This is a genomic window from Actinacidiphila polyblastidii (assembly GCF_036353415.1).
Lineage (GTDB): Bacteria > Actinomycetota > Actinomycetes > Streptomycetales > Streptomycetaceae > Actinacidiphila > Actinacidiphila polyblastidii.
Genome location: NZ_JAZEWV010000012.1, coordinates 1 through 57,671, shown reverse-complemented (window position 1 = coordinate 57,671; position 57,671 = coordinate 1). Strand labels below are relative to the sequence as shown.

Genomic DNA, 57,671 nt, shown 5'->3' with positions numbered 1-57,671 from the left:
GGTCAGGTGCTGATATTCGGCACCGCGTCGGGCAGCGAGAACAGCCGTGTCCAGCACGCCGTACGAGCCGCGCATCCCAGCGTGCTCGCCCCGGCCGACGGGCTGGAGCAGGTCGATGGCGCTATGGGCGGCACGGGTGAGGCGGGCGTGCAGACCGTCGACTTCGTGGGCAGTGATGGCGACCAGCCTGCCCACGATCCACAGGGGTTCATCCGGCTGGTGACGATCAGTCAGCGCCCACGGGTCCTCGACGCCTAGTTCGTCCGCGACCAAGTGCGCGCCGGGCCGGACGGCCGGGTCGTGGGGGTTCACCGGGCCGCCTCCATCCGGGTCAGCAGGGTGCGCACCAGCGTCGGCAGGCTGTCCGGGCCTTCGCCGATCCGCAGGTGACCGCCTGCTTCGCCCAGCACGTACGCCGCGTCCTCGGCCAGTCCGCTGGCGATCTCCATGCAGGCGTTGGTGATCCGGGCTGCGGCCAGCAGCGACTGCGAGAGGACCTGCACGTACTCGCTGGACGTCAGCCCGGCGGTCTCGGCGGCGGCGCGGATGGCCGCCAGCTCCAGCACGCTGAACCCGAAACCCGCCTCGGCCGTGCCGTCCTTCTCGGCCAGCAGCGGGGCGAGGGCGGGATCGGGCGGTGCGGCGGGGATGCCGACCTGGGTGCAGATCCGGTCGACCGCGTCGGTCAGTTCGCCTAGGGATTCGGTCAGCCAGCCCAGGGCTGCGGCGTAGGAGGCGAGCGCGAACAATCCGGCTGGGGTGGCGGGCAGCGGCTCGTCGAGGAAGTCCTCCAGGCGGTCGGTCAGTTCGCCGGCGACTCGGGGTCCGGCGGCCAGTGCGCCGAGGACGGGGTGGAGGTAGGAGCGGGCGGCGGGGGTGGGGTACTCGGCGGTCAGGACGCCGGAGATGTTGTGGGCGGCGCCGGTGAGCAGATCGGCCAGCTCGGTGCGGGACAGTTCGGTGCGGTTGGTGGTCATCGGGCGGCCTTCCGGGCGGTGGTCGGTGTGCTGGTGCTGTAGGCGACCTGGGCGGTGGATGAGTCGGGGGCGAGGTGCGCGGCGTGGGGGGAGCGGGAGTTGGCGGCGCGGATGCGGGCCGCGGTCGCGGGGTCCGGGGCCCGGGTCTGGGTGCGGCCGGTGCGGTGCTGGGCGGTGCGGTAGACCGCGTAGTCCGCGCGGGGGCCGGCGGCGACCAGGTACACCTCGCGTTCGTGCTTCGAGGTGGCTGGTGCGGGTCGGAACTGGACGACGAGGCGGTGGCTGGCCCAGTCGGTGCCCACGCCGAGGATGATCTTGTGGAACCCTTCGAGCCGGCCCTCCAGGCGCTTGGCGACGCGTTCGCCGTTGACGAGGTCCTGCAGGTGCAGCAGGGCCTGGTCGCGGATGGGTTCGGGAAGGTTGCGCAGGTCGGCGAGGGCGTCGGGGTGGGCGGCGAAGGCGCGGCGGGGCAGGCTCACAGCGACCGCCCCCGGTTCACCGACGGGACGCCGGGCGCCGGGACCGGCTGGGATGTGCGGCTGCCGGGTGTTGCGGGCACGCTGCGGGCGCGGGCCGCCGACACGCGCTGTACCGGCGGCTCTTCCGGCGCGGCCGGGAGTGGTTCGGTCCGGTCGGCCAGCCACGCGAGAGCCGTTGCCGTGTCCGGGAAGGCGCCTTCGCGGAGCGTGTACGTGCGCTCTTCGAGGTCGCCCTGCTGGAGGAACACCCGGACCGGTAGCTGGGTGGCGGCATTGTCGCGGACCAGCGTCCAGGCGTCGCAGGTGACGTCAAGGTCCTCGTGGAAGACCTGCGCGAGGTCGTACCGGCCCGAGTCGGCACGGATCTTGTTCTCGACACCCTCGGTGGCGGCGTCGGCGGGCTGGGCCAGATCGTTGCCGACGACGCTGACCGCGTCCAGCGGAGCGCCGCGGTCGGCAAGCCACCGCTGGGCGAACGCGATCGTGGTGTGGAAGGCAGTGTCAAGGACGAACGTCCCGTGCTCCAGGAAGCGGTGGACCGCGACGGTGCGCACCTGCGGCTTGGGGTCGTACCAGGTTGCCGTGGTGTCGTACATCAGCAGGTAGCTGGTGGTGTCGGTGTGGTGGTCGACCACGGTGCCCAGCTCGGCGGCCGACAGGCCGGCGAGGACCTGCTCGGTGGACGGGTCGGCGGGGGCGTAGCCGGTGACACGGAGATCGGGGGCGCTCATCGTGACCGCCCCGGACTCGGCTGCTGCACCGCGCTGGTGGACGGCAGGGGAAGGGTGTCGAGGCCGCATGCCGTGGCGTGCGGGGTACCGGTGGAGCGGGCGAGCGCGACGCGCGTACGCAGGGCATCGGCGTCCAAGTGGGCTTCGGGCGCCGGTGGCAGCGGAGTGCTGCGGTCCTCCAGCCAGTCCCGGGCCGCGTCCTCGTCGAGGAATGCGCCCTCGCGCACGGTGTAGGTGAGCGCCTTCTCGTCGACCACTTCGAGGAAGACCCGGACCGGGTCCACGGCCGCGCCGCTGTCCCGCGCCAGGGTCCAGTTCTCACATGGGTCGAAGTCTGAGGTCCAGGTGTCGATGACGTAGTAGCGCTGCCCGCCGTCGCGGATCATCTGCTGCACCCGCAGGGTTTGCTCGTCGGCCGGCGCGACGAAGTCGCTTTCGGCCAGGGCGATCTTCTCGGGTGGGCAGCCGCGCTCGATCAGCCAGGCTTGCGCGAACGGCACGCTGGCGTGGTACTCGGACTCCAGGGTGAAGGTGCCGAGGTTGAAGTCGCGGGCGACCTTGATCGCGGCTATCTGTGGAGAACCGGGCACGCCCCAGGTCGCGGAGGTGTCGTGGGCGACGACGTAACTGTGTGACCGGTGCGGAGCGGTGTGGTGCTCGGCCAGGACCGTCAGGTCCCCCACCCACAACAGGCTTTCGGCCTGCTCGGAGCCGAGGTCGGCAGGGTCGAGGTCGTCCAGCGCGAAGTCGAGTTCGGCGGTCACTGGTCACCGCCCGCTATCACGGGTGCCGGGGTGGCCAGCACGCGATGGGTCGGGCGGGCCGGGCTGGTGGTGCACGCGGCGAACGGCCCGTCCGGAGACCGCAGATGAACGAGGGCTTGGTCCAGGTGGTCGCGGTGCCACGTCGATGGTCCGGAAAGCCCTGCCTCGGCGTCGGTGAGCTGCTGCCAGGCCAGCCACAGGGCGTGCAGCCGGGCGACGGCCTCGGGGTGCTCCCACCACTTGGCGCACCACGGGCGGGTGGTGCTGATCTCCCGGCCGTAGACCGGCAGGAACAGGTAGTGCACCCAGCCGGCGAGCGCGGCCAGCTCGGTGGCGTATGCCTCGCCGCCCAGCGCGAGGATGAACACGCTGGCAGGACCGCTGTCCGGCGTGGCCTCGGCAGCCACGGTGTCGGGGCTGGCGTTGTCGGCCGGTGCGTCAGGGGTGGGGGGTTCGGGTTCGGAGCCGAGGCGGTCGAGGATGACGCCGTGCTGGCGGACCTCGGCCATGGTCGCGGCCAGCGTGCTGGCCAGGTCGCCGAGTTTCTCGTCGGCGACGCGAAACGGCTCGGGCTCGGGTTCGGGGGCTGCCGTGGTGGGATCGGACATGGCGCTTCCAGGGGATGGGTGGGCAGGGCGGAGGGCGGTGCGCGCGGGGGCCGGGTTCTTCTGGAAGCCATGGCGGTGCTCCTTGGTGAGGAAGTGGGCATGGGCAAGAGGATGCGGAGGATCGTCGATTTGGACGGTCCGGGAAAAGGCGGTAGTGCGGCTACGACCGGGCGCAGCGGGGGCAGCGCGGGAACGGTGGGCAAAGCAACTGCACTGCTCGCGCTGCCTGTTGGGGGATGACGCCGTTGCCGAGGGCGGTGAGCTGGGCGGGCCGGCCGAGTCCGGGTGTGGCGGTCACCCAGCCCTCGGGCAGACCCTGCATCCACTCCACGAAGGCCGGGCGCAGGCGTCCGGCCGCGTCGGTGGGCGGCGGTGCGGGGCGGGTGAGGGTCTCCCATCGGGTGATGGCGGCGCCGTAGGGCCCCCATCGCCTGCTGCTTCCTCCGTATCCGGAGTCGTGTCCGTCCACAGCGGCAGGACCACCGCCGACAGCGGCGGTCGCCAACCCACGCCCGGACGGCGTCCCGGGGTGCCGGTGTCGCTCGCCCGTGGGGTGGGCAGCAGCGAGGCCGCCGCCGACGGGAGGGTGAGGTCGCCGTTGCCGTGCCGCTGGTTCGGCGAGCCCTTGATCCCGTCCGACGCCTTCGGTGTCGGCAGCAGCCACTCCACCTCGTCGGCCAGGTTGGGCCCGTGGCCGCCGCTCTTCCTCTTCGCCGGGTGCTGGCTCCCGCCGTTCGAACCGATGTTGCTCGTCGGTGTTTTGAGCAGGGGGTCCGGCGGGCCAGGCGGCGAGGAAGGTCCGTTCGCGGCGGTGCGGTGCTCCGATGTCGGAGGCGCGAAGCACGAGCCAGCGTGCGTCGTACCGGAGGTCGGCCAGGGATCCGAGTACGGCGCCAAGTGCCCGCAGAGCAGGCTGGGCTGGCTCGTCTCCCAGACACCACGGGCAGAATTCCACGTCGCCAGGGGTACCGGCGGGCGAGGTGAGGAGTCCTCGGACATTCTCGATCACTACCAGGCAGGGGCGAAGGGCTTCGACCGCACGGGCCACGTGCAGCCACAGCCCTGAGCGGGTGTGCGCGTTGAGTCCGGCGCGGCGGCCGGCAACGGAGACGTCTTTGACAGGGAAAGCCCGCGGTCAGCACGCACACCCGGGGCAAGCCGGCCCAGTCGATGGCTTTGATGTCGCCGTAGTTGGGGACATCGGGCCAGTGCCGGGCCAGGATCGCGGAAGCGTCGGGGTTGATCTCAGCGTGCCAGGCCACGGTGCCGCCGAGGGCGGCCTGGACGCCCAGGTCCAGGCCGCCGTATCCCGAGCAGAGCGACCCGATGGTCCAGGTCACGGCCGCCCCCGTGACGGTCGTGTGGGGTTGGCTGGTGCCGGAGGTGTGGTGGGTCCGGTGGTGGGTTGCACGGTCGCGGGTCCGGAGCGCCGCAGTGCGACGCTGTCGCGTGCTGGCGACGTCGCCTCGACTTCCTGGGCGACTGCGCGCAGGTTGTCGGCGGCATCGCGCAGTTCGGCGCGCGCGTAGCCGAAGTTCAGCTCTCCGACCGTCCTGGCGAGTTCGGCTGTCACTTCGTGACTGGACGTGGGCGCCGGGAGCTGGATGAGCTGGTGGGCGGCGCTTCCGAGAGCGGACAGCGCTTCGGCGACGTACTCGATGCTGCCTGCAGCGGTTTCGGCGACTTTGCGGTGGGCCGCTGCGTCGTCATCATGGGCCAGCGCGCTGGCGGCGGTCTCGACGAGTTCGGCAGCCAGCCGGCCCACGGATGCCGTCTGCCGGAGGGTCTGCAACGTTTCGGGGGCGGCGTACCGCGGGCTGTCGGGGTCGGGAATCGACTGGACCTGGGTGTCCAGGGCGGCGGCCAGATCCCGCAGAAGACGGGAAGGCTTGAAAGGCTGGGGCATGGCTTCTCCTCTTTCAACGGCTCGGGCGCTGTTTGGTCCGAGTCGCTCGGATCGGTGGCGGTCAGGAGCGGCGTCGGCCGCTGGGGGTCTCCCCATTCGCCGGAATCGGCGGTACTGCGGCCAGCGGCGGCACCGGGGCGGGCGGTGTGCTGCGCGCGCGGGCGGCGCGGACTTGTGCGGGGGCAGGCCCGACGGCGGGTTCGCTGCGGGTCGGCGGCGGTGCCGGCGGGCCGGTGGCGGTGGTCCAGCGCCGGCGGACGTCGTCCAGGACGACGAGGGCGGCAAGGGAGTGGTTGATCAGCGGACCGGGGGCCAGGGCATCGGCCGAGGCCAGGTCGCGGAGCGTCCGGGCGGCGGAGGCGGCGGTCCGAAGCAGCGACGAGCGGATGACCTCTTCGCCGAGCCACTGGGCGCTGCCGGGCCCGACACCCTGGCAGATCGCGGTGATCTGCTCGCCGGTCACGGTGCCGTCGGCGAGCAGGCCGCGCCGCTGTGCCTCCCACAGCAGCGTGACCTGGTCGACGGGTTCGCCGCGGTGGTGCAGCGCGCCGAGGCAGCGGTAGAGCTGGCCGTGCGCGGGGGCGGCGAAGTCCTGGGGCCGCAGCCAGCCGACGACCTCGTCCATGCCGGACGGCCGCTCGGTCAGAGTTGCCAAGAGCAACTGCTCGTTTTCCGCGACCGCCTGGGCCCCGGTCGGCAGCGGGTCGGAGGAAGCGATCGCAGGCGCGGGAGTGGCGGGGCGCGGTTCGGTGCCCCAGCGCCGGGCGAGGTCATCCAGCACGGCGGCCAGCACGTCCACGTGGTGGAGGGTGTTCTCGACTTCGCCGCGGACCACGTCGGCACGGGCGATCTGGTGGAGGCGTACCGCGTGCTCGGTCACCGTGCGGTGGATGGCGCCCTCCAGCACCATCCGCCCGTAGACCGGGGCGTGTTCGGGGCGGGGGCAGGCCGAGACCAGGGTGTGTGCGTACACCGGGGTCACGCCTCGCATGTGCTTCCCGGCTTCGGTGACGGCGTCGCTCACCCAGGCCAGCGGCACCGTGCCGTCGGCGGCCAGCACCGGCTGGCCCTTCGACCGCAGGTGGCGCAGTGCGGCGAACAGTGCCTGGTGGGCAGGCCGGTAGAAGTGCGCGGGCTCCAGCCAGTCGAGGTGGTCGAGCTGGCCGGGGTCGAGCAGGACCGCGCCGAGGACGGCCTGCTCGGCCTGCAGCAGCGGCCTCATCACCGCCCCCCAGCATGCAAGGGCAGCGGTGACAGGGCGGCTACGGCCCGGTCGGCAGCGGCCATCGCCGTGGCGAAGCGGTCCAGCTCGGCGGCGAGGGCGCGGTCAGCCGGAACGGTGCCGCCGGCGGCGGTCAGCAGCCATTGGCCGCCGCGCCGCGCCACCGGCAGATCACCGAACGGCCGGGTGAAGCAGGAGGAAGCGGAGGAGGACATGGGTGCTCCAGCAGGCAGGAAAAGGGGAGGGGTGGTCATGCGGTGGTGTCGAAGTCGTCCTGGACGGGGGCGCCGGAGCGGCACGACCAGGGCGAGCAGCCGTCCGGCTCACCCAGTTCCAGATCCGCCTCGGCGGCGGCCTCGAACAAGTCACCCTGGAGCGACGCGTGTTCGTGCGCGGTAACGTGGTCGATGGGCGCCTCGGACAGGGGCACCCTGCTGCGATGGAGGTACGCGGTGCCCAGCAGCGGCTTCCCGTCGGCGTTCGCCCGCGCGTTGCCCGCGCGGATCGCGGCGTCGAACTCCACGACGTCCGCCCACTCCTGCGGGCTGTTGTCCCGCAGGGTCCGCCACTGGGCGTTGCCGTGGTACGGACACCCCAGGCAGGCCGACTTGGGTGTTGAGCCGAAGCCCCGCTCGCGCAGCAGCCGCTGGCAGTCGGCCCGGGACAGGCCGAGGTCGATCAGCGGGAAGACGTTCCTCATGTACGCGACGTCAGCGTCCTTGGCCCGATGGAACTCGTCCGTGGAGATGCCGATCCACTGCTCGACGAAGACGCCCTTGGGGATGCGCCGGGGGTAGGGGTGGCCGAGCAGCTCGCGGACCTGGATCTTTATCGGCCGGATCTTGTACTGCCCCGTGCACTGGCGACGTGACATGCCCATGCCGCCATCGGCGTTGAGAATGTGCAACGGCATCGAAGCGAAGCGTGTACTCGGGTCCAGCGCGTCGGTCCGGATGTTGCCGGAGGAGACTCGCAGGATCGGGATGCCCGCAGGCTCGGCGACCTCCCGTTCGATCCGGTCCAGGTGCTCGTAGACCGCGCGGGGTTCCCAGCCGGTGTCGGCGAAAATCGCCGCGTCCAGCTTCGGCAGGCGGCCCTCGGCAGCCAGGAGCAGCAGACTGGTCGACTGCACGCCGGCGCCCAGACTCAGCACCCGCAGCGTCGGGGCGCTCATGACGCCGCCTCGAAGTCGTCCCGGCCCAACGTGACCTTGGCGAGCGCCCGTTCGGTGATCGCTGCAGTGGCGGCGGCTGACGCGGGACCGATGGTCTTGGCGGCGGGTTCGGTGTACCAGGGGCGCAGGTCGAGCATCGCGGCGCGGATGCCGGTGGCGAACAGCAACGCCTTGCCCTTGGGCAGGGCGCGGATCGCGTCGGGGGGCAGGATCCGCTCGGTGCGCATGCTGACGGAGGTGGACTTGCCGGACTCGGAGGTGGAGACCGAGGTGGTCTGCACGTCGTGGTCGCCGATCATGCGGGAGAGCCGGTCGGCGAAGTCGGCGTCGTCGATCCCGCTGCCGATGATCTTGACGGTGGCGGCGGACCACAGGGCGTCCATGCCTGCCTCGCCCCAGCACTTCTGGCCCTGCCGGTAGGACTGCAGGATCGTGATCGGGATGACGCCCCGGCTGCCCAAGTGGCTGTACAAGTCCGGGAGATCCGAGATGCGGCACACATTGGCGGCCTCGTCCAGCACACACAGTGCGGGCGGGTCGAGACGTCCGCCGGAACGCTCGGCGACGATCACGGCAGATCGCATCACGGCGTCGGCGGCAGCGGCGATGATCGCCGACGCCGAGCCACCGCCGTCCTTGCTGAGCAGGAACAGGGTGTCGCGGGAGGTGGCGAACGCCGACGGGCGGAACTGCGGCAGATGTTTTGCGGGGGTGACCCAGGCGGCGACGTCCGGGTCGAGCAGGCAGCTCGCGTACTGCCGGGCGGTCTCGTAGATGCCGTCCCGGGTTTCGGTGGCGCCGGAGACGGTGCCCTGGAGTTGGGCTGCGACCGCGTCGTGGCCGGCATCGGTCAGCAGGTCCACCGGGGTGCGGTCGGCCGGCGAAGCGAGCCAGGCCAGGACGTCGGTGATCGGCCGCCGGTGCGAGGCTGCCGCCAGGAAGAGGGCGCCGAGGGTGTTGCTGGCCGCGGTGGACCAGAAGTCAGAGCCCGCGGACTCGTCCACCGAGGCGGCGACGAAGTGCCCGGCCAGGCGCTTGGCCCCGGCCAGGTCGCGGGCGTCGGCGAGAATGTCCCACCATATCCGGCGGGGGTGGTGGGCGATCTGCTGCGGGTCCAGCGTCCAGATCGTGCCCACTGCCGCGCGGGCGTCGATCGTGGTGGTGAAGGCGTCGTTGGCCGCCTTGTTGGACGTGAGCAGGACCGGGCCGGGGGCGGCGAGGATCGCGGGGATCGCCAGTCCGGTGGTCTTCCCAGATCGGGGGGCCATGATGGCGACCAGCACGTCCTCCCAGGACGCGCGGACCTCCGCCCGGCCGGGGGACAAGGTGCCGAGGAGGATGCCGCGGTCAGCGGGTGCGACCTCTTTTACCCTCCAGGTCGGCAAGGCTCGGCCGCAGGCTGCGAGCCTTCGTGGCGATCTCCTTGCCCATCAGGGGGGCGAGATCCGCCCTGCGCGCCAGGCCGGTCCTCGCGCCGCCGCCTATGCGCAAATACACAACGCATCCGGTCGCCAGGAGGCCGAGGGTGAGCAGGCCGGGGATGACCCAGGCGCCGAGCAGTACGGCCGTGGTGCTCAGGTTCGGCCACAGCACACCGGGGTGGAGCGCCGCATCGCCGACCTGAAACGGTGCCCACGAACCGTCCCCGACTGCGGTGTTGGTGAGGTTGCCGGTGAGCCAGGCCAGGGAGCCGAAGGCGAGGGCGGCGCCGAGGACGCCGAACAGGAGATAGAGGAGTGCGTCGGCGCCGGTGGTGGTCGAGGGCGCGCTGGTACGCGGAGATGGCATAGCGAGGTCCCGGAGTGAGAGGTGAATGGCCAGGTCGAGGGGCGGCGGGCTCTTCTGCTGGTCACGGCGGAACTCCTAGCGGCTACGGCGGACGGTGGTCGAGGCGGACGGCGGCCGGGCTGCGGTGGGATCGGAGGTCGTCGTAGGGCCAGCGCCGGCGGCCGGCGAGGTGCGGGTCGCGGCGCGCTGCCGGCGAAGGTGACGGGCGTGGTCTGCGGCCAGGGCGTCCCGGGAGAGCAGCATCGGGTCCAGGTTCGCGGTGAACCCGGCGCGGGCCAGCGCCTGCGCTGCCCAGGTCGCGCAGGCTTTGTCCTCGCTCCAACCGTCATCGCGCGCCAGGACGCGGCAGTCGGGGCCCAGCCAGGTGGGGTCGAGGGTGAAGCCGTACTCCCACAAAATCCTGTGGGCGGCGTCCGGCGCCCCGGTTCGGACGTCGGCGAAGACGCCGTGCTCGTACCAGATTTCCACGTCGGTGCCGTACTGGTCGGCGCGGTTGAGCCGGGTCGGAAGGGCCATCGGAGTGTCCTGTCTGCGGTTCAGCGGCTGCGCGGCGGCGAAGCCGGTGGCGGGGTCGGCGGTCCGGCGGGAGCAGCAGCGGACGGAGCAGTGCCGTGGGCGGAGGCGTGCGGTGAGGAGGACCGCGCGGCGCGCTGCTGATCCGAAGCGGATGACGGTTCGTCGTCGGGAACGGCGCCGTGGCCGAGGACGTCGTGAAGGAGTTCGTGGGTCCGCAGGGCCGGGATCTGGTCGAGGAAGCGTGGGTCGCGCAGCTCGCCGGGGACGGAGGTGACGAGGTCCTGCGCGGCCTGAAGGTTCTCCTCGACGTCGCTGAGCAGTACGTGGGCGGCGGCCAGCCGGCTCCAGGTCTCGAAGACCGGCTCGCGGTGGGGCTCGTCGAAGGTCAGCCGCAGGCGGGTCCAGTCGGCGGCTGCGGCGACGAGTTCGCTGAGCTGTGGGAGGGCCCCGACCAGCGCGCCGTTGATCTCTTCGAGGATTCCGGCGACCTCTCGGGGTGTGGCGTCCTCGGTCAGCCGGGCGATCATTGCGGGCACCGAGTACGGGTCGGCTGACGGAGGGGGAAGATGCCGCACCTGCAACGGGGGTTCGGGGCTCGTCGGTTCGCCGTGGGCGAGGCGGATGTTGTGCGCCATGGCCGCACCGACGGCTTCGCCGATGCTGGAGTAATGGTCGGGCACGGGGGCTCCTCGGGTGGGGGCCGGGCGGTGAGCACATGGTGGTGCGCGCTCCCCGCCCGGCGGAACGGGACCTGGGCGTCCGGTCCGGTCTGATGCCGGGGGCGGCCGGCACCCGGTTCACGGGGAGACCGCCACGGTCAAGTCCTCGGCGAGAAGTGCCAGACGCTCGCGGGCGGTGGCGGGACTGTCGGCGGTGACGATGAGGAACCCGATGCGCCCGTTGGCGTTGCCGTGCGGCGGCAGGGCGACGCGGTCGCCGACCTCGTGCAGCCAGGCCACCTGGTGCAGCCACGGACGCTGCAGGCCGGGGTCGACCGCGAGGTGCCGGGCGGTGAGCGTGCCGTCGGCCGGGGGGTAAAGGATCTTGATCGCGGCCGTGCGGTGTGCGCTGGGGGTGAGTGAGGGAGCGTTTCCGCAGGCGATGTCGGCGGCGATGCGGGGCAGGTCCAGGCCGGTGGCCAGGCGCACCAGCGTGCCGATCAGGTCCCCGCCGATACGGGAGTTGACCTCGATGATCCGAGGGCCGGAGGCGGTCAGGCGCATCTCTACGTGCTGCACGCCGTCGGTGATCCCCAGCGCCCGCACCGCCTGCGCGGCGGTCGGGGCGACGTGCGGAAGGAGCGGGTCGCCGGCGGTGACGGTGTGCCCCACTTCCTCGAAGTACGGGGCGAAGCCAACCTCCTTGCGGGTGACCGCGACCGCGGTCGTCAGGCCGCCGACTGTCACGCACTCCACGCTGATCTCCGGCCCGGCGAGGTACTCCTCGACCAGCACGCCGTGGCCTTCCGGGCCCTGCTCGCCCGCGCCGGCTGCGGCAAACTCCCAGGCGTCGGGCAGCTCTTCGGGGCTGTCGGCGCGGATCACGCCGATGCTGGCCGCGTGCGACGCGGGCTTGAGGACGACCGGAAAGCCAGTGCGCTGCGCGGCGGCCGTGGCCTGTTCCAGGGCGTCGACGCGGGTCGAGAGGGCTGAGGGCACGCCGCGCTCGGCGAACAGGGTCCGGCTGGCAGCCTTGTTGCGGCCGGCGTTCATCGACTCCACCGTGTTGCCGGGCAGACCCAGGCGGGCGACGAGTTGCGCGGTCGGGACGAGGCAGTATTCGTCCCACGTGACGATGCCCGCGATGGCGTGCCGCTCGGCCAGGGCCAGGCCGGCGGCGACGACGGCGGCCGGGTCGTGGGTGTCGGCGACCTCGTGGTCGACGACCAGATGCTGCTGCCAGCTCGGCGGCTTGGTGTCGATCAGCGCGATCGGGTACGCCGCGGCGGCCTGCTCCAGGCAATACCCCCGATAAATCGGATCCGTTCCGCCGACGACGACGAGCAGCGGGCTGGTGGATCGGGACATGGGAAATCCTCCAAAGGGCGGGAGTTGGACGGGGAGAGGGGCGGGGGGAAGTGGCGTCGGAGTGGGGACGACGCTGGTCATGGCGCGTCCACCGGCTGGACGGGCTTGCTGCGGTGCGCCGCGAGGACCCGCTCGGGCGGTGGTTCGCACGCGACGCGGTGGCGGCGCAAGCCGCCGAAGCACGCGGCGAGCACCACTCCCTGCAGGACAGCGCAGGCCAGCAGCAGGTGCGGAAGGCCAGTGGCGGGCACGGCTGCGACCAACGCTCCGGCGATCGGCAGCGGCAGCAGTACCACGATGATCGTGACCGCCAGGGTCGAGCCGAACGCCGTGGCCGGGATGAGCCGGGCCCGCAGGGTGCGCAGGACCACGGTCAGTGCGCCTTCGGCGGCCATCAGGACGGCGACGGCAGCGGTGTAGGCGGCGAAGCCGGGGGCCAAGGCGACGCCGAGGCAGGCGACGGTGGACACGGCGGCGGCCACCGCGCCGACCGGCCACACCGACCACCGGTCAATGGCCCGGCGGGCGGCGATCACGGTGAGCAGGGAGGCGACGGCCGCCGCGCTCCACACCGCGCCGACGGAGGCGGTGGAGTAGTGGAAGCGGTGGATGACGGTGATCGGGGCGGCGGCCTGGAGCACTCCGCTGGCCAGGTTGGATGCGGCGAGTCCGCCGATCAGCCAGGCCAGTGCTGGAGTTCGGCGTAGGGTCCGCCATCCGGTGATCAGGCTGCTCGGCGCACGTCGGTGGTCCGCCGCGACAGCGGCTGCGACCGGTGTGGCGACCGCTGCGGTCATCGCCAGCAGCGCGACCACGGCCAGCAGCACGCCCGGTCCAGCCAGCAGCAGCACGCCCCCAAGCAGCGGTCCGACGAGCACAGCGCCCTGGTCGATCCCAGTTTGCGCGGCCTGCACACGGTGCACCTGGTCGCCCAGATCGCGGCCCGCTTCTGCGGCGAGGGTCTCCACCGCGACGAAAGAGGTCTCCGCCAACAGCCCAGACGCTGCGCCGAAGGCGAGGACAACCGTAGTTGTCGCGGTCCCTGCGCTGGGCAGGGCGGTCAGCAGGCCAGCGGCCAGGGCGACCACGGTGGCGCGGACGAAGTTGGTCAAGCGGAAGACGTGGGCGGCACCGAAGCGGTCGGTCAGCGATCCGGCGAAGGTGAAGGCTGCCAGGCGCGGCGTCCACTCCAGCAGGAACGCCAGGCCGGTCAGCGCGGCGGAGCCGGTGGTGATCAGCACCAGCAGCGGGATGGCGTAGGTGGCGGTGGTGCTGGCCAACGCGTCGGCGGCCCGCATCAGGTACAAGGGCGTTAGGCCGTTGGAACGGAGGCGGAAGGCGGGCATCACGCGCATCGCCGGTCACCGGGCCCGAGGGGCAGAGTCGCGCGCCGGACCGGCGGGTGCCACCGTAGACGGGGTGGAGGGGGTGGTGTTCCGGGGGGCCGATGCCTGGATCGCGGCGGGTGAGGTGGACAGCGCCGCGCTGCGGGCGTCGTGCACCGCAGCCGACCGCGCCGCTGCCTGCTCGTGCGCCGGGACGGCGACCTGGCGCAACTCCTCGTCAGCACCGACGAGTTCGCCCTGCGCGGCGGTGAGGAACTCGGAGGCGAAGCCGAACCGGTCGGCGAGCTGGTACGCCTCGTCGTCCAGATCGGTGACCTGCTCCCCGGCCGCCTCCAGCGCCTCCCTCACCCGCTCCACCACGCCGTGCTCGACGTGCAGCAGGGGGGCGACAGCCTCGGCCAGCTCGGCGCCACTCTGGGCACCCTGGATCCGGTCGGTCACCGCCAGGAGCTGCCCGCCGAGGGACTGCGAGTCGGCGGGAGCGGTGTCGAGAGCGGGGTCGAGTTCGACGGCGTAGCGGGCAGCGCGGAGCATCTCGGCGGCGTGCGAGGCGACGGCCGCCTGCTGCTCGCGTCCCATGGAGGTCGGCAGGCGGTGGCGGGGGCCGTGCCAGTCGGAGGCGTAGGCGAATCCGGCATGGATCAGCAGGGACTTGGCGAGGCTGTCGCCACCGCGGGCGACAACGCTGCCGCTCGGCTCGGCGGCGATGGTGACGGTGATGGGCATCGACTTCTCCGGTACGGGTGGCGTGGGTTGTGGGGAGGCCAGCAGGTGGCCGAGTTCAGCGGCGATGCGCTGGCATTCGGTCTGCAGGCGGAAGGCGTCGCGGTAGGCGTTGTGGAGGCTGCCGTCCTCGCGGGCGAGGGTCGCCACCACGTGCACCTGGCGGGGCTGGTTGCGCAGGGCGACCCATCGGCAGGCGTCCGGATCGCCGCCGGGTGCGACGGTGACTGCCGCGACTCGGCGGGCGACCTCGGCCCATTGGGCGTCGGTCAGGTCTCGGTGGCGGGGGTCGGAGCGGACCGAGCAGACCCACACCGGCCGCTCCGGTGCGCGGGTGCCGAGGCGCTCGACGGGCGCGTCCAGTGCGTGGGCGAGGTAGGGCAGGGTGTCGGCGTGGGTGAGCAGGTCGATCGGAGCGCCGTGGCAGTCACCGCCCACCAGACGGGGGTTGCTCTGGTCGCCGCGCTCGCCCGGCCCGTAGAGGTAGCCGAGCAGACCGGCGGTGTTGCTGGCGCGCTGAAGGTGGGCGATCACGGCATGGACCTCGAAGGAGAGCGAAGGGGCGGAGCCCCGGTTGGGCTTCCGGGTGATGAGGATCCGCAGAATCCGCGATTTGGCCCGTCCGGAAACCGGTGGTAGAAGCCCACGCCTTCGTCATGCCGATGGGTGGAGCCCGTGGTCGTGGGCGAAGTACGCGCAGGCCGATCGGGCGAAGGCGGTGTCGCCGTGCAGCCGGGCCCAGCGGCCGTCCTGGCGGATGACGGTGGCGACGATGTCGAGGCCGCCGGCCTGGTTGCGCAGCGCCACCCAGCGGCAGGCGGCCGGGTCGTCGTCCGGTTCGATGCCGGTGCCGTCCAGGACCTCGCGCGTCAGCTCGAACCAGTCGTCGTCGTCCAGCTCGACCGTGGTGGTGTTGCGGATCGCGCAGTGCCACGTCAGCCGCCGCGCCGGGACGTGGCCGGTGCGAGGTATGCGCAGGGCCAGCGGCTCGTCGAGCACCGCCGCCAGCAGCGGCAGGGAGATGTCGTCCTGAGAGGTGAGTTCGGGCGACCAGGCGGTGAGCAGGTACGGCTGGAAGCCGGGTTCACTGCCGTGCAGTTGGGCGAGCAGCTCAGTGGTGCTTTCGGTGCGCCGCACGTCGCAGCGCAGGGGGTAATCGGGCATGACAGATCCGCATCGGTGAGCAGGGCCAAGGAAGGGTGCGGTGCCCCGCCCCAGGGCGGGCACCAGGCAGGTCAGAAGTACGGGTTCTCGGTCGGCCGATCGGCCTCGGTGGCGGCGTCGAGCAGCTCGGCCAGATCACCGGGCTCGGAGGACCGCTGATCAATCCACCACCCCGCACGGGTGACGGTCCGCGCCTTGTCCTCCATCGCCTCCCATTCAGTCTCGGCGGTGCCGCCCTCCACGACGAGGGCGGCGTAGGCGGCGGCCAGGACCTGGTGCCGGCAGCGGACACCCCAGGCCACCGCGCGCTCGGTACCCTCCAAAGGGGGCATCGCGTACTGCGCCGACCAGGCTTCGGACTCCGCCTGCTCCTCGGCGCGCTTGTTCTTCAGCCACTCCCGCGTGCTCGCGGCGTCGCTCTGATGGGCGTCTTTCCAGCATTCGGTGCACGGGCGCTCGGTCAGCCAGTGGGCGAACCCTGCGCGCTCGTCGGCCCGCCGGTCTCCGAGGTCCCGCTCGGCGATATGTCCGCAGGAGTGGGCGATCTGCCAGATGGTCGCCACCCCCGGGGAATTCCGTTTGATGGGCGTTACGTTCGAGGTCGGATTGCTGGTCTGGGACTTCATATCGAGTGCCTTTCGTTGGCGGTTGGGGTGGTGGCCTGCGTCGTTGCGGAGGGTCGTGCATCAGATGCACGATTCATGCGGCGTTCGGAGGTGGTCTGGACTGCTAGGCGGTGGTCTCGGGGACGCTTCCGCCTTCTGCGTCGTCTCAGCGGGTCCTGCGAATGGCGTTTGTTGCCGCCGCGGCGATGGCGGCGGGAGCGCTGGAGGGCTGGGTCAGGTGCAGCAAGGTGGTCCCCGGCAAGTGGCGGGACGCCGCGGTGACGGTGAGCTGGAGCACGGCGCAGCCGGCGGTCGTGAGCTGCTTGACACGGGTGACGGCTTGAGCGGTCTCGTCAGGGGTGTAGACGGCGTCGGTGACGATCACGAGGAGGCGGCCGGCCCCGGGGCGGCTGAGTTCGAGGCCGTGGTCGAGCGCGTCCAGGGCATCGGCGAGGTTGTGACTGCTGCCGTTGGCGCCGAACGTTGTCACACGCTCCGGTGCCCGGTGGGTGGGCCGGGTCAAGGCGGTCAGGTGCGTGTCGTAAGCGACGGTGGCGGTAAGGGAGTCGGGGTCGGTCAGGGTCGCTGCGCGTGCCACGATCCAGGCAGCGGACGCCACGGGCCCGCAGGCGACACGCATGGAACCGGAGACATCAACGGCGATCCCCACACGCAGCGCTGGGGTGGGCGAGCTGCGGCGGCGGGTGTGGGTGAACGGTTCCGCGGTAGGGACCGACCCGGCCGCGCGCTGAGCGTCGCGGGCGAGAGCCGCGCGCATATTGAGGCGGCCGGGCGGGGTGGGGCTGGTGGTCCGCTCCTCGGTCCGCTCGCGGTAGGCGGCGGCCCGCAGGGCGCGGCTCAGGCGCGCGGCGGCACTGTGCTCGGCGGCGGTGGGCCGGCGGCTGCCGGTGACCGGGTTGCCGTACGGTGCCGGTGCGCCGTCGGGGTCGACAGTGGCGCCACGGGTGTTGAAGACCGACTTGGCGGTGGCAGCGGCTTGGCGTCGCTGGCCGGCCCGCTGGGCTCGGTCCTGAGCCTGCGCCTTGGACTGCGCGGCCATGGCGTTGACCGCTGCGGCCTGTGCCGCAAGGTCGGCCGCGTCGGTGGCAGCCGTGCTGTCCATGACGATGGCCACGGCGCCGGACAGCAGATCGGTGAGGTTCTCCGGCACGGGCAGAGCGGGGGCAGCGGCGTCCAGAGCGTCGCACCAATCTTGAGCGTGCGCGAGCATGCTCTCGGCGTCGTGGTCGGCACACTGGTGGGCTGCGCTCCAGATACGGGTGAGGGTGGCCAGCAGGTCCGCGCCCAGCACCTGTTCGCACAGATCAGCGACCGCCCGGGTCTCGCCGGCATCCAGGATGCCCACGTCACGGCGGCCCAGGACCAGGGCCGCCACGCCAGCGGCGTGCTCGATGCCCTGAAGGGTGGGGCGGGCGATGTCGGGCATGACCAGGGTGCGGGCACTGGTGCGCAGGTACGTGCGGTCCGTGGGCCGCGTGATCAGGTGTGCGCCTTCGACACGGCTCTCCTCCAGCAGGAGCGCGGCCTCCACGACACGGGGGTCCGCTCCGGCAGATTCCCTCCAGACGGAGTGGGCCGCGTGCGCGGCCTCGTGGACGAACACTCCCCAGGCGGCGGGATACCGCTCCTCGTCGCCCACGATCCGCGGATGGACCTCATGGGGCTGGAGCGGGGCGAACAGCCGGGCGTCGAACTCGACCTCGCCCAGCGTGGGGAAGAACGCGGCCGGTGCGCCGCTGCGCGTGCCGGGACGGCAGGTGACGAGGAGGTCCTGGCGGCCGGAGAGCGTGACCAGCCGGTCGCCGAGTTCGGCACCCACGCGCAGCCACGCGGCCGGGGAGGAACGGGGCTGCGCGGGCGGGGCGCCGTCGTCGTCCCAGCGCGCGAGATCGGCGTCGACGTCCGGCGTGACGACGGGGGACTGGACGTGGTGGTGGGCGCTCATCGCGCGCGGCCCGGCTGTGCGGAGCCGGTGCTGCCCGGGGGCTGCCGGACGGCCGAGGCGGGAAGCTGCTTGCCGAGGGTGAGGGGCGCGACCTCCCTGACGCCGGCAGCCTTGATGACAGCGGCGGCGACGGCGTCGCGGTCCTCCACAGGAGCGATGCCGACCAGGTTCGCGAGCGCGGCCTTGGTGCCCAGGACGGCCTCGGTCTTCTGATAGCTGAGCAGCTCCCGCAGTTGGGGGGCCCAGCCCAGCTCACCCAGTTCGACCTGGCGGGCGAGGTGTCGGGCGACCCGGACGACCCGGGCGTCGATCCTCAAGGCCAGGGCGAGGTCATAGTCCGTGCCGATCTGGATCTGCACGCTGAACCGGGACGACAGCGCCTCGGTCAACACGGCCCCGTGGACGCCGGGATTGTGGCCCGCCACCACGTAGAAGCCCGGCTCGGCCTTGATGGTCTCGCCCTTGTGGGCCTTGACCTGGATCTGCCTGCGCCCGTCCATCGCGGGATACAGCGCCGCCAGGACCTTCGGTGAGATCAAGGTGGCATCGTCGATCAGCAGGGCGCGGCTCTCGGTCATCGCGGTGACCAGCGGACCGTACTGGAAGACGTAACCTCCGCTGTCTCCTTGCGTGTACTCGCCGATCAGGTCGCCGACCGTGGTGTCGCCGTCACCGGCGACGGTGAGCAGGTCCGGGAACGCCGCCTCAACCAAACTCGTCTTGCCGGTGCCCGGAGGGCCGTAGAGCAGCACCGGCACGTCGGCGTCGCGCAGGCGGTTCAGCGCCTCGACGTCGGGCAGATCGGCCAGCTCCCTCGGGTGGTAGAGCTGGCCCCCCGAGCGTCGGATCGGGCCGGTCTGCTTCGGCGTGGCTGCGGCGGGAATGGTCGTGCGGGCCGTGGCCGCCTGGACGCGGGGAGCGTGGGTGCCCGGTGGGCTGATCACAGCGGTCTGCGCTGCTGCGGCGGTTTTCGCGTTCGCGCGGAACTCCGGTTGTCCGGTTCCGCTTTGGTCGGCCTCGCCGCGTCGCACCAGGGTGTGGGCGGCGTTGCGGACGGCGCCGTGGGAGTGGCCCAGTTGCCGGGTCATGTCCCCGATGGTGAGCGCATCTGCCGGCCGGTCGGCCAGCAGTCGGGCCACCTTGGCCCGTAGTTCGCCGCCCTTGGTGCGCGCTGGACTGGGCGGTGCGGGTGTGGTCACAACGAGGCTCCTTCAACAGGTAGGGGGCGAGCGGGGTTGGCGTGGGATGGAGGGGCTGGCCGGTCCCGGAGCGGTTCACGGACTGCCGACATCGGCGACCGGGCCAACCGGGGCGTACCGTCGGCGCTCACCGGCCGACCAGGGGTTCGGTCCAGGGGCAGGAGGTGGCTGGCGACGAGCAGCTCGTCGGCCGGCGAGCAGGCCCGTGCGTCTGCTGCGGACCGGGTTCCGTCGCTCGGCAGGCGCAGCCGGGCGTCTCTTCGAAGCCGTCCTGGAGCAGGATTCGCCGGGCGGCGGCGTTGTAGCCGGTGGTGGTGACCTCGCCGGTGATGGCGTGCCGGATCGGAATGAACGGTTCTCCTGGTGCTTCGGGCACGGCGGATCTCCTATCGGTGGTGGCGGGAAAGCCGGTGGGGTGTTGGGCGAAGGTGAGGCGGGCCCGGAGCTTTTAGCGCATCAACGGTGCGTGGCTGGACCAGGAACGATGGGCAATGACTGCCGACGTGCTCCGGGGCGGGCCTCACCGCCCCGCAGTTGCCTGACCTCGCCTTTCCGCACGTTCTGATAGCCGGGAGTACCAACAACGGCCATGGGAACTGTTCCTTCGCAGGGGTTGGGGTCTCAGCGTGTGCGGGAGAACGCCACGCGCGGGTCCACCGGCTGGGAGACCGGAGCAGGGGCGGCGGGTGCGGGGACCGGGGGCGTGGCGGGCTGTCCGGCGCGGGCGGGACTGGCAGCCAGCGCGGCAGCACTCAGGGACGGCAACCTGCGCGCGCTCGCGTCCGGGCTGCGCTCCCGGGGAGCCGACCTGGTCGGCGCGGGCGGACGCCGCGTGGTGACATCCCGGGCGAGAGCGGGCTGCACGGCCACCTGGAGGTCAGCGCGGTGCATCGCCGCGGTTACCTGGGCCACCTGGCTGAGCGCCTGGTCGCGGCCGGTGGCAGGCGGCAGCGTGTAGATGTCCAGGTCGGGGTGGCGCCGCCAGCCGTGTTCTTCGAGGAGCTGCCCGCCGGCGACTGCGCCGTCGGTGGTGGCGGCGACGATGCCGAGCCGGGGGTGGTCGGCGAACGCGACGTCGGGCTCGATGCGCTGCGCTATGGCGGCGGCGGCGGCCGGCGCCGGGGCTTCGGGAATGGTGTCGAACTCGGCGTCGACCTGAACCCGGTAGTTGGCCCGGCGCAGGAGGTCGACGGCGCGGGTGGCACGGCCCGGTCCGTCGCGCTGCTGATCGCCCAGTGCGTACAGGTCGCGGTGGCCGGGGACGGGGTGGAAGTCGAAGCCGCGGAGCATCCAGGCGCTCGCGGCGAGGCGCTTGGGGTTGGTGGCGACGATGCCGAAGTCGGGGTGGCGGCCGACTGCAATATCGGGGAGGGAGTTTTCGGAAGGAGGCATGGCAGATCCGTTCGGGTCGAGCAGCGACGGTTGGGCCAGTGAGGGCGGACGATCTGCGGGTGCGGATCATGAGGGGGTGTTCCTCCAGGTGGGAGGCGGTGGTGACAGTTGGGTGACGCGGTCAGCGCGTTCGCGCGGGCCGGGCTGTGGGCGGGGCGGCCGTGGTGGCGGTGCGCGCCGGCAGCGGTGCCGGGCGGTTCTGCTGGGCGGTTGGCGAGAACGCCAGGGCTGCGGCCACTTGGCGTTCGGGTGGGGTGATCGATTCGGGCTGGGCGTGCCAGGGATGGGCGGTGTGGCGGTCGGCCAGGGTGTCGCGCAGGTTCTTGATCTCCAGCACGGAGACGCTGATGTGATGGTTGATGCGGCGCAGCCGGTCGGCGTAGAGGGGATCGGCGGCCTCGCCGAGCCCTTCCCACCAGTCGGCCGTAGCGTCGAGGACTTCGGTGAGGCGGTCCAGGACTCCGTCGCCGGGCGCGGTCAGTTCGCTGAGCGCCGCGACGGCCTGGCTGGTGTGACCGGCCCGGGACAGGGACTGGGTGAGGTGAGCGAGACGGTCGCCGAGGCTCATCCCGTTGTCGGCGGGGACCGGGAGGCTGTTGTCGAGCAGGTCGGCCTCGACGGCGTAGGCGAAGCCCTCGGTGCCCAGCATGTCCACGGCCCTGGTCACCGCGCGGCGCTGCTCGACCGGGTCGGTCATCCCGAAGGGCAGGTAGTGGAAGCGTCCGCGGTGGGTCACTTCGGAGACGAAACCGGCGCGGTGGAGCACAGCGTCGGCGCCGTTGAACGGTTCGAGCGCGACAGGCGGCGTGGGCGAGTGCAGGGCGAGCTGATCCAAGCGGACGTCGATGGCGGCCAGGAGCGGGGCGGTGCCGCCGGCGTTCCAGGCGTGCGGCCCGCCGGGCTCGGAGTTGTAGAGCACTTCGTGCACGGTGGAGTCGTACGGGTGGCTTCGGGTGACCAGCCAGCTCTTCGGGTGGCCCGGCGGGTGGTCGGCGGGCGGTTCCTGGGGCGGGGAGATGATCAGGGCGCTGCCGTCGGGGAGTTCGGCGTGGACGATGTAGTCGCTGAGCCCGTACTCCACGGTGACTACCAGGCCGCGCCGCCGCAGCGGGCCGGTCAGGTAGGCGTACCCGTGCTCCGCGCCGAGGGCGTCCGCGGCGTTTCCCTGGGCGGGCGGGCCACTGGTGCGGGCGGTGACCCGGGTTCCCTGCCGGGTGATCGTGACCGCGATCTGATCAGGCTGCATGTCGGCGCCTCCTTTCTGTCGGTCGCGCCCGGCGGTACGGCGAGACGCCGAGCCGCGCCGCGCGGGAAGCCTGCGAGGGGATGGGGCGAAGTCGAGGATCCGGCGGATCGACGATTTGGCCCGTCCGGGATCCGGTGATACGGCTCTCAGCGCGGATCGGGCTGCTGAGGGGGTGTTCAAGGTGAGAGGGCATGGCGGTTCGGCTTTCGTGGCGAAGGGAGCGGACGTGAGGGGAAGTCAGCGGCCAGGGGTGTGCGGCCGTGCCGGAGGCCCGGGTGGCGGCGAGGATGGCGCGGGCGTTGGCAGCCGGGAGCCGGACCTGGGCACCGTGGTGGTGGAGCGTGCCCGTGCGGCGGCGACCCGGACAGCAGCGAACTCGGCGCGCTCCCGTTCGACGTCGGCGATGGCGTGCAGCACCGGGGCGTGGTCCATGAAGACGGTCATCGCGTGCCAGCCCTCGGCGTTGCGCTCGGCGAGGGTGTCGTTGAAGGCGACCCAGCGGTCCGGGCCGGTCCGCTGGTCGAGCACAGCGGTCAAGCGGGACTCCCACTCGTCGCGGATGGCCATGCCCTCGGTCAAGGCAGCAGTCAGTGAGCACGGTTGGTAGCTCCACCGGTCGGCGGTGGAGGCAGGCAGCGGAAGCTCGGGCAGAGCGGCTTTGGCGTGGTCGATCGCGCCGGGGCCGTGGAAGAGGAACGTCTCGAAGGGCTGCCAGGCTTCGGCGTCGCGCTGGGCCTGCCGGATGCCGTAGGCGTCTTCGTCCAGGGGCATGCCGGACGCGTCGCAGAGGGAGTCCGAGACGGCGTCCCAGTCGGCGAGGGCCTGTTCAGCCAGGCGGTGTGCTTCGCGCAGCGCGGGGAGACGTGCTGCTTCGACGGCGTGCCGGTAGCGGGGCAGCAGGCGGCGTTCGACGTCAGCCGCTGCACGGACCGGGTCGCCGGGTACGGCGATGCCGTGGGGCGTGTGGATGGGGCGCAGCACGCCGTCGATGCCGGGCGGTGCGAGGGCGGCCACCAGAAACTGACCGCGGTGAAGGGGGCGGGCGAGGACGACGAAGTTTTCACCGCCGGGGCCGTTCAGCAGTGCAGCCTCATCGTGGACGAAGTCCTGCAGAGCCCACTCGACAGGGCCGGTGTCCCACAGCCTGTCCATCACGTCGGCGTGGGCCGGGCTGTAGGCGAAGTAGTCCTCGGTGACCGCGGACCAGGAGCCGGGGAGCCGGCGGGCGAGACCGTCGCTGAAGGCCCGCAGCCCGCTGGGGTCGTAGCGGGACGGCGCGGGGTGGCGGAGGGGCGCGTTCGGATCGGGTACGGGCATGACGGGTCCAATACGGGCGTGGAGAAGGGGGCGAGTGGGAGCGGGCGGCGCGGCGTCTGCGGGGCGAGGTCACGGCCAGTTCCTCCTGATCTGTGGTTCAGCGACTGCGGTGGTCCGAGCGGGGAGGAGTAGGGGGCGCCGCGGGCTCTTGCTCCGAGGCCGGTGCGGGGCTGGCGAGCCGGGAGCCGGCGGCGGGGGAAGTGCTGGTGGCTGCGGTGCGGCGCTGCGCGGCGTTGATGTCCTCCCAGGCGTCCACGGCCGTGTCGTAGAGGTCTTGGTCGAGTTCGCCGAGGCGGGTGACGATGCCGGTCATGTGGGCGGCGGCTTCGCCGGCGCCGGCCTGCTGGAGCTTGTCTGCGGCGGCTTCGAGGAACTCGTGCAGCCGGGGGAGGATACCGTTCGGGTCAGTCGTGGCCAGGAGGATCAGTTGGGCGACCTCACCGGGCTCAGCATTGTGGAGGCGGTCGGTCCAGGCGGTGATGGCCGGCCCGACCGTGTCAGGTACAGAGCCCTCCTTGACCGACCAGCGGCGCAGGTCCTGGCTCGTCGGCACGCCAGTACGGGCGGAGTTGATCTGCTCGGTGGTCCGTCCGGTGTTGTCGTAGAGTTCGAAGTCCGGGTGAGGAAACACGGGTTGGCTCCTTCTGCTGCGGGTCGGGGTTCAGCGCATCCGGGCGTCGGTGTCGAACAACTGCCGCTCCGCGGGGTGGAGCAGGTGCTGCGTGATGAAGCTCCTACCTGCGACTTTCCATAGGCCCCGGCCCTTGGTCAGCGCGGAAACGGCCTGGGTCTCGACGCCGGTCAGACCGAGCAGCGAAGCTGCGGCGGCGAGCTGATCGGGTTCCTGGCGGTAGATGATGCGGGTGGAGCAGTCGGCGAGCAGCCCCTCGGCCAGCACCCGGCCGCGTGAGCCGGCATCACCCGCAGAGAGCAAGTCGCTGAGGCGGTGGATGACCATCAGGTTGGCGATACCCAGGCCCCGGGAGAGCTTCCACTGGGATTGCATCCGCTCCAGCAGGCCGACGTGCCGCATCACACGCCACGCCTCGTCGTAGATGACCCAGCGCCTGCCGCCGTCAGGGTCGGCGAGGGCGGCCTCCATCCACGCCGAGGCGCAGGTCATCGCCAGCACCAGCGCTGTGTCGTCGCCTGCGCCGCCGAGCCGGGACAGGTCGATGGACAGCATCGGTGTGGCGGGGTCGAAGGCCACGGTCGAGGGCGCGTCGAACATTCCGCTGAGGTCTCCGTGGACGAGGCGGCGCAGGGCGTGGGCGAGGTCCTGGGCTGCGGTTCCCATGTGTCCGGCTTGGTCACCGAGCGCGTGGTCGAGGCGTTCGGGTGAGCCGAGGACGTGGGCGATCTCGCCGAGCAGCGGCACCGTGCCGGTCGCCTCGGCCTGAGCCACGACCAGGTCGAGGGCGAGGTCGAGCGCGGTGTGCTCCATCGGCAGCAGATCGCGCGCCAGAACCGTGCGGGCCAGGCCCGCCAGCAGGAGCAGCCGGCGCTTGCGGGTCTCGGTCGCCCAGTCCGCCTCGCTGACCGCCTCGGGTTTGGCGGGTGCGTCCAGGGGATTCAACCTGCCGGGCAGTCCCGGGCCGAGGGCGATGGTGTAGCCGCCCAACGCCTCGGCGACGGGGCTCCATTCGCCCTTGGGGTCGCAGGGCACGTAGACCTTGTAGCCGTGGGCGATGGCCCGGGTGGCGATCGACTTGGCCAGAGCGGACTTGCCCATGCCGATGATCCCGGCGAGCACCATGTTTGGGTTGGTGAAGCCCTCGATCCGGCCGCTGGCGTACAGCGAGAAGGGGTCGTAGCAGAAGGCGGCTTCGGCGTGGACGTCCCGGCCGATGAAGATCCCTTCCGCCCCGAGGCCGCCTTCGGCGAGGAAGGGGTAGGCCCCGCTCACGGTGGCGGTGGTCATGCGGTGGGCGGCCAGGCGGAGCTTCCCGCCGCGGGCCGAGGCCGGACCGGGGCGCCCGGAGGGTGGGTAGGTCGGCCGCAGCTCCGGATCGAGGCTCTCCTCGTTCTGCCGCTTGGGAGGGGTTTCGGCGCGGTGGGCTTGGCGGCGGGCTTCGGCGAACTCGGCGCGGGCGGCGCGCTGCTGGGCGCGGGAGGCTTTGCGGGGCACGAAGAGGTGGCTGGTGCTGGCGCGGGTGCGGGGCATGAACGTGTCTCCGGATCTGGTGGTGGACTCAGTGGCGGATGAGGCCGGTGAACGGTGCGTGCAGGTCGGCCGGGGTGCTGCGGCGGCGGACCAGCCGGGCGGCGAGCTGGTGCCGGTGGCAGATGGTCAGCTCGGGAGCGCCTTCGGGCAGCCCGGCTCGGCATGCCTCGCGGTCGGGAACTTCTCCGGAGTCCGGCCGGGGGGCTGCGTGGTAGGCGGCGTGCAGGTGGTCGGCGGCCTGCCAGATCCGGGTGCGCGCGGCGCTCAGGCAGTCGCCCTCGACCGGCAAGAGTGAGCCGGTGCGCAGGGTATGGGCGTCGAGCAGTTCGTAGACGGCGACCAGGTGCTCGTGCAGCGCGTCGAGTTCCGCCCGGGGGGCGGCGAGCGGGCCGGCTGGGAGGTTGAGGGCGCGGTGGAAGTCGAGGGCGGCGGTGGCGAAGGGCACGAAGTCCTGCGCGGTCGGCGTGCTGGCGGTGCGGGACATGGGGGTGCTCTTTCGGCGGGAAGGGGTGGGGCCGGCATCAGGCGGACAGGGCGAGCGGCAGGGCGGCGGCGGTGAACGCCTCGGCCTGCTGCCAGCTCAGAACCCGCAGATCGAGCTGCGCGCCGACCGCCGCGGTCTCCACGACCGCGCACGCGGAGCGCAGTTCGTCCTCGGTGTCCGCGCTGACGGTCAGCAGGCCGGTCAGGGCGACGTCGGCGTGCCCGGCGATGAGCTGGCGCTCACGCGTCTTGATGTCCTGGTACTCGATCGAGTCGGCTTCGGAGTCGACCTGGCCGCGCCGGGCCCGCTCGGCGGCGTCCGCGATCACCGAGGCTTTCTTGCGCTGGACGTCGCGCAGCGCGGCGTCCAGTCCCTTCGGCTCGTACGACAGCGACAGGGTGCGGCGGACCCCGGCGGTGAACAGGAGCTGGTGCAGGAAGCCCGCGCTGGTCTCGATCCGGGGCCAGTTCTCGATCCAGTAGGTGGTGTGGAAGGCCGTGTCGGTGGCGATGTGGTCGGCCTTCTCCACCACCACGACCGGACCTGCGGCAGCGGGGTCGGCCGCCGGGCGGCCGGAGTCCGACCAGCGGTCCAGCGCCGCAAGGACCCTCGGGTCGTAGGCGGTCCGCACCACGGCGGCGATCTCCGTGGCGGTGAGCCAGCCCGAGGGATTGAGGCCGGCGGTACGCGCGGCCTGGTCGAAGGTGGAGGTGAGCTGCGCCAGCACGGAGAAAGCACCGGTCAGGCCACCGCCGGCCTGGTTGATCAGCCGTCGCGCGCCCTTGGCGTCCAGCGACACGGCGACGTATGCCTCGTGCGGTGCCGCGGCCGGGCCCGCGGACGCGATCAGCTCGCTGTAGACCTGCCCTGCGAGCGGGGCGTTGGGGTTGCCGTGCTCCTCCCAGTACCGGCGCAGCGCGTCCCCGGAGTCGGGGACGGTGCGCTCGACCACCTGGATCCGGGCGACCTGCCCCGTCCGCGCCAGCGCCGCCAGAGCGCGTCCCCAGCCGGACACGTTCGCGTTCTGTGTGCCCGGGTCGAGCAGCGCGTAGGCGCGGGAGGACACCTTGACCACTGCGGTCAGGGTGCCGGTGCCCGGGTGGTGGACGGCGCCGTACCGGCGGTCGGGCGCGGTGACCACCCGCAGCGAAGCGGCGGTACCGGGCAGATGAAGCAGCCCCTCGCGGATCGGTCGGCGCGACGGGCGGGCGAGCCAGACGAGCTGGCCCTGGGCGCGGCGCAGGGTGTAGCGGGCGACGATCGGTGTCCAGTCGGCGAGCGACCGGCCCCGGGAGCGGACGAAGACCAGCAGCAGGATCGCGGCCCACAGCGGGATGAGTTCCAGTGCGCCGACCACGCCCCGGGTGAGTATGACGGCCAGGAGCAGCAGACCGGTGAGGGTGACGACGATCAGTTGCGGAGCGGTCAGGCCGAGCAGGATGCCCCGGCGGCTGCGGTGCGGGAACTTCACGGTGGCCGGGGCGCCGTCAGGAATGCGGTTGTCAGGCATGGCGGGTCCAGAGGGTAGATACGGGCGGAAGCGGGCGGGTGGGACGGGGCTCTTCTCGTTCTCACGGTGGGAATCCCTGCCGGGCGTAAGGAGGGAGGGGGCGGGCTGCGCCAGGCAGCCCGCCCCGGGTGGGGGCCGGTCAGGATCCGGCGGGCGGCTGGTCGGGGAAGACCCAGCGCGTCGGGCTCTGCGATCCGTCGCCCGGCGGTCCGCCGGAGGGCTTCGGCAGAGGTTCGGTTCCGGAGCGGGCAGGAGCTGGAACTGCTGCTCCGGAGGTGCCCGCTTCGGAGCCGCCTGTGTCACCGGGCGAAGGCCGGTTGATCAGCGGGGGGATGCCGGGGCGCTGGATGAGGGCGCGGCCCTTGTCGCCGGTGGCGTTGTCGTCCTCGCCATAGCGGAAGGAGGTCCTCGGACTCGGCGTGCCGTCGATGCCTTCCTTGCTGAGGTGGGACCCGGCAGGGTCGATACCGGAAGCGACGCCGTCGGCGCCTGCACCGGGTACCTGGCTGGGGCCTTGTGGCGCGGGTGCTCCGGTGCCGGCGCGCATGGCGAGGCTGCCTGCGGTCTTGGCGGCGCCAGCGGCGACCGCCATTCCCGCGATGCCGCTGCGGTGTAGGTCGTCGTGGCCGCCGCCGTCGGACGCCCAGTGCACGAACTTGTACGTGGCGTACGGGCACAGCAGCACCAGGACCATCACGACCAGGCCGGCCATCGCATCCGACAGCGCGCCGAGACCGTCGGCCGGATCGGACTTGCCCATCGCCGAGACGCCGATCAGGAACACCACGGTCATCAGCAGCTTGCTCACGACGAGGGTGGCGGTGGCCTCGATCCAGCCGCGCCGCCAGCGCTTGGCGACCTCCCAGCCGCCGCCGGATCCAGCGAAGACCGCGAGGGCGACCAGGATGAGCACGCCGACCTTGCGGGCGACCATGACGCCCCAGTACATGAACGCCCCGATGGCCATGCCGAAGGCGACCAGGGCGGGCACGCCCCAGCCCAGGCCGAACATCATCCCGAGTTCGTTGACTTCGACCACGCGGCGGATGGCGTCGGCGATGGAGGTGTGCGCGGCCTGGAAGAGGCCGTCGGACAGGGCGTCGACCACCGTGATCGCAACGGAGGTGAAGGCGACGGCGCAGAAGGAGAACAGGACGCCCACCATCGTGCCGATCGCGGCCTGCGCCAAGGCGCGTTCGTCGCGGCGCCAGGCGGCGAACATCAGCTGCAGGCAGAACGTGCCCACCGTCAGGACCAGGCCGATCGGCAGCAGCAGCTCGTAGTTGTCGCGGAACCAGGGGGCGTTCAGGTCGATGGCGGTGGTCTCGTTGACCGCGCGGGCGGCGAGGTCGGCGGCGCTGGCGGCCAGATCGCCTGCGGATTTCGCCAGCCAGGCGCCGATGCCGTCAGTGACGGCCTGGCCGGTGCTGGAGACGACGCCGCCGATGGTGTCGCACACCGTCGACATCAGGGGGAGATCACAGGCTCCCATGGGGGGTTCCTCCTTTCGCAAGAGGGCAGTTAGGGCGCGACGTTCGGCAGGGCGCCGGCGAGCGAGCAGGGCTGGTCGGGGCGGCACTGGACGGCGAGGGTGATCGCGCGGGCCTCGGCGCCTCCGCGGGGTGAGCCGGTCCAGGCGATGGACTGCTGACCGGTGACGGTGACGGCGTAGACGTACGCGGTGGTGATCGCGCCCGGATCCGCCTGCAGGGCCTGGGTGAAGGAGGCGGGGAAGTGCGCCTCGTTGACCGTCGCGGTGGCGAACTGGGCGTTGTCTCCCATCCGCTCCCACAGCACGGGCGAGGGCACGAGGGCGTCGACCGACGCGCGGTCGGCGTACTTGGTCTCGCCGGTCAGCCAGCGATGGAGGGCCGAGACCAGCTCGGACTGGGAGTAAGCGCGGGTGTCGTAGGACCAGAGTGCTACGGCCGCCGCCTTCCCGAAGACGATCGGGTCGTGTGCGTCCGGCGGGACGGGCAGCGTGCTGTTCACGCCGTGTGGTGGCGGTGTCGTCGCCGGCGCGGAGGAGCCGGGCGTCGGGGAGGCCGACGTCGTCTGCTGGACCGTCGCCTTGGTGGAAGAGCGGCCGTCGCGGGTGAGGTAGGCGGTGAGCCCGGCGAGGGCGACGAGCACCACCAGCACGACCGTGCCGAGCAGGGCCCGGCGGCGTACACGCGACGGGCCGCCCGCGTTCGAGGACGTGGCAGGCATCAGTGGACCTGCGTTCCGAGCGTGGAGAAGAACGCGACGATGCCGTTGGCGGCACCGAGCAGGAGGGCCGCGCCGGCGGAGACCAGGACGCCCTTCTTGCCGTTGGCCTCGGCCTGGTGGCCGCCGGAGTGGTGGCCCCAGGCCCACACCCCGGCGCTGACCGCCATCGCCCCGACCACGCCGATGATTCCGAACAGATTGATCGAGCCCATCACCTGCTTGAGCACGGCCAGGCCCGGCAGCCCGCCCTCGTTCGGCTTGATCCCGGGGTCGTAGGCAAGCCGTATCACCTTGTCGGCGAGGAACATTGGGAACTCCAGTTCGATTTGAGGCGCGTCAAAGGCCGCTTGGGCGCAGCCATGGCGCGGAGGAGACGGGAGGAGAGGAGAGGGGAGGTGGAAGAAGTGACGGTCAGACGACGCGGCGGGCCGCGAGGATCTGCGGCTTCCAGTCGGCGAGGGTGTTGATGTCCACCACGGCGCCGGTGTGCGGGGCGTTGACGATCAGGCCCGAGCCGATGAACATCCCGACGTGCTGCGGGACTTCGGCCGTGCCCTCGGTGAAGACGAGATCACCGGGCTGAAGGGCATCGACCGAAACCGGCTTGCCCTCTTTGACCTGCGTGTACGTCGTCCGGGACAGCGTGACGCCAGCGGCCTTGTAGGACTGCTGCATCAAACTGGAGCAGTCGCAGCGGCCCATCGGATCCGGACCGTGGGAATCGGTACAACTCCCGCCCCACTGGTAATCCGTCCCGAGCTGGCCCAGCGCCCAGCGGATCGCGGTCTGCACCACCGCCGGAGCGTCGGCCGGAATCGTGTATCCGGCCGGCACCGAACCCGGCGGGATGACCCCGAAGTCCGTACCGTCCCCGCCCGGAGCGCAGCCCCCTCCGATACCGCCGCGCACGGTGCTGGTGGGAGCGGAGCCCGAAGGGGCAGGCGTCGGCGTGGCACCGCCGGTCGGTGCCAGCAGCGAATCCAGTGCCCTCTGCACGGCGGTCGCCAGCGGATCCCACTTCGCGTAGGCGTCGGGGAAGGCCGACTTCTGCACCGCCTGAGCAGCCTGGGCGACCGACAGCGACTGCCACCCGGTCACCTGCTCCAGCGCCTCATAGAACTTCGTCGAGGCGTGGACCGGGTCGAGGATCTCGGTCGCGGTACCCCAGCCCTGCGACGGCCGCTGCTGAAACAGTCCCAGCGAATCGCGGTCGCCGTAGGTGAGGTTGCGCAGACCGCTCTCCTGCAACGCGGTCGCCAGCGCCACGATCTGCCCGCGGGCAGGGATGCCCTTGGCCAGGCCCGTGGCCTGGATGGCCTTGGCGTTGGGCACCTGCTCGGCCGGGTCATCCAGCCCCGCAACCGCGATGGTGCCGGTGCTGCCGCCGTCCAGAATGGCCTTCACCTGTGCGGCTACCGCTGCGTTGTCCACAGCCTGTGCACCGCTGGTGGAACACGAGGCCGCCGCGCTCCCGGCGGTGATGCCGAGCAGGGGAACGGCCAGCAGCAGCGGACCGGCAGCGGCCAGTCCGACGACGGCTCCGGCGGTCTTCTTCATCGCGGCCGCCACCGCCCGCCGAGGCCAAGGGCGCTATCGAGTAGTGAAGTTGGGTCGGGGCGTGGGTGGATCAGGGCGTGCTGCATCGCAGCGGCTCCTTGCTGTTCGTAGGAGGCGCGGTGCCGGCTTCTCGTGCAAAGCCGCCGGCACCGCGCCGGTGTGAATCCGCCCCTGGGGCGGGCCCGGATCATAGGAGTTGGTAGCTCCCGGACGCCGGTGTCAGGTCATGCGCGGCAGCCAGCCGCGCTCGTAATCTCAGGCGATACACAAAAGCCCCCTGGTAGGTGTTTTTGATTGAGGCGAACGCGTCTGTCCGGTGGCCCTATTGGATGGGGCAACACGGATCAGAACAGGTCAACACGGGTGAAGCGGCGCTCCGCTTTGGTGACTTGGCGAGACAGTAGACCGGAAATCCGGACGCACCAAATGGCCCCGGGCAACGGTGTGGAGAGTGCCCAGTCTCGTTAGGCCGGTCCGGAATTGGCGGCTACCCTCCGGCGCAACCCCTGCTCCGAATGCCGCCGCTCGGCATTCCCCGGAGCGGGCAACTCCGCTGCGCCCAGGAAAGAGGCCCCGCGCATGACCTACACGCTGCACCGAGGCGACGCCCTCACGGTGCTCAAGACCATCCCCGACGAGTCCGTCCACGCCGTCATCACCGACCCGCCGTACAACTCCGGCGGGCGCACCAGCTCCGACCGCACCGGCCGTACCGCCCGTGCCAAATATGTCACCAGCAACAGCGCGCACGACCTGCAGACATTCCCCGGGGAGAACCGCGACCAGCGCAGCTACCGGTCCTGGCTGACCGAACTGCTGACCGAGGCGTACCGGGCCGCGGTCGAGCACGCGGTGGCCGTGGTGTTCTCCGACTGGCGCCAGGAACCCACCACCAGCGACGCCCTGCAGATGGCGGGCTGGACCTGGTCGGGCACGATCCCGTGGATCAAGCCCGCCAGCCGGCCGAGGAAGGGCGGCTTCAAGCAGGCGTCGGAGTTCATCGCCTGGGGTGTCAAGGGCAGCCTCGACCGCAGCCGGGACCTCTACCTGCCCGGCTACTTCATCGCCTCCCAGCCCCGCAAGGACCGGGTCCACATCACCCAGAAGCCGGTCGAGGTCATGCAGCAGCTCGTCCGCATCTGCCCCGAAGACGGCACCGTCCTCGACCCGTTCACCGGCAGCGGCTCCACCGGAGTCGCCGCCCTGCGCGAAGGCCGCCACTTCATCGGCGTCGAACTCTCCGACCACTACGCCGCCGTCGCCGAACGCAGGCTCCAGGCAGAGCTGACCCAGGACGACTTCATCCTGGCCGGCCCCGAGGAGTGAGCATGAGAACCCCCAGACCGGGCCGGCATACGGTAGACGCAAAAAAGGGCGGTTGGTGTACCGGAGAACCGGTGCACCAACCGCTCTTCCTCTTGTTGTCAGGCCGCCTCGAACGACTGCCGGATCAGCGGTCCAGCCTTGTCCAAGTCGGCCGCCGACGAGATACGAACCTCCAGGTCACCCGCCCCAGGTGACGGATCCCGCGCATATCGCGCGTGAAGCCCTCCTCCAGCACGACCGTGTCCGGGTCGAGGGAGAGGTACACCAGGATGATCCCGTACAACGGACGGAAGAGGACCGACGTAAGGTTCACCATCCGCCGGTAGGCGATGTAGTGGCGAAGGTGAGCCACCTCCACCTCGCCCCATGCGGTCAACCCCTCGTCCGGCTCTCCGCACAGGTCCTGCAGACAGCCGGGAACGCTGGTCGGTGCCGCCCGGAGTCCGTCGCCGGCACCGGTCGCTGCCCGCCTCTCCCGGATGCCCTGCCGCGCTGACGCCGAACCGGGGGATCCGGGCGAGGACTCGATCAGCATCAGGCTCAGCAGGCCCCCGTCGAAGACCCGGCAGCGCACCAGGTCCATCCGTCTTCGGTTGTCGTACACCGAGACCCGGTCATGCCGGGAGAAGTCGCCGGCGATACACCTCCGCTCGCGCGGAGAGCACAGCACCACGCGGCGCTTGTGTGCTAGCTGCGCCGGGTCACCTCCGCTCGCGCGGAGAGCACGGACAGGACGAGCCGGGCCAGCGCGCTCCGCGAGGGTCACCTCCGCTCGCGCGGAGAGCACACGTACGGCAACGCCTCCACCAACGGCTCCTACGGGTCACCTCCGCTCGCGGAGAGCACAAGTGCGCGGTCGTCGTGCCGGAGAAGCCGAGCGGGTCACCTCCGCTCGCGCGGAGAGCACTGGTCCAGCGCGGCGGCGGTCGCCGCGTCGGTCGGGTCACCTCCGCTCGCGCGGAGAGCACCAGTGGTGGTCTGGTCGGTCACGGTGCGGAGCCGGGTCACCTCCGCTTGCGCGGAGAGCACCGGGTGTGGGATCTCCTCGCCGAGTCCGCGGTCGGGTCACCTCCGCTCGCGCGGAGAGCACAATTGAATTTCTCGAATTTCAGCGGCGAGCGGCGGGTCACCTCCGCTCGCGTGGAGAGCACGCGTTCTCCCGCTGCCGCCAGGCGTCCATGACCGGGTCACCTCCGTTCGAGCACTCCCGGATGACGGCCACAGGGCGGAACGCCCCCGGGTCACCTCCGCTCGCGCGGAGAGCACGTGTTGACGTGCACGAACTGGCTGTTGAGGTATGGGTCACCTCCGCTCGCGCGGAGAGCACGCCGACCCGTATTGGCCAGTCGGTCGGCATGCCGGGTCACCTCCGCTCGCGCGGAGAGCACACGAGCCACCGTAGCCGACGGTGCGGCGGGTCATCGGGTCACCTCCGCTCGCGCGGAGAGCACCACCGGGCCGCTCATCCCCGTTACCCGTGCTGCGGGTCACCTCCGCTCGCGCGGAGAGCACTATCCCCAGCGTCCGGTCGGGCTGGGTGCTGCCGGGTCACCTCCGCTCGCGCGGAGAGCACTCGACCGCGGCGGCCTGGCTCGCGTTCTCGGTCCGGGTCACCTCCGCTCGCGCGGAGGGCACTGACCTGCCGGGATGGCGGGAAGAGATCTAGACGGGTCACCTCCGCTCGCGCGGAGAGCACGCATGTGGAGTACCGAATCATTTTTTCTAGACCGGGTCACCTCCGCTCGCGCGGAGAGCACCCCGATACCTCGGGTGTCGACCTCGCCAGGCCCGGGTCACCTCCGCTCGCGCGGAGAGCACTCACGCAGCTCGCGGGGAGATCCGCGCTCCGCTGGGTCACCTCCGCTCGCGCGGAGAGCACGGGTCCGGCGGCGGGAAGTCCGCGTTCCTTCACGGGTCACCTCCGCTCGCGCGGAGAGCACGGGTCCGGCGGCGGGAAGTCCGCGTTCCTTCACGGGTCACCTCCGGACGCGCGGAGAGCACCAGCTGTACAACGAGCACACCATGCGGTTTGGCGGGTCACCTCCGCTCGCGCGGAGAGCACACCGTGGAGCCCGCCGCGGCGTTGCCCGCCGACGGGTCACCTCCGCTCGCGCGGAGAGCACTCATGGGCTGGCCTCTTGAGTTGGGTGCAGTGCGGGTCACCTCCGCTCGCGCGGAGAGCACGGGATCTGGCCGGCCGGAGCCTCGCCGGGCACCGGGTCACCTCCGCTCGCGCGGAGAGCACTCCTGATATCCGCTTTGGGTGTCCGAAATGGACGGGTCACCTCCGCTCGCGCGGAGAGCACTGATCGAGGCGTGATGCCGATGGGGTCGCCCGCGGGTCACCTCCGCTCGCGCGGAGAGCACCGCGTGAACTTCGGCTCGTTCTGGGAGATGGCCGGGTCACCTCCGCTCGCGCGGAGAGCACACCCTCGACGGCGAGTTGATGCCGAGGAAGCTCGGGTCACCTCCGCTCGCGCGGAGAGCACATGTCCTGCTCCAGCGCGCCGGACTTGAACGCCGGGTCACCTCCGCTCGCGCGGAGAGCACCGCTCGCGCTGCTCCTTCAGCTGCTGCAGCGCCGGGTCACCTCCGCTCGCGCGGAGAGCACGCGTGCCACGCCTGGACCTTCGCCAGGTCGAACGGGTCACCTCCGCTCGCGCGGAGAGCACGTCGTCCGGGGTGCCCTTGCGCCACTGGTCGGCGGGTCACCTCCGCTCGCGCGGAGAGCACGTCGTCCGGGGTGCCCTTGCGCCACTGGTCGGCGGGTCACCTCCGCTCGCGCGGAGAGCACACCATCGCCGGGGGTGCCGTCGAGACCCCCGGCGGGTCACCTCCGCTCGCGCGGAGAGCACACGCGCTCGCCGCGCTCCTGCCGGGCTCCGTGCGGGTCACCTCCGCTCGCGCGGAGAGCACACGCGCTCGCCGCGCTCCTGCCGGGCTCCGTGCGGGTCACCTCCGCTCGCGCGGAGAGCACGCGCCCACACCCGCACCGTGACGCCCTGCACGCGGGTCACCTCCGCTCGCGCGGAGAGCACCGACACCAGCGCAGGAGCGACCAGACGAGGAACGGGTCACCTCCGCTCGCGCGGAGAGCACGTCGACACGATCGAGCTGCCCGACGACGCGGCCGGGTCACCTCCGCTCGCGCGGAGAGCACCTGTGGTCCAACCGCGAACTCGGCAACACCCTCGGGTCACCTCCGCTCGCGCGGAGAGCACAGGTCGCGGGCGGCGCGCTCGCTGGCGTCCATCGGGTCACCTCCGCTCGCGCGGAGAGCACGAACCCCCATCGAGCGGCACTCTGCATCACGTCGGGTCACCTCCGCTCGCGCGGAGAGCACTGCAGTACTGCAAGATGGACTCCGTCCTTGGGCGGGTCACCTCCGCTCGCGCGGAGAGCATCGCTGCTGCAGCATCCGCGCCTCGTACGTCAGCGGGTCACCTCCGCTCGCGCGGAGAGCACCCTATGTGACGGTTGGCGGGTTCGCCCGGCCGCGGGTCACCTCCGCTCGCGCGGAGAGCACGCCCGGATGACCTGCTGGTACTCCTCGGCCTGCGGGTCACCTCCGCTCGCGCGGAGAGCACCTCAAGGCCGAACAGCTCCTCGCCGGAACCGACGGGTCACCTCCGCTCGCGCGGAGAGCACCACGACCGGCCGAGCCAAATCCGGTCGCGCGCCGGGTCACCTCCGCTCGCGCGGAGAGCACGTCGAACAGCAGGTCGCGGCCTGGCGGATCGGCGGGTCACCTCCGCTCGCGCGGAGAGCACCGCTCGGCCTCCCGCACCAGGCCGGAGCCGTCCGGGTCCTCCGCTCGCGCGGAGAGCACAAGCAGACGTCCCTCTCGCGCCTGGACGGGTACGGGTCACCTCCGCTCGCGCGGAGAGCACTCCCGGTCGTCGCGGCGCTCGGCGGCCCAGTCCGGGTCACCTCCGCTCGCGCGGAGAGCACGTTCCTCAAGACCACCTAGATCCGCCCTGGCCCGGGTCACCTCCGCTCGCGCGGAGAGCACCCCTCCCGCCCGATCACGGACCCGGAGCACGCCGGGTCACCTCCGCTCGCGCGGAGAGCACGGGCCGAATTCGCAGAGGCGCTGCCCGTGGTGCGGGTCACCTCCGCTCGCGCGGAGAGCACCCGCTCACGCCAAAAGAAACGCCGTCTAATACTGGGTCACCTCCGCTCGCGCGGAGAGCACCTTGCTGGGGCGGATCGGAGACACGGAGAGTCCGGGTCACCTCCGCTCGCGCGGAGAGCACGGACCAGAAGGACAGGGACGAACGATGGAGCACGGGTCACCTCCGCTCGCGCGGAGAGCACTTGGCCTGCTCGGCCTCCAGTGCGCGGGCCGCCGGGTCACCTCCGCTCGCGCGGAGAGCACGATGCGGGGTGTCACGACGCCTCCTTCTCGGCCGGGTCACCTCCGCTCGCGCGGAGAGCACGCCCTGGAAGGACGCGACCGCGGTGTCGAAGGCGGGTCACCTCCGCTCGCGCGGAGAGCACGGACCCCGTCGCCCCCGAGGCGGCAAGCGTGCGGGGTCACCTCCGCTCGCGCGGAGAGCACACGTCCACCTCGTTAGGCAAAGTGTCTATCTGCGGGTCACCTCCGCTCGCGCGGAGAGCACCGCGCGGTCCATGACGTGCTCTGTGTCGGTCTCGGGTCACCTCCGCTCGCGCGGAGAGCACCATCAAACGCTACCGTCAGCAACCGTTGTCAACGGGTCACCTCCGCTCGCGCGGAGAGCACGCAACACCCTCTCCCAGCCGCAACTGGTCCACCGGGTCACCTCCGCTCGCGCGGAGAGCACGCGGACTCGTCGCTGACGGCGCCGAAGTTGAGCGGGTCACCTCCGCTCGCGCGGAGAGCACCCGTCAGGAGTTTGACGACCCGGCTGGCTGCGCGGGTCACCTCCGCTCGCGCGGAGAGCACTGCGGTCGTGGTTGCGACTCATGTTGCTGGTCCGGGTCACCTCCGCTCGCGCGGAGAGCACGGAGCAATGATCGTGGTTCAGGCGCTCGCGCACGGGTCACCTCCGCTCGCGCGGAGAGCACCCCGCGTCCAGGTGCCCACCCGGGAGCGCCCACGGGTCACCTCCGCTCGCGCGGAGAGCACGACCCGAAGAACCTCGCCCCGTTCGGAGGCGCCGGGTCACCTCCGCTCGCGCGGAGAGCACGACCATTCGCCGGGCCTGTCGCCGTCCTGGTTCGGGTCACCTCCGCTCGCGCGGAGAGCACTTCGTGGTTTGGCGGGATGCGCCGTACTCATCCGGGTCACCTCCGCTCGCGCGGAGAGCACTGGTGGACGCCCTGCGGGGCCGCGGGCAGGTGCGGGTCACCTCCGCTCGCGCGGAGAGCACCGCGGATGACGGCCAGGCAGTCGGGGCACCACCGGGTCACCTCCGCTCGCGCGGAGAGCACCAGAAACTGATCGGCGCCACATGGAACGCCGCCGGGTCACCTCCGCTCGCGCGGAGAGCACTCCTTGCTCATGACGGCGAGGGTGGCAGCCCGCGGGTCACCTCCGCTCGCGCGGAGAGCACGAATCTCCGTGACGATGCGCTCGCACAGCTCGTGGGTCACCTCCGCTCGCGCGGAGAGCACGTCACTCCTGCGGAGCTGCTCGGCACGCAGGGCGGGTCACCTCCGCTCGCGCGGAGAGCACGGCAGCGCTGCCGACGCGGACGTGACCGGATACGGGTCACCTCCGCTCGCGCGGAGAGCACTGGGGCTCTGCCCCGCCGTCGGTTGCGGCCGGCGGGTCACCTCCGCTCGCGCGGAGAGCACCGGCGATGAGGGCGAGCCACACCGCGGGTTCTCGGGTCACCTCCGCTCGCGCGGAGAGCACTACCGGTCGGCGATGGCGCTCCTCACCTCGCCCGGGTCACCTCCGCTCGCGCGGAGAGCACCGGCACGGTGGAGCCGTCGCGGAGCCACGCGACGGGTCACCTCCGCTCGCGCGGAGAGCACGCCTGCAGGAGCCCGCGGTGCGCCTGCGCCGCCGGGTCACCTCCGCTCGCGCGGAGAGCACATCTGTACCGCCTCACGCTCGGGTACGTCGTGCGGGTCACCTCCGCTCGCGCGGAGAGCACTCGCCGAAGACGGCCAAGCCGGCCGCGACGTCCGGGTCACCTCCGCTCGCGCGGAGAGCACCGGCGCGAGGTACATGTACCCGGACAGGAATGCGGGTCACCTCCGCTCGCGCGGAGAGCACAGGAGCTGGCGGCGTGGGCCGCGGGCAGACTGCGGGTCACCTCCGCTCGCGCGGAGAGCACTCATACGCGGCCGAGACCAGCAGCGCGGCCAACGGGTCACCTCCGCTCGCGCGGAGAGCACGCCGGTCATCTTGGCGCGAGTCCCCATGACGGCGGGTCACCTCCGCTCGCGCGGAGAGCACTAGCGTTCGTCCATGATTGCGACGGTCACGGGCGGGTCACCTCCGCTCGCGCGGAGAGCACCTTGGCGAACTCGCTGGCGATCTCCCGGTCGGCGGGTCACCTCCGCTCGCGCGGAGAGCACACAGCACGGACTGTCCGAAGTCGCCGGCATCGCGGGTCACCTCCGCTCGCGCGGAGAGCACCGGGCCCACCGGCGGTGTGCGGCGAGCTCGGTCGGGTCACCTCCGCTCGCGCGGAGAGCACGCCAGGGTGACCAGGGCCGGGTCGGGGAGGGCTGGGTCACCTCCGCTCGCGCGGAGAGCACGATCCCCTCGGGGAGCGCGCCGTTCGGGTCCGCGGGTCACCTCCGCTCGCGCGGAGAGCACAGAGGAGAACCGATCGTGCAGACCATGCCGTACGGGTCACCTCCGCTCGCGCGGAGAGCACGCGACCAGCGCCAGCGACGCGCCCCGGGCGGCCGGGTCACCTCCGCTCGCGCGGAGAGCACCCGTGGAAGAAGGTACCGGCGGAGAACAGGTCCGGGTCACCTCCGCTCGCGCGGAGAGCACGAGAAGAAGTCGCCCAGGCCGTAGAGCCTGGACGGGTCACCTCCGCTCGCGCGGAGAGCACCCGGGAACCACACGCGACGCCGCTTACGGGCGCGGGTCACCTCCGCTCGCGCGGAGAGCACGATCACGCGAGGACGCCGTTTTCAGCCGCGTCCGGGTCACCTCCGCTCGCGCGGAGAGCACGCGCAGTTGTGGACAAACGGGCAGGTCAGGGGCGGGTCACCTCCGCTCGCGCGGAGAGCACAGGTCGGGACCGAGCGTGTCCTGGTACAGGTGCGGGTCACCTCCGCTCGCGCGGAGAGCACAACTCGCGTACGGCCGGGCCCGGGCGGTCCTGCGGGTCACCTCCGCTCGCGCGGAGAGCACGGGTGCGTTCCACAGCCCGAGCCGGGTCAGGTCGGGTCACCTCCGCTCGCGCGGAGAGCACATCGTCGTCCCTCAGACGTTGGGGACGTGGAGCGGGTCACCTCCGCTCGCGCGGAGAGCACACTTCCTGACCTGCGCCTCTACAGCGGCTTTGCATTTCCTTTGCCCTTTCGAAGGGGTGCTGAAGCAAGCCCTCGGGCTGTATCGGTCGGTCGCATGAACGGGATTGTAGGGCTCAGGCGCTGGGCGGGATGGCGTTCTCTTATCCGGGGTCGGTTGTCGGTGGTGGCTGCTATGCCTGGGGCATGATGACAGGGAATGGTGCGGCGGCCCCGGTGGGCCGGGTGGACTGCCGCATGTGGGGGAAAGAGAAGAACCTGCCCAGGACGTATCCGGTGGTGTGTCACATGCTGGATACGGCGGCGGTGTTCCTGGCTTTGTGGGACGGGTTGGTCGGAGCCGGGACGCGGGAGCGTGTCGGGCGGGCGCTGGGGCTCGGGGCTGTGGAGACGCGGGCCGTGCTGTCGTTCTGGGCCGGGTTGCACGACCTGGGGAAGATCACGCCGCCGTTCCAGGCGCAGGTCCCGGCGGCGTTCGCGGGCGTGCGGGCGGATGAGGCGTACGGGTTCGTGCCGGGGGCGGACAAGGAGCGGCAGTTCAGGCACGAGATGGGCACGCACTGGGCGCTGGCCGGGCTCTTCGCCGAGGGCGGTTATCCGGGTGGGGGTGCCAAGTCGCAGCGGGGGGCGGTGAGTCACCAGGTCGCACAGTTGCTGGGCGGCCACCACGGTCGTTTCGGTGCGGTACTCAAAGCGCGGGAGTTGGCGCAGGCCAGTGCGTACCAGGCTGGGCTGGGGGAAGAGGGGTGGGCCGATCAGCGTCGTGCGCACTTCGTGGAGCTGCGGCGGGTGACGGGAGGCGATGCTGTACCGAAGGCTGGTCTTCCCGTCGAGTTGGCCGTCGTGGTGAGCGGTTTGGTGGTGGTTTCCGACTGGCTGGCCAGCCAGACGGAGGCGATCGTGCCGCTGATGCCGGAGGCCGGCTGGCAGGGCGCGCCGACGGAGATCGACGCTCACTGGCAGCGAGCCTTGGCGGCAGCCGCGGGTCGGGTGAAGGATGCGCGCCTTGGACGCGTCGCTTTCCGTACCGACGACTTCGGCGCGATGTTCCCCTTCACGCCCAACGCCCTCCAGGGTGACCTCGTTGCCGGCCTTCCGGAGCTGGTGGCCGAGCACGGTACGGGCCTGATACTGGTCACCGCGCCGACCGGCGACGGAAAGACCGAGGCGGCGCTGTTCGCGGCGTCGTTACTCGGCCGTGCGGCGGGAGCGCGGGGGGTGTACTTCGCGCTGCCCACCATGGCGACGGCCAACGGCATGTACCCGCGGGTGGCGGATTTCGCGGACAACGCGCTGGGCGGTGAGCGCGCTCTGACGCTGCTGCACTCCATGGCCTGGCTCAGCCCCCTCTGCACAGGCGACGACTCGAACGACGCCGACGGGAGCGGTGAGGCCAGCGCCGATCGCGCAACGGCCCTGGAAGCCGACTCGTGGCTGCGTGGCGCCAAACGCGGACTACTCGCCCCCCTCGGCGTCGGCACGATCGACCAGGCGCTCGCAGCCGTCCTGCCGCTCACCCACAACGCCCTGCGCTTGTTCGCCTTGTCCGACAAGGTCTTCGTCGTCGACGAGGCGCATGCGTACGGGCCGTGGATGCACAAACTGCTCACCATTCTTTTGGAGTGGCTGGGGGCCTTCCGTGCGCCGGTCGTCCTGCTGTCGGCGACGCTCTCCGGCCGTACGGCCGGGTCGCTGGTGGACGCCTACCGGCGAGGTGCGGGGTTCCTGGAACCGTCGAGGGTCGAACCCTGCTATCCCGGCTGGGTCTTCGTCGACAGTGGGACAGGTGGAGTCTCCCAGCCGCGCGCCACGGGAAGTGAGCGTGCGCGGGTCCTTGAGGTGCCGGTACGTCGGGTCGTGTGGGACACCGCTGACGCCGGGCGCAGCCCGCTGCGCAGGGGTGGCCGGCGACAGGTCCTGCGGGAGGAACTGCGTCCGGTCGCCGAGCACGGTGGTACGGCGCTGGTGTGCTGCACCACGGTCGCCGAAGCGCAGGCCACCTACCGGGAGGTGCGTGCGGCCTTTCCCGAACTGGCTGTGAGGGGTGGCGGGGTTCGGCTGCTACATTCCCGCTATCCGGCCGACGTCCGCCAGCACATCACCGACGAGTGCCTGGCGGCGTACGGGAAGCCGCGTACGCCGGAGGAGGTGTCCAGGCCGCGGCCCGCATCCATCCTCGTGGCCACCCAGGTGGTCGAGCAGTCCCTGGATCTCGACTTCGACCTGATCGTCAGCGATCTCGCTCCGTTGGCCCAACTCCTCCAGAGGGCCGGTCGCGCCCGCCGACATGCCCGCGGTCCGCAAGGGCGCCCGGCGTGGGCCCGGTCGGAGGACCGGCCCCGGCTGGTGGTGCTCGAACCAGTGGACGCCGAGGGCAAGACCGACCGACCGCGCACGTGGGGGTCCGTCTACGACCGGGGAACCCTCACCCGCACCGCCGGTCTTCTGCATGCCACCCCGGAGGCCGGGATAGCTGTTCCGGGCGATGTCCAGGAGCTGGTCGACTTCGTCTACGCCGAGGACTTCGTCGACCTTCTCGACGCCGCGTCCCAACGCGAACTCCGCCAGATGGACGCCGAACGCCAAGCCGATGAGATGGCCCAGAAGCACCTCGCCACCATGGTCGGCATCGACGCACCCGCAGACGTGCACGACGATCTGTACCAGCTCAGCCGTCGCGAGGCCGGTGTCACCGAGGAACTGCTCACGACGCGCCTCGGCGTCGACACAGGCCGTCTGTTGTGCTTGTACGAACAGCCCGACGGAACAACCCTCACCCTTGATGAGAACGGTGAGACGAGCCTCCCAGAGGACCGTCGTCACGGTCCGTCCCGTGCCGAACTCGCGCAGATCACGGCCCATATCTCGCCCGTGCCCGGTAAGTGGCTCCTGGGGGAGGGCGAGGCCGACCTCGTACCCCGGACCTGGCAGGAACGGTCGATGCTGCGGGACGTGGTTCCTCTACGGATGCGGCCGCAAGGGGCAGGCGTCTGGCGGGGGAGCCATGGCGGGCGGTCGATCACGATCTCCGAAGTCGGATTGGAGGCCACCTGAGCTCCCGTCGGGTACGATGCCGACGACGGGCTGATGCGTAGTCAGGTCCTATCCCAGACGTGACATGCTTCTGGAATGGGAATAGTCCTCGCGCCGTCCCCCACCGTGGCCATGAGGGTTCCTTGGGAGGCATTCCAGGTGGCCACGGTGGGGCCCGCCCGTACCTACGGGCATGAGGAGCGACCTGTCCTGTCCTCCGACGTGACATGCGGGTCACCTCCGCGTGTGCGGAGACCTCGCCCTCATTCTGTCCCATGGAAGGAAGTCGCTGACCAGTGACCAGCATGTACAACCTGCTCGACGAACCGTGGATACCGGTGCGGTGGGGCCCCGACGCTCCCGACGGCGAGCCGCCCGATCGTGTGGGCTTACGCGAAGCCCTGCTTCGCAGCCAGGACATCGCCGGCCTCGCGGTCGCTGAGCCTCCGGCGCATGCCGCGCTGTTGAGAGTCCTGTACGCCCTCGCTGCCCGTGTCACGGGCCTGGACGAGGCGGGTCCGGGCAACTGGTACCGGCGCCGTGAGGTGATCGGTGACGCGGGGCGGTTCCCGGCGGCGGGTGTTGCCTCTTACTTCGCGCCGCGCGCCGATCGATTTTTCCTCTACGACCCCGACCGTGGTCGTCCGTGGATGCAGGACATCCGGCTGGCGCATCAGTGCGACCCGGTGAAGACCGCAGGCGTCAACAAGTTGATCGTGACCCGCCCTTCGGGCAACAACCACGCGTGGTTCCGGCACGGCAGCGATGCCCGGCCCGATCTGCCGACGGCTCCCGAGGCCGTGCTCAACCTCCTGGTGTGGCACTACTACGGTCCCTCCGGCCGCTGTTCGGCCCGTGAGGTGAACGGCGTCAAGAGCGCCAGCACCACGGCCGGGCCGTTGCGTACCGCGATGTCATACCACCCTGAGGGCGCCTCGCTGTTCGAGACGCTGCTGGCCGGTCTGGTCCCTCCCAAGGTGACCGTGCGCCGTACGCAGGACCTGTGCCCGTGGGAGACGGCTGAACTGCCTGACCCGGAGGAGCTGCCGGCGCCGCCGACCGGCCCGTGTGCCCGGTTGACCGCCTGCTCGCAGCACGCTCTGCTGCTGGAGCCGGGAGGGGAGCGCGGGGAGGTGGTGCAGGATGCCTTCATCACCTGGGCGTACCGCAGCGGCCGTATCGAACGTGACGACGACTACCTGATCTGGCAGATCAGCAAGCAGGGCAACCGCTACCCGCGTCCGGCCGACTCCCAACGGGCGCTGTGGCGTGACCTGGACGCGCTGCTGCTGCACCGAATGACCGAGGACGACGGACCGCAGCGCCCGGCGGTCTTCGATTCGGCCGAGGAACTGGGGGAGTGGCCGCTGCGGGTGCGGGCGCTGGGCTTCGAGCAGGAAGGCCAGGCCAAAGACACCCAGTTCGTCGAGGGGTCCACACCCGCGGTGCTGGGCCACGCCGAGGAGCTGAAGGCGTCCGTGCGTCCGGCAGTGGCGCGGCTGCGGCAGTACGGGGAGCTGTACGGACGGCGCCTGGACCGTGCGGTGAAGCGGGCGTGGGCCGCGTACGTCGATGACGCGAAGGCCGACGGCGGTACATGGTCCGCCGAAGCCGCAGCCCGCTACTGGCCGGGCGCGGAAGCCGAGTTCTGGGCGCGCTTCAGACGGCTGGACCGCACCAGCAGGACCCTGGGTGGAGGTCTCGACCTGGACACCACGCGCTCGGCGTTCCTGCGCCTGGCCGAGACGTCGTTCGACACGGTCACCGCGTCGGTGACACGGACGCTGCGCGGTGCGAAAGCGGTGTCCGACGCAAGGATCGAGCTGTACGGCGGACGCCGCCGCAACCGCTGACAGGGACCGTTGCCGCCGACACCGGCCAACAACTCAGCTCCCTGTTCTCCTTCGACCGACAGAAGGCCCTGTATGACCACCCAGACCGAGTCGGGCGACCGCTCCGCGGCCCGACCCACCCTGCACCAGAAGTACGTCCAGCGGATCGAGGACCTCTGCCGCACCGACCCGGGAGCGCGCACCGCCCTGCGCAAAGGGCTACGGCGCGGCCTGGACGATGTGGCGCGCACCGGCGGCATGCACCGTCTCATCACGCCCTGGATGCCCCGGGGCCCGGAAACCGCCGAGAACGAGCAGCGCGCGTACTTCACGATCGCCGCACTGATCGCCGCCCAGCCCCGCTACAGCTTCGCCGCCCCCGAGTCCCAAGATGCCGTGGGGGAGAAGGGCGACGGTGTGTCCGCCCCAGCGCCCGCCGCCGACACCGGCACGACGACGGTGGTGACGCCCGCCGAGCAAGCCGCTACGCACCGCCGCTCCGGCGGCAGCCTCGGGAGCGCGTTCGCGCACGCCGTCGTCCAGTCACCCGGCCGGGAACGGGAGATGCGGCTGTCCACCGCGGAGAGCCGGCTGAACCTGCTCACCCGGCAGAGCGTCAACGGCCTGCACCGGCATCTGCCCTCCAGCGTCGGCTACTTGCGCGACCTGGACGTGCCGGTGGACTGGGCGAGGCTTCTCGGCGACCTGATCGGCTGGCAAACCCGTTCGGGCCGCATCTCCCGACGCTGGCTCCAGGACTTCTACTGGCTGTGCGCCCAAGCGGACCGGGACAACTCCGCCGGCGCCGACCGCCAGGAGGCGGCAGCCGAGGAGGCCGCCGAGGGAGCAGCCGCCACGCCGCAGTGACCAGCGCCCACCACGCCGCCGCCACCCCTGCCCCCGCCCTGCTCGCAACAGACCCGACCCGTACGGAGAAACCCTGATGACCACCACCCCCGCACGCTTCATCGACATCCACGTCCTCCAGTCCGTCCCCTTCGCCAACCTCAACCGCGACGACACCAACTCGGTGAAGACCGTGCAGTACGGCAACACGCTGCGCACCCGAGTCAGCAGCCAGTCGTGGAAGCGCGCGGTGCGCGACGTCTTCCAGGAGCGCATCGGCCACGCCGCCCTGCGCACCCGGCGGATCGGAGAGCGCGTCACCACCGAACTGGAAAGCCGCAACTGGCCCCAGACACTTGCCCAGCGAGCCGGCGGCCACATCGCAGCAGGCAGCAGTATCAAGTTCGAACTGGCCAAGAAGAAGGACGAGCCCTCGCAGATCGTTCCCAACAAGGTCCTCACCAACGCCATGGTCTACGTGCCCGAAACCGCCGTCACCGAACTCGCCGACCTGGCCGAGGAGCACCGGAGCGCACTCGAGGCGGCCGCGGACATCAAGAAGCCGACCGACAAGAGCGTCCTGCCCAAGGACCGCATCGAGCGGGTACTGCGCTCCCGCAACGGCGTGATCAACCTCTTCGGCCGGATGCTCGCCGAAGTCGACGACGCGGGAGTGGACGGCTCCGTCCAAGTAGCCCACGCCCTCACCACCCACGAGACGGACGTCGAACTCGACTACTTCTCCGCAGTCGACGACATCACCGCCGCCTGGCAGGACTCCACCGGCAGCGGGCACATGGGCCACATCGAGTTCAGCGCCGGCACGTTCTACCGCTACGCCACCGTCGACCTGCGCGACCTCGCCGCGAACATCGGCGACGACCCAGTAGCCGCACGGGAGTTGGTGGGCGCCTTCCTCTCCGCGTTCATCGAGTCGCTGCCGCAGGCCAAGAAGCACTCCACAGCCCCCCACACCATCCCGGACCTCGTACACCTGTCGGTCCGCAGCGACCGCCCCCTCTCCTACGCGGCGGCCTTCGAAAGGCCCGTCCGCGCCGCCGCCGAGGGCGGCTTCATGGACGACTCCATCCGCCAACTGGACACCTACGCCCAGGCCGCCAACAAGCTTCTCGGCGCCGGCCGCATCCTCGCCTCCGGGTGGGCCGCCAACCAGGTGCAGAAACCGACCGGCCTGGGCACCCCCCGCGACTCGTTCGACGAGCTGATCACCAACGCCCTGGACACCGCGCTCGGCCAGCAGCCCACCGGAACCGCCGCATGAGCACCGCAACCGCCGCCGGCGCCGGCACGAACGCTGCCGTGGTCGCCGAACCAGGACTGCTGCTCCGGCTCGCCGGCCCCCTGCAGTCCTGGGGCGAACGCAGCCACTTCAACGAGCGGGACACCGCCGCATTCCCCACCCGCTCCGGAGTCCTGGGCCTACTGGCAGCCGCACTCGGCCGTGGACGCGGGGCGCCCGTGGACGACCTGGCCCGGCTGTCACTGACCGTCCGAGCCGACCGGCCCGGCGTGATCCTGCGCGACCTGCACACCGTCGGCGGAGGGCTGCCCGCCAAGGCCACCGTCACCACGGCCGAGGGCAAGAAGCGCACCGGCGACACCGGCACGCTGCTCACCCACCGCTCCTACCTCGCCGACGCAGCCTTCACCATAGCCCTCACCCTTCCAGCCGATGCCGATGTAGGAGCCGAGGAGTCCCTCTTGGAGCGGTACGCGCAGGCGCTGCGCTCGCCGCAGTGGCCCCTGTTCCTCGGCCGCCGCTCGTGCCCGCCCGAAGGACCGGTGCTCCTGGGACGCAGCGGTGACGCCCTGCACCACCTCGTCCACCTGCCACTCGCCGGACGGCCACCGCGCGGCGCGCCGCAGGCGGTGGAATTCCTGTCCGACCGCCCGTTGCACCGACTCCCCGTGCCCGCCCACCTCAACGCCGACCACAGCGACGACGGCACCCACCCCGCCGGCGACATCAACGACGACCCCATCTCCTTCCACCCCCGCCACCGTACCCACCGCGCCCGGCCGCTCTACCGCCGCGCCGTCCACCTGCCATCCACCCAGTACGCCGGCCTCGGCACCGACGGCCTCACCGGACTCGTCAGCTACCTGAACACCCCCGAAGGGAGCCTGCGGTGACCGTCTGGCTGACCCGCATCATCCCCGACCCCCGCTCCCGCGACGCCCGCCACGACACCGAAGGCACCGGCGCCGCCGTGCACCTGCACCGTCGCCTCATGGCCCTGTTCCCTGACGGCATCGGCCCCGACGCCCGCGCCCAACTCGGCGTCCTCTTCCGCAGCGAGGACAACCCCACCGGTCCCCAGATCCTCCTCCAAAGCCACCACTGGCCCGACCCGACCCGCCTCCCGGCCGCCTACGGCACCGCACTCAGCCGCCCGCTCGACCCACTGCTGGACGCCCTGGCCGGCGGCCTGACCATCCGCTACCGCTGCGTGGCCAGCGCCGTCCGGAAACCCGGCGCCACCACCCGCGAACTGTACGACCTGCCCGCCGTCGTCGCACTCCGTGGCGCCCCCGCGGACGAATGGTGGTCCCGCCAGGCCGAGGCCGCCGGCCTCAAACCCCTCACCGTCCAATCGCAGCCACTCGACGCCGTACAGGGACAACGCGGCACCAGCGGCGCCGCCGCACACCAACGCGTCCGCCACGCACGCACCCAGTTCGACGGCACCGCCGCGATCCTCGACCCCGACCTGCTACGCGCCGCGATCACCCAAGGCATCGGACGCGGCAAGGCATACGGATGCGGACTGCTCAGCATCGCCCCCGCCCGGGCCTCCGCATGACCCCACCCACGACCAGACGCCCCACCGCACCGGCCGACGCCCGCCGTCGACTCGCCGCCCCCACCGTCGCCATGCTCCCCCGCATTGCCGACTCCCTCTCCTTCCTCTACCTCGACATCGTCCGCATCCACCAGGACGACACCGGAGTCTGCGCCGAGATCACCAGCGAACGCCGCGGTACCGAAACCGTCTACCTGCCCACCGCCGCACTGGCCTGCGTCCTGCTCGGCCCCGGCACCTCGATCACCTCCCGCGCGCTGGCCACTTTCGCCCGCCACGGCACCACCGTCCTCATCACCGGCTCCGGCGGAGTGCGCTGCTACGCCGCCGCCCTCCCCGACTCCCTCACCACCACCTGGCTCGAACGCCAAGCACGCGCCTGGGCTGACAACGACCGCCGCCTGACCGTCGCCACCGCGATGTACGAAAAACGCTTCGGTGCCGGAACCGTCCCCACCGGCTCCAGCCTCGCCCAACTCCGTGGCTTCGAAGGACAACGCGTCCGCGCCCACTACCAACTCCTCGCTCGCCAATACAAGATCGGCCGCTTCCGCCGCGCCTACGACCCCGCCTCCTGGGACACCCAGGACCCGGTCAACCTCGCCCTGTCCTCCGCCAACACCTGCCTGTACGGCATCGTCCACGCCGCGATCCTCGCCCTGGGCTGCTCACCCGCACTCGGCTACGTCCACAACGGCAACCAGCAAGCCTTCGTCTACGACATCGCCGACCTCTACAAAGCCCAACTCACCATCCCCCTCGCCTTCTCCCTCCACGCGTCCACCAACCCCGAAGCCGAAGCACGCCGCTCCTTCCGCGACGGCCTGCGCCTGTTCAAACTCCTCCCACGCATCGCCACCGACATCCAGCAACTCCTCGACCCCGACACCGACCGCGACACCCCCGACCCCGAAGAACAACTCGTCGACCTCTGGGACCCCATCACAGGCACCATCCCCGGCGGCCTCAACCACGCCGAAGACACCACCCCCTGACCCTCACCCAGAAGAACCCTGCCGATGCCCTCCATGATCGTCCTGTCCGCCACCGCCATCCCCGACCACCTCCGCGGCGCCCTCAGCCGCTGGCTCCTCGAAGTCACCCCCGAGCTGTACGTCGGCTCCGTATCAGCAAGAGTCCGCGAAGAGCTCTGGACTGCCATCGCCGCCACCACCGCCCACGGCACCGCAGTCCTCGCCCACCCGGCCGACAACGAACAAGGCTTCACCATCCGCACCGCTGGCAACCATCGCCGCAACCCCTTGGACTTCGACGGCCTCACCCTCGTCGCATTCCAGCGCGAACATAGAGAAACTGCAGAGCGCTTCTAGAACCGCGGGTCGCGAAGGGGTGCTCTCCGCGCGAGCGGAGGTGACCTGGGCCGACCGCCCCTCGTCCAGGGCGATCGTCTGGTGCTCTCCGCGCGAGCGGAGGTGACCTCGCCTGGAACAAGGCCGCGCAGGAGATCGCGGGAAAGCTCTCGCGTTCTTGGAAATGATCTTCAAGGGTCGCTGGCCCCCTGCCCGCGAGTGGTTCGAGGCAATCATCGCGTACACAACCACTAACGCCGACATTCGGGCATTGGCTGGCGCATGCCCGCACTTGTGGAACGACTACAACCCACGGCGTAGGATCCGAGACGGCGGCGGATCCATTGGATTCGGCTCCGGATGTTGGCTCCTCGAGTTGCGCATCCGGAGGGTCGGTCTCTCTGGGCACGACAGTTCCTTGTGGCCAGGGCTGTCTCTCTGGCAAGTCACGTCAGGGAGGGCAGGGGAGCGCAAGGGGAGCGCGGACGCCTTTGGACGCCGCGGCCCGAGTCAACGCGACAGAGTCTCACGCATCCCTCCTGATCAGTCAGAACAAGATTCCGTGGTACTGCCGGACATGCCATGTCACGATCGCTGGCGTACTCGTAATGCGTAGGTCTCGGGTTCGAATCCCGAAGGCGGCTCCACGAAACCCCAGGTCACATAGCCCGTGACCTGGGGTTTTTGCTTTTCTCCCGTGCCTGGCCGGTTCTCCGCTGTGCCCGGTGACGCCTGCAGAGGCCAAGGGGAGCGCGAGGGGAGCGCATCTTGACAGGCGAAGGACAACGGGCCGTTCCCGGGGAGCGCGCGGCGGAAGCTCGGCCGGGGGGCTGCCGACGTGGTGGTCCGGCGACGGCGCCAGACGTCCTCGACCGGTCGTCGGGCTGAGCCCGGAGCGCGGACGGCTCCCTCGGGTGGGCACGGACTGGCGCAAGCAACTGCAGGCCGCCACCGGGCCGCAGCCCAGCAACCAGGCCCGCCGGGTCCGACTGGAGCCGAAGCATCCGATTGAGGACGGGGTTCACTTCACCAACGAGTGGGAGCACCGTGTGTACACGGTGCTCAAGGAGCGCCAGGCCGCCCTGCCGGAGAACCAGACCATCGGCATCATGCCGCTCGGTGCGATGCGGGTCCTGGGGCACACCTTCGAGCCCGACCTGCTGATCACCTACCGGGGCCGCGTCGGCGTCATCGAGATTGACGGACCTCACCACAAGGGGCGGGCCTCGGACGACAAGAGCAGGGAGCGGCTACTGCGGAAGGCGGGGATCAAGCACATCGACCGCATCGATGTCCGCGACAGGACCCAGAAGCCCGAGGTGGAGAAGTTCGTGACGGACTTCCTCAATCACCTCGTCGAGGATAGGGCTCCCCGCAACAGGCCCGGCCGGTTGTACGAGGGCGGTCGCTACTTGGTGACCACCAGCTGGAACGCCGGATTGGTGCTGCGGTCCTGGAAGCGTGTGCGCGGCGAATGCGTGTGGTCACGGTGTCTCGGGTCCTCCCCAGGGGCCAGCAGCCGATGGATCGTTCGCAATGATCTCCCGCCAGATGTTCAGCAGCCGTTCGACGCCGGGAAGGGGTTCATCTCGGGTGACCAGATCGTATAGGGGGCGGTTGAACCGGTCGGCGGGGCGACGCACGCTCATTGCCGTCCGGAGTGTCTGGATGGCTGCTTCCACCTCGCCTAGGATTGCGAGCGCCAGGGCGCGTGCCTCAGCGGTTTGGAATGGTGGAAGGCGAGTCCTCGCTGGCGGCGGCTTGTCGACCGCATCGAGCACCGACTGCGCCGTATGCAGAACCTCCGTACTGAGCGCGGGATCGGTGCGGTCAAGGGCGCACAACAACAACTGCACGCCCGGCAGTGCACCGTCGCACAGATGGGAGGCGCGCGACAACTGAGCGCGGGCCTCTTCCCGATCGCCATCGAAAAGTCGCAGCATACCCAATTGCCAGTGCGTAGCCGCGCTGTCGGAGTCGAAACGGAGGGCTTGCCGGTAGGCCCTTTCGGCCTCGGCGAACCGGCCCATGTTGCGGAGCACGTTCCCGAAGCAGTGGTGCGCGGTGGCGTTGCCGGGGTCGAGGCGGAGGGCATCCCGGTAGGCGTCCTCTGCTTCAGCGTAACAGCCCAGGAAATAAAGGACGGCTCCGAGGTTCGAGTGGGCAGAGGACATGTCGGGGTCGAGGTGGAGGGCATCCCGGTAAAGCTCTGCGGCCTCGGCGTGCCGACCCAGGTGGTGTAGGAGGAATCCGAGGTTGTTGTGCGCCGTGGCATTGCGGGAGTCGAGGCCAATGACATGTCTGTACGTGTCTTCGGCTTCGACGTGCCGGCCCAGATCGTGCAGGAGGGACGCGAGGTGGCTGTGGGCGGTGGCGTTGCCCGGGTCGAGGCTTAGGGCATCCCTGAAGACGTCCTCGGCTTCTGCGAGTTGGCCTACGCCGAAGAGGGCGGTCCCTAGATCGGTCCGGATGTAGGCGTCGTCAGGGCGATACTGAGCTCCCAGCCGTAAGATGGCCAGCCTGGTTCCTTGCATGTCGGGGAGCGGCGTCGCCCCTTCCGAATGGTACGACTGGTCGGTAGCTTCGCGGCTTGGGGCGGTGCTCCGCCACAGCCGGTAAACGGCTTCACCGATTCTTTCGGCGGGTGGGCCGCTGTCGGGGGGAAAGTCCGCGGCAACGTGTTGTAGTGCGGCTACCTGCTGGGGCAGGTCCACCTCGGAGTGATTGGCATAGACGGCGCCGAAGAGACTCAGGTAGGGCTCCGTAGGACCGGCCAGGACAGGGTCTTCGGGCATACTGTCGTCAGAGACGAGAGCGCTGACAACTGCTCGCACGGCTCGCCCGTCGTGCCAAGGCCGCGAGTCGGCCGCGGCTGCAGTGAGCTGATTGATCAGGTTTCGGTCGGGGGCAGGGCAGTAGGGGGCGAAGCGGCTGCTGGTCTCGACCAGAAGGCGAGCGAATTTGGGCTGGCGAATATACGCGACGGGGTAGAGGCGACGCAGAAGGCGGGCACCCTGAACGGGGCTCGCCCAGTAGGTGTGCCAGAGCAACCCGACTGCTGTAGCGCGCCAGTCGGGGTCTCTGAACTGCTCTTCGATGGTTGAATAGGGCATGGCAGCCAAGCGCTGGCGCAGGTGGTCGGTGGCCCGCTGATTCATTGCCGTGTGCGTTGTTGTGTGCCGGTCCATGCTCGCAAGCTGGTGGAGGCGGATAGCCCTGGTCACGTCGCCGTGGATGCGTCCCGTGCGGCCGTCGACGAAGTCGTGACGCTTGGCCAGACCCGGCAGGATCTCCGCGACCTCCGTAGCCGAACACCCCCATAGGGCCGCGAGAAGCGTTTGATCAGTGCCGTCGGCCCCGGACTGCCGCGGTACGTCACCGAAGGCACTGATACTCACTGAGAGGCCGCCGTTGCCATCGTTGGGGTTGTCGGGCCAAGGGCTGGTCTCGGTGTGGTGCAGCAGGGCCAGGCTGATCAGCAAGCGCAGGTCGTGGTGGAGGTCGCTGTCGGGGCGGCTGGCGTGGACGAGGTAACGGGTGGCCATATCGCTGACGATCCGGGATACCCGGCCGCTGCTGTCCACGTCCGGATATAGGTCGTCGAGGGGTTGGTTCTTGCGGAGGCGGTCGGCGAGAAGTGGGGTCAGCAGGGAGACCGCTAGTGGGATGCCGTGAGTGAGGGCAATGATGCGGGTGATGTCCAAGCGGGGGAGCGCGTCCTGGCCGAGGTGCTGGGTGAGGTAGTCGGCCACGGTGCGATCGTCGAACCGGGTCAGGCCGATGAGACGCAGGCGGTTGTCGTTGAGGTCACGGCGGTAGGCGGCGGATTCAGTGTCACCGGCAGGAAGCAGGTCGGGGTCCAGACGCATGCCCAGCACCCAGATGGTCTGCTGTCCGCAGAGGCGGCTAATCTCCCGTAGCCACGGCCCGCTGCCGCCCAATAACTCGCAGGTGTCCAGCACTACTACGACCGGGAATTTTCGGTTGATAGTGCGCAGGGCTTTAGCGAATGCCGTCACCACGGCATCGACCCCTCCCACCAGCACCTGGTAGTCGGAGATGTCTATCTGATCGGCTCGATTCTGGCGCACAGCATCCATTATTCCTGCACCGGCTTCGGCGGCGCGGGAAATAGGAGTAGTAATGGTGCCGGGAGCACCGGCGAGCCCGGCTAATTTGCTGACCCGAGTGACGATCCCGGCGAGTTGCTCGGGTGACATCCGCCGGTGTCCCAGGACGTTACCGATGCCCAACCGGGCGGCCTCCTCCTCCAACTCTTTCATCCGCGTGATCTGTCTGCGGAATTTTTCGAATGCCAAGCCAACCTGCTTGCTGCGGCGACGGGCGGCTACGGCGTCAAGCCAGTTGGCCCGCTGATCAGGAACGGTTGCGTCTTCCAAAGCTTTCCGGATTCGCTCAAGCACCTGCCAGACGGGAGGCCCCTCGAAGGAGACATAGTCTCTGGAGTGCCGACTGCGATCTTCTTCCCAGTCGACCTTCGCGACCAGGAATTTTCCTTCTCGTACCGCGTGCCCATCTCCGCCGGCGAGCTCCGCGAAGCGATTGAGAAGGGTGGTCTTGCCGATTCCTCCGTAGCCTTGTACCAGGAGCACGAAACCCTCATCCGGACCCCTCTTCCTCCGGCCTATAACATCTGCCAGCACCTGCAGGAAACGGCCCTGCTCATCACTGCGTCCCACGAACATGCTCAAACCGGGCTCCCGGCGGTCGAAGACGATCATGGCTTCATAGTCGTACCCCGTCAGTCAACACTCGAGCGGGGGGAGTGTCTAATAAACGGCGGATCTGTTGATCATGGAGACGTCAAGTGAGTGAGATGACGATCGAGGACGAGTCGGTGGCTGAGCCGGTCGGCGTGGCAACGTCGGACGAGCAGTTGATCGCGATGCTGGTGGACCGGGCCCGGAGCGAGGGTATGCAGCCGACCGGTGCGGGCAGACTGCTGCGGCAGCTGACCAAGCGGGTGCTGGAGTCCGCCCTGGAGGGCGAGAGCACCGACCACCTCGGCTACGACAAGCATGATGCAGCTGGCCGGAACAGCGGCGACAGCCGCAACGGCACCCGGTCCAAGACCGTGCTGACGGATGTCGGACCGGTCGAGGTCAAGGTGCCCCGGGACGTGGAGGGCAGTTTCGAGCCGCAGATCCCGCGCAAGCGGCAGCGTCGGCTGACGGGCGTGGACGAGATGGTGCTGTCGCTGTCCGCGAAGGGCCTGGCCCACGGGGAGATCTCCGCGCACCTGTCCGAGATCTACGCGGCCGAGGTCTCCAAGCAGACCATCTCCACCATCACTGACCAGGGGATGGAGGGCATGGCTGAATGGCAGAACCGGCCGCTCGATCGCGTCTATCCTGTGTTGTTCGTCGATGCCATCAACGTCAAGACCAGGGACGGGAAGGTTGCCAACCGGCCCGTCTAAGGCGCTGTTGTCGTACCGATCTTGAGGGTTCGGCTTCGAACGGGGGTCCCGGTCGGGTGGTCGTGCAGTGCTCAACGCATACAGGCAGGGTCTCCTGAACAAGTCGTTGGTGTCGAATCACCGAGCAACATCAGGAGGCCCTGGTGCCGCAGTGTTCCGCGTTAATGGTTGGCCAGTCCAGTTCGGTCACTCCGGAGTGTGACTGTTTGGCTCACCGGTTCGGAAACGCCGGCGACAACGGGACTCGGCGGCGGTGTTATCCGTCGGACATGATGGACGAGGAGTGGGCAGCCGTCCGGCCGTTGCTTCCGGTCCCGGGCTGGTTGCGATGTCGGGGCGGGCAGCCGGAGGCGTACTGCCACCGGGCAATACTGGACGCGGTCCGCTATCTGGTCGACAACGGCATCAAGTGGCGAGCTATGCCAGCCGATTTCCTACAAGTTACGTGGAATCTGGTGTCGCAGGATGCGTCTCGTATCCTGCGACGTTCCCGTGTACTGAGGAGATCCGTTGGGCAGCGCGGTGGTGCTGGAGGAGAAGTGGCCGGTCCTGGGTCGGCATGAGCGGGCGGCCGAGTGGCTGCGAGTGTGGACGGATCTGGGGCGGGCCCCGCGCACGATCGACGCGTACGCGCGGGGCTTGGCCGAGTACCTGACCGTCTGCGAGCGGGACGGCGTCGATCCGGTCGCCGCGAACCGACTGCAGGTGGCCGCGTTCGTGAAGGACCTGTCCACCCGGCCGAGCCGCCGGGGAAGCAACGTGGTCGCGCTGGACTCCGGGGTCGGCCTTGCGAACGCGACGCTGCAACAGCGGCTGGTGCCGGTGAGGCTGTTCTACGACTACCTCATCGAGGAAGGCATGCGGGAATCCAACCCGGTGGGCCGCGGCCGCTACACCCCCGGCCGCCAGTTCGGCGGCCACCAGCGAGGACTGGTTCCGCGCCTGACGAAGCTGCCGTGGATCCCGAGCGAACAGCAGTGGCTGGACCTGCTGGACGTCGTGCGGAAGGAGCCGGTGCGCAACCGCGTCATGCTGGCGCTGGCCTACGACGCGGCACTTCGACGCGAAGAGTTGTGCTCCCTGCGGACCGACGACCTCGACCCCGCCCACCGGACCCTGCGGGTCCGCGCGGAGACGACCAAGACCCGACGCGAACGCGTCGTTCCGTACTCGGCGGCGACCGGGGTCCTGCTGTCCGGCTACCTCGCGCACCGGGCCACAATCAGCCGGGCCCGCGGCCCGCTGTTCCTGTCGGAATCACGCCGCAACTACGGCCAGCCGCTGACCTTGTGGACCTGGTCCAAGGTGGTCCGGCGCGTCGCCCTCGCTGCTGACCTGCCGCACTTCTCGACGCACACCACCCGACACCTGTGTTTGACCGACCTGGCGAGGATGGGCTGGGAACTGCACGCGATCGCCACGTTCGCCGGACACCGCAGCACCGAATCGACGCTGACCTACATCCACCTGTCCGGCCGCGACCTGGCGGAGAAGCTGAACCGCGGCATGCAGCAGATCCATTCCTGGCGCGTGGACATGCTCACCAGGGCCGCCCAGACCGCCGGGACGGTCGCCCAGTGACCGCCCAGCCGATCCCAACGACCGCACCCCTCTGGGCATGGCCGGTCGACCTCACCCGGTACGACCGCCGCGGTCTGCTCACCGAAGCCGAGGCGGAGGCCCTGCGGAACTGCAGAATCGATCAGGTCCGCCGCCACGACCTGGCTGCGGACCCCGTGTCTCTGCGGCCAGCCGCCCGGCTGGTCCGGCCGCTCGCTGATGTCCTTGCTGCCCTGCACCTGCCACCGGACGACCGCCATCAGCGCCGGTATGCACGCGATGCGGCAGGACTCGTACTCATCCGCAGCGGCGAGCTCCGCCGAGCGTTCTGGGGCTGGTCGGTGCAGGACTGGGCGGACCTGATCAACACGGACGGCGCCGAGTTTCGGCGCCACTGGGGCGGGCAGATCGGCCCCAACGCCCGGCCGTTCCTGATCGCCTATGCCTACCTGCTCGGCGAATTCACGGCCTTCGAACGGCTTGGCCGGTTCATGCGGCCGAGCCTGGCTCGCCGGGTGTTCGGCGCCGGGCCCGTGGACATAGCTGTCGAGCAGGTCTGCACGGTGCTGGCCGACTGGGGGTATCGCCGCGATGCCCAGAAGCTGGAGACGGCGGTCTGCCAGGTGTTGCTGTTGAACCGCAGCCCGCAGCTGGAAGACCTGTCCGCCGAGGCCCTGGGCGAACTACGTGAGAGCCCGGCGATGGGCGGGCAGTGGGGCAAGGACCTGCACGGCGTCCACCGGGCGGTCGCGGCGCTCGGCCACGCGGCCCCGCCGAGGTTGGGCCCTGAGGCCGGGCCGGCGGCGGCCAGCCCAGCGAGATGCTGGTTTACCTGCGGGCGGACCCCAAGGAGGTCGACCTCGTTCCTGAGTTCACCCGGGACGTGAGCGGTCTGGGTCATCACGGGACCGGGGACCTGAGGTCCGGCTGCGCACCGAGAAGGACTTGGAGCGTGCCGGCGACCTGCTGCGGGGGGGGGGGCGGCCCCGGGGGCGGGG

At 70.8% G+C, this 57,671-nt stretch carries 46 protein-coding genes, 5 pseudogenes and 2 CRISPR repeat arrays (1 of these 53 running past the window's edge); of the genes and pseudogenes, 14 read left to right on the top strand and 37 right to left on the bottom strand.

Features of this window, described 5'->3' with window-relative positions:
- The 35 genes and pseudogenes from V2S66_RS16895 to V2S66_RS16725 all read right to left on the bottom strand — a co-directional run.
- On the bottom strand, nt 1–312 hold the 5' portion of the coding sequence (locus V2S66_RS16895) for a hypothetical protein (protein ID WP_330796272.1). It extends 837 nt beyond the left edge of the window; 312 of the gene's 1,149 nt are visible here — the first part of the coding sequence; the start codon lies at nt 310–312; the stop codon falls past the left edge of the window.
- Complete coding sequence (locus V2S66_RS16890; protein WP_330796271.1) at nt 309–977, bottom strand: hypothetical protein; 669 nt, start codon at nt 975–977, stop codon at nt 309–311. Before V2S66_RS16890 ends, V2S66_RS16895 begins: the two co-directional genes overlap by 4 nt.
- Nucleotides 974–1,456: a hypothetical protein gene (locus V2S66_RS16885; protein WP_330796269.1), complete on the bottom strand. Its 483-nt coding sequence runs from the start codon at nt 1,454–1,456 to the stop codon at nt 974–976. Before V2S66_RS16885 ends, V2S66_RS16890 begins: the two co-directional genes overlap by 4 nt.
- Nucleotides 1,453–2,187: a hypothetical protein gene (locus tag V2S66_RS16880; protein WP_330796266.1), complete on the bottom strand. Its 735-nt coding sequence runs from the start codon at nt 2,185–2,187 to the stop codon at nt 1,453–1,455. Before V2S66_RS16880 ends, V2S66_RS16885 begins: the two co-directional genes overlap by 4 nt.
- On the bottom strand, nt 2,184–2,951 hold the full coding sequence (locus V2S66_RS16875; RefSeq protein ID WP_330796264.1) for a glycosyl hydrolase: 768 nt from the start codon (nt 2,949–2,951) through the stop codon (nt 2,184–2,186). Before V2S66_RS16875 ends, V2S66_RS16880 begins: the two co-directional genes overlap by 4 nt.
- On the bottom strand, nt 2,948–3,559 hold the full coding sequence (locus V2S66_RS16870) for a DUF4913 domain-containing protein (protein ID WP_330796262.1): 612 nt from the start codon (nt 3,557–3,559) through the stop codon (nt 2,948–2,950). Before V2S66_RS16870 ends, V2S66_RS16875 begins: the two co-directional genes overlap by 4 nt.
- A 160-nt stretch (nt 3,560–3,719) precedes the next feature.
- Complete coding sequence (locus V2S66_RS16865; protein ID WP_330796260.1) at nt 3,720–4,028, bottom strand: hypothetical protein; 309 nt, start codon at nt 4,026–4,028, stop codon at nt 3,720–3,722.
- Nucleotides 4,029–4,388: 360 nt separating this feature from the next.
- Nucleotides 4,389–4,625, bottom strand: a pseudogene (locus tag V2S66_RS16860) (DNA cytosine methyltransferase); the annotation flags it as partial.
- Nucleotides 4,626–4,746: 121 nt separating this feature from the next.
- Nucleotides 4,747–4,899 (bottom strand): annotated as a pseudogene (locus V2S66_RS16855) (DNA cytosine methyltransferase); the annotation flags it as partial.
- A complete protein-coding gene (locus tag V2S66_RS16850) occupies nt 4,896–5,465 on the bottom strand; it encodes a hypothetical protein (protein ID WP_330796259.1) in 570 nt (189 codons plus the stop codon). The pseudogene V2S66_RS16855 and the gene V2S66_RS16850, both read right to left, overlap by 4 nt.
- Nucleotides 5,466–5,526: 61 nt before the next feature.
- Nucleotides 5,527–6,687 carry a DnaB-like helicase N-terminal domain-containing protein gene (locus V2S66_RS16845; protein WP_330796258.1) on the bottom strand — a complete coding sequence of 387 codons (1,161 nt, stop codon included), beginning with the start codon at nt 6,685–6,687 and terminating at the stop codon, nt 5,527–5,529.
- Entirely contained in the window at nt 6,687–6,902 is a 216-nt protein-coding gene (locus tag V2S66_RS16840; protein ID WP_330796256.1) for a hypothetical protein, read from the bottom strand. Before V2S66_RS16840 ends, V2S66_RS16845 begins: the two co-directional genes overlap by 1 nt.
- Before the next feature lie 35 nt (nt 6,903–6,937).
- Nucleotides 6,938–7,861 carry an adenine nucleotide alpha hydrolase family protein gene (locus V2S66_RS16835; RefSeq protein ID WP_330796254.1) on the bottom strand — a complete coding sequence of 308 codons (924 nt, stop codon included), beginning with the start codon at nt 7,859–7,861 and terminating at the stop codon, nt 6,938–6,940.
- Nucleotides 7,858–9,649, bottom strand: a pseudogene (locus V2S66_RS16830) (type IV secretory system conjugative DNA transfer family protein). Before V2S66_RS16830 ends, V2S66_RS16835 begins: the two are co-directional and overlap by 4 nt.
- A gap of 75 nt (nt 9,650–9,724) precedes the next feature.
- A complete protein-coding gene (locus V2S66_RS16825) occupies nt 9,725–10,165 on the bottom strand; it encodes a hypothetical protein (protein WP_330796252.1) in 441 nt (146 codons plus the stop codon).
- A 20-nt stretch (nt 10,166–10,185) separates the two neighbouring features.
- The gene (locus tag V2S66_RS16820) at nt 10,186–10,845 is read right to left on the bottom strand and encodes a hypothetical protein (protein ID WP_330796250.1); all 660 of its coding nucleotides are present in this window, start codon (nt 10,843–10,845) and stop codon (nt 10,186–10,188) included.
- Nucleotides 10,846–10,962: 117 nt separating this feature from the next.
- Nucleotides 10,963–12,192, bottom strand: a complete 1,230-nt coding sequence (locus tag V2S66_RS16815; protein ID WP_330796248.1) for an ATP-grasp domain-containing protein — start codon at nt 12,190–12,192, stop codon at nt 10,963–10,965.
- A gap of 77 nt (nt 12,193–12,269) precedes the next feature.
- Entirely contained in the window at nt 12,270–13,538 is a 1,269-nt protein-coding gene (locus tag V2S66_RS16810; protein WP_330796247.1) for an MFS transporter, read from the bottom strand.
- A 15-nt stretch (nt 13,539–13,553) separates the two neighbouring features.
- Complete coding sequence (locus V2S66_RS16805) at nt 13,554–14,795, bottom strand: hypothetical protein (protein WP_330796245.1); 1,242 nt, start codon at nt 14,793–14,795, stop codon at nt 13,554–13,556.
- A gap of 120 nt (nt 14,796–14,915) precedes the next feature.
- Nucleotides 14,916–15,425, bottom strand: a complete 510-nt coding sequence (locus V2S66_RS16800) for a hypothetical protein (protein ID WP_330796243.1) — start codon at nt 15,423–15,425, stop codon at nt 14,916–14,918.
- 71 nt (nt 15,426–15,496) lie between these two features.
- On the bottom strand, nt 15,497–16,051 hold the full coding sequence (locus V2S66_RS16795) for a hypothetical protein (protein ID WP_330796242.1): 555 nt from the start codon (nt 16,049–16,051) through the stop codon (nt 15,497–15,499).
- Nucleotides 16,052–16,196: 145 nt separating this feature from the next.
- A complete protein-coding gene (locus tag V2S66_RS16790) occupies nt 16,197–17,996 on the bottom strand; it encodes a vWA domain-containing protein (protein WP_330796240.1) in 1,800 nt (599 codons plus the stop codon).
- Entirely contained in the window at nt 17,993–19,135 is a 1,143-nt protein-coding gene (locus V2S66_RS16785) for an AAA family ATPase (RefSeq protein WP_330796479.1), read from the bottom strand. The genes V2S66_RS16790 and V2S66_RS16785 overlap by 4 nt, the downstream gene beginning before the upstream one ends.
- 187 nt (nt 19,136–19,322) lie before the next feature.
- Nucleotides 19,323–19,544 carry a hypothetical protein gene (locus V2S66_RS16780; RefSeq protein ID WP_330796478.1) on the bottom strand — a complete coding sequence of 74 codons (222 nt, stop codon included), beginning with the start codon at nt 19,542–19,544 and terminating at the stop codon, nt 19,323–19,325.
- Between the two features lie 272 nt (nt 19,545–19,816).
- Nucleotides 19,817–20,587, bottom strand: coding sequence for a hypothetical protein (locus V2S66_RS16775; protein WP_330796238.1), 771 nt, complete (start codon nt 20,585–20,587; stop codon nt 19,817–19,819).
- A 121-nt stretch (nt 20,588–20,708) separates the two neighbouring features.
- On the bottom strand, nt 20,709–21,833 hold the full coding sequence (locus V2S66_RS16770) for a hypothetical protein (RefSeq protein ID WP_330796236.1): 1,125 nt from the start codon (nt 21,831–21,833) through the stop codon (nt 20,709–20,711).
- A gap of 237 nt (nt 21,834–22,070) precedes the next feature.
- Nucleotides 22,071–23,150 carry a hypothetical protein gene (locus tag V2S66_RS16765; RefSeq protein ID WP_330796235.1) on the bottom strand — a complete coding sequence of 360 codons (1,080 nt, stop codon included), beginning with the start codon at nt 23,148–23,150 and terminating at the stop codon, nt 22,071–22,073.
- Nucleotides 23,151–23,247: 97 nt separating this feature from the next.
- Nucleotides 23,248–23,781 (bottom strand): hypothetical protein, encoded by a 534-nt coding sequence (locus tag V2S66_RS16760; RefSeq protein WP_330796233.1) that lies wholly within the window; start codon nt 23,779–23,781, stop codon nt 23,248–23,250.
- A gap of 30 nt (nt 23,782–23,811) precedes the next feature.
- The gene (locus tag V2S66_RS16755) at nt 23,812–25,314 is read right to left on the bottom strand and encodes an ATP-binding protein (protein WP_330796232.1); all 1,503 of its coding nucleotides are present in this window, start codon (nt 25,312–25,314) and stop codon (nt 23,812–23,814) included.
- A 28-nt stretch (nt 25,315–25,342) separates the two neighbouring features.
- Nucleotides 25,343–25,798, bottom strand: coding sequence for a DUF6238 family protein (locus V2S66_RS16750; protein ID WP_330796230.1), 456 nt, complete (start codon nt 25,796–25,798; stop codon nt 25,343–25,345).
- 37 nt (nt 25,799–25,835) lie between these two features.
- Nucleotides 25,836–27,308, bottom strand: a complete 1,473-nt coding sequence (locus V2S66_RS16745; protein WP_330796228.1) for an SCO6880 family protein — start codon at nt 27,306–27,308, stop codon at nt 25,836–25,838.
- Between the two features lie 139 nt (nt 27,309–27,447).
- Nucleotides 27,448–28,800, bottom strand: a complete 1,353-nt coding sequence (locus V2S66_RS16740) for an SCO6881 family protein (protein ID WP_330796226.1) — start codon at nt 28,798–28,800, stop codon at nt 27,448–27,450.
- Nucleotides 28,801–28,829: 29 nt separating this feature from the next.
- Nucleotides 28,830–29,519 (bottom strand): hypothetical protein, encoded by a 690-nt coding sequence (locus V2S66_RS16735; RefSeq protein ID WP_330796224.1) that lies wholly within the window; start codon nt 29,517–29,519, stop codon nt 28,830–28,832.
- Nucleotides 29,519–29,827 carry a DUF6112 family protein gene (locus tag V2S66_RS16730; RefSeq protein ID WP_330796222.1) on the bottom strand — a complete coding sequence of 103 codons (309 nt, stop codon included), beginning with the start codon at nt 29,825–29,827 and terminating at the stop codon, nt 29,519–29,521. The genes V2S66_RS16735 and V2S66_RS16730 overlap by 1 nt, the downstream gene beginning before the upstream one ends.
- Before the next feature lie 103 nt (nt 29,828–29,930).
- Entirely contained in the window at nt 29,931–31,076 is a 1,146-nt protein-coding gene (locus V2S66_RS16725) for a C40 family peptidase (RefSeq protein WP_330796220.1), read from the bottom strand.
- A gap of 579 nt (nt 31,077–31,655) precedes the next feature.
- Between V2S66_RS16725 and V2S66_RS16720 the strand changes: the two genes are divergently transcribed.
- Complete coding sequence (locus V2S66_RS16720) at nt 31,656–32,402, top strand: DNA-methyltransferase (RefSeq protein ID WP_330796218.1); 747 nt, start codon at nt 31,656–31,658, stop codon at nt 32,400–32,402.
- A gap of 124 nt (nt 32,403–32,526) precedes the next feature.
- Here the strand turns inward: V2S66_RS16720 and V2S66_RS16715 are convergent, their stop codons facing one another.
- On the bottom strand, nt 32,527–32,985 hold the full coding sequence (locus tag V2S66_RS16715; protein WP_330796217.1) for a hypothetical protein: 459 nt from the start codon (nt 32,983–32,985) through the stop codon (nt 32,527–32,529).
- Between the two features lie 653 nt (nt 32,986–33,638).
- Nucleotides 33,639–36,172: direct repeats of the CRISPR family, unit length 29 nt; unit sequence CGGGTCACCTCCGCTCGCGCGGAGAGCAC.
- A gap of 90 nt (nt 36,173–36,262) precedes the next feature.
- A CRISPR array of direct repeats spans nt 36,263–39,830; the repeat unit is 29 nt; unit sequence CGGGTCACCTCCGCTCGCGCGGAGAGCAC.
- 129 nt (nt 39,831–39,959) lie between these two features.
- Between V2S66_RS16715 and cas3 the strand changes: the two genes are divergently transcribed.
- From cas3 to cas2e, 8 genes are all read left to right on the top strand, one after another.
- The gene (gene cas3, locus V2S66_RS16710; protein WP_330796216.1) at nt 39,960–42,881 is read left to right on the top strand and encodes a CRISPR-associated helicase Cas3'; all 2,922 of its coding nucleotides are present in this window, start codon (nt 39,960–39,962) and stop codon (nt 42,879–42,881) included.
- A gap of 284 nt (nt 42,882–43,165) precedes the next feature.
- Nucleotides 43,166–44,713, top strand: a complete 1,548-nt coding sequence (gene casA / locus V2S66_RS16705) for a type I-E CRISPR-associated protein Cse1/CasA (RefSeq protein WP_330796477.1) — start codon at nt 43,166–43,168, stop codon at nt 44,711–44,713.
- A gap of 72 nt (nt 44,714–44,785) precedes the next feature.
- Nucleotides 44,786–45,559, top strand: coding sequence for a type I-E CRISPR-associated protein Cse2/CasB (gene casB / locus V2S66_RS16700; protein WP_330796215.1), 774 nt, complete (start codon nt 44,786–44,788; stop codon nt 45,557–45,559).
- Nucleotides 45,560–45,635: 76 nt separating this feature from the next.
- A complete protein-coding gene (cas7e, locus tag V2S66_RS16695) occupies nt 45,636–46,820 on the top strand; it encodes a type I-E CRISPR-associated protein Cas7/Cse4/CasC (protein WP_330796213.1) in 1,185 nt (394 codons plus the stop codon).
- Nucleotides 46,817–47,692 carry a type I-E CRISPR-associated protein Cas5/CasD gene (cas5e, locus tag V2S66_RS16690; protein WP_330796211.1) on the top strand — a complete coding sequence of 292 codons (876 nt, stop codon included), beginning with the start codon at nt 46,817–46,819 and terminating at the stop codon, nt 47,690–47,692. The genes cas7e and cas5e overlap by 4 nt, the downstream gene beginning before the upstream one ends.
- On the top strand, nt 47,689–48,363 hold the full coding sequence (gene cas6e / locus V2S66_RS16685) for a type I-E CRISPR-associated protein Cas6/Cse3/CasE (RefSeq protein WP_330796209.1): 675 nt from the start codon (nt 47,689–47,691) through the stop codon (nt 48,361–48,363). Before cas5e ends, cas6e begins: the two co-directional genes overlap by 4 nt.
- The gene (cas1e, locus tag V2S66_RS16680; RefSeq protein WP_330796207.1) at nt 48,360–49,358 is read left to right on the top strand and encodes a type I-E CRISPR-associated endonuclease Cas1e; all 999 of its coding nucleotides are present in this window, start codon (nt 48,360–48,362) and stop codon (nt 49,356–49,358) included. Before cas6e ends, cas1e begins: the two co-directional genes overlap by 4 nt.
- A 24-nt stretch (nt 49,359–49,382) precedes the next feature.
- A complete protein-coding gene (gene cas2e / locus V2S66_RS16675; RefSeq protein WP_330796205.1) occupies nt 49,383–49,694 on the top strand; it encodes a type I-E CRISPR-associated endoribonuclease Cas2e in 312 nt (103 codons plus the stop codon).
- 1,463 nt (nt 49,695–51,157) lie between these two features.
- Here the strand turns inward: cas2e and V2S66_RS16670 are convergent.
- Nucleotides 51,158–54,415, bottom strand: coding sequence for a tetratricopeptide repeat protein (locus tag V2S66_RS16670; RefSeq protein ID WP_330796203.1), 3,258 nt, complete (start codon nt 54,413–54,415; stop codon nt 51,158–51,160).
- Between the two features lie 164 nt (nt 54,416–54,579).
- On the opposite strand from V2S66_RS16670, the pseudogene V2S66_RS16665 reads away from it, so the two are divergent.
- The 5 genes and pseudogenes from V2S66_RS16665 to V2S66_RS16645 form a co-directional block, all read left to right on the top strand.
- Nucleotides 54,580–55,110 (top strand): annotated as a pseudogene (locus V2S66_RS16665) (transposase); the annotation flags it as partial.
- Between the two features lie 167 nt (nt 55,111–55,277).
- Nucleotides 55,278–55,676, top strand: a complete 399-nt coding sequence (locus V2S66_RS16660; protein ID WP_330796476.1) for a transposase — start codon at nt 55,278–55,280, stop codon at nt 55,674–55,676.
- Nucleotides 55,636–56,694, top strand: a complete 1,059-nt coding sequence (locus tag V2S66_RS16655; RefSeq protein ID WP_330796200.1) for a tyrosine-type recombinase/integrase — start codon at nt 55,636–55,638, stop codon at nt 56,692–56,694. The genes V2S66_RS16660 and V2S66_RS16655 overlap by 41 nt, the downstream gene beginning before the upstream one ends.
- Nucleotides 56,691–57,560 carry a hypothetical protein gene (locus tag V2S66_RS16650; RefSeq protein WP_330796198.1) on the top strand — a complete coding sequence of 290 codons (870 nt, stop codon included), beginning with the start codon at nt 56,691–56,693 and terminating at the stop codon, nt 57,558–57,560. Before V2S66_RS16655 ends, V2S66_RS16650 begins: the two co-directional genes overlap by 4 nt.
- Nucleotides 57,482–57,671: pseudogene (locus V2S66_RS16645) on the top strand (hypothetical protein); the annotation flags it as partial. The gene V2S66_RS16650 and the pseudogene V2S66_RS16645, both read left to right, overlap by 79 nt.

Excerpts from the sequence above, each read along its gene's own strand:
- V2S66_RS16670 (WP_330796203.1), bottom strand. The coding sequence starts at position 54,415 with ATGATCGTCTTCGACCGCCGGGAGCCCGGTTTGAGCATGTTCGTGGGA.
- V2S66_RS16725 (WP_330796220.1), bottom strand. The coding sequence starts at position 31,076 with ATGAAGAAGACCGCCGGAGCCGTCGTCGGACTGGCCGCTGCCGGTCCG.
- casA (WP_330796477.1), top strand. The coding sequence starts at position 43,166 with ATGTACAACCTGCTCGACGAACCGTGGATACCGGTGCGGTGGGGCCCC.
- V2S66_RS16720 (WP_330796218.1), top strand. The coding sequence starts at position 31,656 with ATGACCTACACGCTGCACCGAGGCGACGCCCTCACGGTGCTCAAGACC.
- cas3 (WP_330796216.1), top strand. The coding sequence starts at position 39,960 with ATGGCGTTCTCTTATCCGGGGTCGGTTGTCGGTGGTGGCTGCTATGCC.
- cas2e (WP_330796205.1), top strand. The coding sequence starts at position 49,383 with ATGCCCTCCATGATCGTCCTGTCCGCCACCGCCATCCCCGACCACCTC.
- V2S66_RS16730 (WP_330796222.1), bottom strand. The coding sequence starts at position 29,827 with ATGTTCCTCGCCGACAAGGTGATACGGCTTGCCTACGACCCCGGGATC.
- V2S66_RS16795 (WP_330796242.1), bottom strand. The coding sequence starts at position 16,051 with ATGAAGTCCCAGACCAGCAATCCGACCTCGAACGTAACGCCCATCAAA.
- casB (WP_330796215.1), top strand. The coding sequence starts at position 44,786 with ATGACCACCCAGACCGAGTCGGGCGACCGCTCCGCGGCCCGACCCACC.
- V2S66_RS16735 (WP_330796224.1), bottom strand. The coding sequence starts at position 29,519 with ATGCCTGCCACGTCCTCGAACGCGGGCGGCCCGTCGCGTGTACGCCGC.
- V2S66_RS16825 (WP_330796252.1), bottom strand. The coding sequence starts at position 10,165 with ATGGCCCTTCCGACCCGGCTCAACCGCGCCGACCAGTACGGCACCGAC.
- V2S66_RS16790 (WP_330796240.1), bottom strand. The coding sequence starts at position 17,996 with ATGAGCGCCCACCACCACGTCCAGTCCCCCGTCGTCACGCCGGACGTC.
- V2S66_RS16870 (WP_330796262.1), bottom strand. The coding sequence starts at position 3,559 with ATGTCCGATCCCACCACGGCAGCCCCCGAACCCGAGCCCGAGCCGTTT.
- V2S66_RS16815 (WP_330796248.1), bottom strand. The coding sequence starts at position 12,192 with ATGTCCCGATCCACCAGCCCGCTGCTCGTCGTCGTCGGCGGAACGGAT.
- V2S66_RS16845 (WP_330796258.1), bottom strand. The coding sequence starts at position 6,687 with ATGAGGCCGCTGCTGCAGGCCGAGCAGGCCGTCCTCGGCGCGGTCCTG.
- V2S66_RS16775 (WP_330796238.1), bottom strand. The coding sequence starts at position 20,587 with ATGCCTCCTTCCGAAAACTCCCTCCCCGATATTGCAGTCGGCCGCCAC.
- cas1e (WP_330796207.1), top strand. The coding sequence starts at position 48,360 with ATGACCCCACCCACGACCAGACGCCCCACCGCACCGGCCGACGCCCGC.
- V2S66_RS16765 (WP_330796235.1), bottom strand. The coding sequence starts at position 23,150 with ATGCCCGTACCCGATCCGAACGCGCCCCTCCGCCACCCCGCGCCGTCC.
- V2S66_RS16835 (WP_330796254.1), bottom strand. The coding sequence starts at position 7,861 with ATGAGCGCCCCGACGCTGCGGGTGCTGAGTCTGGGCGCCGGCGTGCAG.
- V2S66_RS16740 (WP_330796226.1), bottom strand. The coding sequence starts at position 28,800 with ATGGGAGCCTGTGATCTCCCCCTGATGTCGACGGTGTGCGACACCATC.
- V2S66_RS16810 (WP_330796247.1), bottom strand. The coding sequence starts at position 13,538 with ATGCCCGCCTTCCGCCTCCGTTCCAACGGCCTAACGCCCTTGTACCTG.
- V2S66_RS16840 (WP_330796256.1), bottom strand. The coding sequence starts at position 6,902 with ATGTCCTCCTCCGCTTCCTCCTGCTTCACCCGGCCGTTCGGTGATCTG.
- cas7e (WP_330796213.1), top strand. The coding sequence starts at position 45,636 with ATGACCACCACCCCCGCACGCTTCATCGACATCCACGTCCTCCAGTCC.
- V2S66_RS16660 (WP_330796476.1), top strand. The coding sequence starts at position 55,278 with ATGGTTGGCCAGTCCAGTTCGGTCACTCCGGAGTGTGACTGTTTGGCT.
- V2S66_RS16755 (WP_330796232.1), bottom strand. The coding sequence starts at position 25,314 with ATGCCCCGCACCCGCGCCAGCACCAGCCACCTCTTCGTGCCCCGCAAA.
- V2S66_RS16850 (WP_330796259.1), bottom strand. The coding sequence starts at position 5,465 with ATGCCCCAGCCTTTCAAGCCTTCCCGTCTTCTGCGGGATCTGGCCGCC.
- V2S66_RS16770 (WP_330796236.1), bottom strand. The coding sequence starts at position 21,833 with ATGCAGCCTGATCAGATCGCGGTCACGATCACCCGGCAGGGAACCCGG.
- V2S66_RS16750 (WP_330796230.1), bottom strand. The coding sequence starts at position 25,798 with ATGTCCCGCACCGCCAGCACGCCGACCGCGCAGGACTTCGTGCCCTTC.
- V2S66_RS16715 (WP_330796217.1), bottom strand. The coding sequence starts at position 32,985 with ATGGACCTGGTGCGCTGCCGGGTCTTCGACGGGGGCCTGCTGAGCCTG.
- V2S66_RS16800 (WP_330796243.1), bottom strand. The coding sequence starts at position 15,425 with ATGCCCGATTACCCCCTGCGCTGCGACGTGCGGCGCACCGAAAGCACC.
- V2S66_RS16890 (WP_330796271.1), bottom strand. The coding sequence starts at position 977 with ATGACCACCAACCGCACCGAACTGTCCCGCACCGAGCTGGCCGATCTG.
- V2S66_RS16745 (WP_330796228.1), bottom strand. The coding sequence starts at position 27,308 with ATGCCTGACAACCGCATTCCTGACGGCGCCCCGGCCACCGTGAAGTTC.
- cas5e (WP_330796211.1), top strand. The coding sequence starts at position 46,817 with ATGAGCACCGCAACCGCCGCCGGCGCCGGCACGAACGCTGCCGTGGTC.
- V2S66_RS16880 (WP_330796266.1), bottom strand. The coding sequence starts at position 2,187 with ATGAGCGCCCCCGATCTCCGTGTCACCGGCTACGCCCCCGCCGACCCG.